Source organism: Enterovibrio qingdaonensis, from assembly GCF_028683135.1.
Taxonomy (GTDB): Bacteria; Pseudomonadota; Gammaproteobacteria; order Enterobacterales; family Vibrionaceae; genus Enterovibrio; species Enterovibrio qingdaonensis.
On record NZ_JAJUBB010000007.1, the window covers coordinates 57,672 to 115,342 of the forward strand.

The following is a 57,671-nucleotide window of genomic DNA, read 5'->3' on the forward strand; positions in this document are numbered from 1 at the left end:
CCTCTTGCTGAAGCAGATGAAAAACAGATCGCTGAACTGTCTGAGCTATACACTGACTACCTTCACGCCTGTAAAGACGAAGCGGGTTTGCATTGGGTACAGCCGGGGCGGTTTGTGCTCCCTGGCGAATACAGCGGTGCGCCAGTGCTACAATTTTTCCCTCTGGCATCGGAGAAATATGGAGACAGTCAATTAGCTGCTGCACCACCAAACAGCAACTTTGCGATGCTGAAGCAACGCTATGCGTATTACTGCAATCACATCGTAAAAGGGTTCTATAAAGAGCACTTTTCCAAAGTCGATCGGCAAATTGTGCTGGTGGATACGTTACAGCCTTTAAATGCGGGACCAGAGTCGTTTAATGATATGCGTCTGGCGTTAGAGCAACTGATGCAAAGTTTTCGCTATGGAAAGAGCGGTCTGTTGCGTCGACTCTTCTCTCCACGCATCGACAAAATATTGTTTGCCGCGACCAAGGCTGACCATGTCACCCCTGATCAGCACCCTAATTTGGTGTCACTGCTTCAACAGTTGATACATGAAGCGTGGCAAACCGCCGCGTTTGAAGGGATTGATATGGAGTGCATCAGTTTGGCGTCGATCCAAGCGACGGAACCCGGCATGGTCAATCATCGTGGCGAGACCGTAGCAGCATTGCGCGGTACCTTAGAATCAGGCGATCCGATTCTCCTGTACCCAGGCGATGTGCCTGCAAGGCTGCCAAACGATGAATTTTGGAAAAACAATCAATTTGAATTTCGTCAATTCCGCCCTATGGCCAGTGATGTGGATGAGCCATTGCCGCACATTCGTGTCGACAAATCACTGCAATACCTGCTGGGCGATAAGCTGAGATAAGGCGAAAAAGATGAGTGAATATAAAAAATCCATTGTGTTTGAAGACACAGATAAACCCGAGCCTGATGCGCCTGAATTGACTGCGCAACGACACTTTGATGCCGAGCAAGTGAAGTTTGACCTTGCACCAATCGAAGATGAAACGGAGCAAGAGCAGAGCCTAGAAAGAACGCTGGCTCCAAAGAAAGCGCGCTGGGGACTCCGAACGTTGGCATTTTCGGGGTTAGGTCTCGTGGCATGGCAAACCATCGATTCTGTTGTTACTGCGGTACAGAGCGGGGATTGGCTATCCGTCGGTTGGAGTGGTTTTGTTGCTGGGCTGGCGGCACTGGGTGTTTCTGCACTTGGCAGAGAGTTCCTCGCATTGAGAAGACTGAAAGGTCGTCAAGATGACCGCCAGCAGATCCAAGCGATTATTGATGCGGATGGTATTGGTAAAGCAAAAACCTTCTGTGAAAAGCTGTCTAAGCAAGGGAAGGGTGAACTGACGGCAGGTTATGACAGGTGGCAGTCATCACTTGCGGCGACGCATAACGACAAAGAGGTTTTTGAGCTTTACGACCAAATGGTGGTGAAAGAGCAAGATGTACTCGCCAGAAAAATGGTGACCAAATATGCATCAGAGGCTGCGGTGATGGTGGCACTTAGCCCGTTAGCAGTAGCCGATATGCTGTTGGTGGCGTGGCGAAATTTTAGATTGTTAGAGCAGATCTCGACGTTATATGGCGTCAAGCTTGGTTACTGGTCTCGCATCCGTTTATTACGATTGGTGCTCGCCAACATGGCGTTTGCGGGAGCGAGTGAGGCAATCACGGATATCGGTGCCGATTTGTTATCTGTCGATCTGGCTGGACGGCTTTCGGCACGCGCAGCACAAGGGCTGGGAATCGGTTTACTGACTGCGCGCTTGGGCTACAAAGCCATGGCTTTAATGCGACCGCTACCCTACGTAGGAACATCTGCACCGAAATTGTCAGATATGCGTAAGCAACTACTAGGAAGACTGACGTCAGGCAGTAACAAATAAACCAAGAGAAATGACAAATTTGAAAACAGCAGCTTAGGCTGCTGTTTTTCTTCATTGCTGCATTCTCACGTTTTACTCGCTAGCACTTGACTACGTTGATGTTCAGGCGCACACTCGGTTTACTGTCAACAATTCCTGACACTTTTATTGGCTGTTTTTTACGCAATGGAAGGCGGGTGTCAGCTGGATTGAACAACCCTATCTCATCCACCACATCGGATGGCGTTGTACGTAAGCGTTATCCGTTTTGTTAGCAGGACATCACCGTGAGATTACAGGTCTTTTGTGAAGATCGACTTGGACTAACCCGTGAGCTTCTCGATATTCTTGCACGCCGCAACATTGATTTGCGCGGCATCGAGATTGATCAAGTAGGTATCATTTACCTCAACTGTCCAGAAGTCGAATTTGAAGAATTTCGTCAACTAATGTCAGAGATTCGTCTAATTAGCGGTGTTACCGACGTTAGAAAAATTCAATTCCTACCCGCAGAGCGCGAGCATCGTGAGCTTCGTGCATTGCTTGAAACCCTCTCTGATCCCGTATTATCGGTCAGTCTGAATGGCAAAGTTGATTTGGCAAATAAAGCCGCACTTCGCTTGATTGGCAATGACGAAGAGGGGCTCATCGGGGAATCTACCAATGTTATTTTCCCTGAGTTCAACTTCAGTCACTGGTTAGAGCGTGACAACGCAAGTCAGGTTTGCCGCCAAATCGTGATTGCGGGCATCGATTACCTGATGGAAGTGATGCCTGTGTACATCACTGACAGCGAAAACAAAAATGTATTGGCAAGCGCGGTAATTCAGCTCAAGCAAGTGGCAATGAATCAACTGCCGACCAAGCTTTATCGTACGCCTGGTGAGCATGGCTTTGACCACTTAGTGGGTCAATCGAGCAAATTCAGATCGCTGGTTAACCAAGCGAAAAAGTTTGCCCTTCTTGATGCACCATTGCTGATTCAAGGCGAAACAGGTACGGGTAAAGAAATGTTGGCCAAAGCGTGCCATCAACGCTCGCACCGTGCTGAGAAGCCATTCCTTCTGGTTAACTGCGTCTCCATGCCGGATGATGCAGCGGAAACGGAGCTGTTTGGCTGTGCGCCAACAGAAGGCCGCGAAGGCAAAAAAGGTCAACTAGAGCAAGCGGATGGCGGTACCGTCTTCTTGTATGAAGTTGGTGAAATGAGTCAGCATCTTCAGATTAAACTGCTTCGATTCATGCGCGACGGGGCTTTCCGCCGTGTTGGAGAAGAGCACGAAATTAAAGTGGATGTGCGTGTTATTTGTTCAACGCAAAAGAACCTCTCTGAGCGCGTTGCAGCAGGTCAGTTCCGTGAAGATTTGTACTACCGACTGAATGTATTGTCGCTGACTGTGCCGCCACTTCGTGAGCGTCCGTCAGATGTGCAACCGCTGACAGAATTGTTCTTAAATCAATTCTCAGCAGAATTGGGCCAAGAAAGGCCGCTGATGCAGCAGGGTGTTTCTGATTTTCTGACGCAATACTCGTGGCCGGGCAATGTGCGCCAGCTACGAAATGTTCTATTCCGTGCAATGACACAGATAGAAGATGGTTGCCTGACAAAAGAAGACATTCAGTTACCTGAAACAGAGCAAACGGCATTTTTAACCGAAGAGTCAATGGACGGTTCGTTGGATGAGATTATGAAGCGTTATGAGTCTGGCATTCTGTCAAACCTTTATCGCAGCTATCCTTCAACACGAAAATTGGCAAAGCGTCTCGACGTCTCTCATACCGCAATCGCAAACAAATTGCGGGAATATAGCATCGGCAAAAAATAAAAAAATAGCGGCAATTTAGCCGCTATTTTTTTCAATTTCGAGTAGCTTCTCTTTGATTGTTAGCCCATAACGGTACCCCGTTAGCTGTCCATCACTTCCAATGACGCGGTGGCAGGGGATAATCAAAGGAATGGGGTTAACGTTATTTGCCATGCCCACTGCTCGGCAAGCTTGAGGGTTGCCTATTTCAGCAGCGATATGCGCATAAGTACGCGTTTCACCATAAGGTATTGAACGTAAAGCATGCCAGACTTGGTGCTGGAACTCAGTGCCTTCAGGGGCAAGCGGGACAGTAAACTCTGTACGCTCGCCGTCAAGGAATTCGAGTAGCTGCTTTTTGTAAGGGGCGAGTTGTTGTGGGGAGTGTTTCCATTCTCGGCTATGTTCGAAAGGGTGGTGTAGGCATAAAGTGAGATGCCTGAGCCCTACTTCATCGGACAGTAAATGGATTTTCCCCAGCGGTGATTCAAAGCTATCGTAGTACATAGTGATGACACTTATTGATAGACAGGAGGCAAGTTGTCAGTCGAAATTATAAACCCTTTCCCGAGTTTGAGTGTTGATAATCTTGTAATTAGAGCGATTCAAAAAGGAGACGTTGCGAAGGTTGTGCACTATTTCCAATCCAATCGCTCGTATCTCACCCCTTGGGAACCATTAAGACCTGAAGGTTTTTTTACCTTTGAAGGATGGGAGAGAAGGGTTATCCAGCTGACAGAATTGCAACGTCATGGGTTGTCCTACTACTTCTTGATTTTCGAGTCAGGCAGTGAAGAGGTTCAAGGGGTAATCACTTACAGCAATGTTATGCAGTATCCTTTCCATGCTTGCACTGTTGGCTACTCACTCGATAAAAATGCGCAGAGTAAAGGCATCATGCGTCGTGCGCTCAAAATGACCAACCAGTGGTTGTTTGATAATTTGAATATGCACCGTATCGTCGCGTCTTATATGCCTCGAAACAAGCGCAGTGAGGCCGTTCTCCAATCTGTGGGGTTCTTGAAAGAGGGCGAAGCAAAAGACTACTTACTGATCAATGGTAAGTGGGAAGACCACATTCTAACCTCGTTGATCAATAAAAACTGGGTAGCATCTATCAATGAATAACCTCGATCCGTCACGTCTTGAAAAACAATTGGCTTTGCTGGTGGAAGTCGACAAATTAAAAGCCGTCTTACGACGAACTCGTGTGAAAAGTGCTGATGCAAGGCGGGAGAACTCGGCGGAGCACAGTTGGCAGGTTGCGTTGATGGCATTGTTGCTGGAAGAGTACGCCAATGAGCCAGTCGATGTAGCGAAGGTGGTAAAAATGCTGCTACTGCACGATGTGGTAGAAATCGATGCGGGTGATACGTTCGTTTACGACCTTGAAGCGGCAAAGTTGCAAGAAGAGAAAGAACTAAAAGCGGCGAAGCGCATATTTGGCATGCTCCCGAGTGACCAAGGAGACGCGTTGCTTGCCTTGTGGCTGGAGTTTGAAGCCGGCGAGTCGCCAGAAGCGCGATTTGGTAAAGCGTTAGACCGAATGCTCCCCATGCTACTGAACTACCATAGTGACGGCCAAAGTTGGAAAGAACATGGAGTGAGCCTTGATCAAGCTTTAACGGTTAACCGAAAAATAGAAAAGGGTTCAACGATCCTTTGGGACAAAGTGACAGATATGCTGGCGGAAGCCGCGGAGAAAGGCTGGCTTAAATCCTAAACGGCAAGTTTAGCTAACTGTTATTCAGACATAAAAATGCCCCGCGTTGCGGGGCATTTTTCATGAGATCTCGGTGATTAGGTCACGGTGATCATGCGCATGGTATTGGTTGTGCCCACATAGCCTGACACATCACCTTGGGTAAAGATAACCACATCCCAAGGTTGCAACAGGCCCATCTCTTTAAGCAGTGCAATGGCTTTGTGTGCCACTTCGGGGCCCGCGCCTGTGTCGCTTTCAAAGAATACAGGCGTAACACCACGATATAACGCTGCCCGCGACAAGGTGGTTTCATGACGGGACATGGCGAAAATCGGTTTTCCCGAACTGATACGTGACATCATCAGTGCCGTTTTACCCGACTCAGTCAATGACACCATGGCTTTGACTTTTGACATATGGTTTGCGGCATACATGGTTGCCATCGCGACGGTTTCTTCGATCAGGTCGAATTCTTTATTCAGGCGATGGTTAGAAACATTAATCGACGGCATTTTTTCCGCACCGATACACACTTCGGCCATTGCTCTTACCGTTTCAAGTGGGTAGGCACCTGCTGCTGTTTCTGCTGAAAGCATGACGGCATCTGTGCCATCAAGGACGGCGTTTGCGACATCCATGACTTCTGCGCGTGTTGGCATCGGTGCTTGAATCATGGACTCCATCATTTGGGTTGCGGTAATCACGCAACGATTGAGCGAGCGAGCTCGGCGAATCAATTTTTTCTGAACCCCAACAAGCTCAGGATCACCAATCTCAACCCCTAAATCGCCGCGAGCAACCATGACACCGTCAGAGGCTTCAATGATGTCATCAATGCTTTCATCCGTAGCGACAGTCTCGGCACGTTCCACTTTTGCAATCATGCGGGTATCAAGTCCTGCATCTTTTGCCAAGGAGCGCGCATAACGCATGTCATCGCCATTGCGTGGGAAAGATATCGCAAGGTAATCCACTTTTATCGCGGCAGCTGTCAGGATGTCCTGCTTGTCTTTTTCTGTCAGGGCTGCTGCGGATAGGCCGCCACCTTTCTTGTTAATCCCTTTATTGTTGGAAAGGGGACCACCAACGGTCACATCCGTATGCACACAGGCACCTTTAACGGAGACAACCTTTAATTGCACACGGCCATCATCGAGAAGAAGAACATCGCCAGGGACAACGTCATTGGGTAGGTCTTTGTAATCGAGGCCCACACGTTCTTGATCGCCTTTTCCGGCAGGAAGCTCACCATCCAAAATGAATTTGTCGCCCACTGCTAATTGGATTTTTCCATCGGCGAAGGTAGACACACGAATTTTTGGACCTTGCAAATCACCCAAAATACCAACGTGCTGGCCGAGTTTAGCGGCGATTGCTCGCACCTTATTGGCTCGGTCAATATGATCTTGCGCAGTGCCGTGTGAGAAGTTCATTCTGACAACGTTGGCTCCGGCAATAATTATTTGTTCGAGTATGTCATCTTTATCAGTGGCTGGACCAAGGGTTGTGACGATTTTGGTACGACGCATGGGTACAGTCATGAAATTCTCCAGAGTCAGAAGTTGTCTTTAAGAAAATTAAAAAAAGCGGGTGACAAACTGCTTACTAAGGAAAGTGTAGTTGAGTAAAGCGAGATAAATAAAAAGGGCAGTTTTAAACTGCCCTTGTTTCGGTCTCTTAAGTCAAAGATTCTTTATTAAATCGCGAATCTTTGATGGCCTCTTTTACGCGCTTGAGGTTTTCTCTGAAGCCGGGGCCACGTCGGAGCGTGAAGCCTGTTGCCAGCACATCTATGACGGTCATTTGAACGACTCGGCTCGCCATTGGCATGTAGATATCTGTATCTTCTGGCACATCCAATGTGATGGTCAAAGAACACACTTTATCCAGCGGAGAGCCTTTCTCGGTAATCCCAATTACCGTCGCGCCATTTTCTTTCGCCAACATGGCAACATCAACCAGTGATTTGGTGCGACCCGTGTGTGAAATCACAACGACCACATCGCCATCTGTACAGTTGATACAACTCATTCGCTGCATAACGATATCGTTAAAGCAAACAATAGGAATGTTGAAGCGGAAGAATTTATTTTGAGCGTCGTAGGCGACCGACGCTGAAGCTCCCAAACCGAAGAAAGAAATTTTCTTCGCTTGGGTCAGCAAGTCTACAGCACGATTAATCTGGTGCGGGTCAATGCTGTTTTTCGCCACATCGAGACAGGCCATGGTGGATTCAAAAATCTTGGACGTATACGCATCAGCACTGTCGTGCTCTTCAACATTACGGTTAACGTAAGGTGTGCCATTCGCCAAGCTTTGTGCAAGGTGCAGTTTAAAATCAGGGAAGCCTTTAGTATCGAGGCGTCGACAGAATCGGTTCACTGTCGGCTCACTGACATCTGCCATTTTCGCAAGAGTCGCGATGCTCGAATGGATAGCAGTTTGCGGTGAGGCAATAATAACTTCTGCTACCTTACGTTCAGACTTACTAAAGTTTTCAATATTTTTTTGTATTTTTTCTAGGGTGTTCATTTAGATTACCGCTTTGCTTCCGCTATCTACTGGTCAGAACTGCCTCTTACGCTAGCGTGATATGCGTCACTGAGGTGCTCGGGCGAAATAAATTGAGGTTCGACAATGTTATGCTTGAGTCTAACGGCTGAAATCGATTAATGACATTTTAACCAACAAATACCTTTGAAAAGTTTGTATTCATTCACGCTTTTAGTTGCTTTATTACACAGTATCGGATTTTTTTTTCAGCAGAGTTTAGTCAGAATGCGGTTTTGTGGCACGTTAATGATGGATTTTCAGTGGAACTGAAATTGGATTACAAGGAACTTTCGATGTCGAAACCTAATAAATCAATCTCCGTTTGTGGTTGCGGATGGCTTGGAATGCCATTGGCGAAACAATTGGTGTCGTCGGGCTTTAAAGTTATCGGTACTAAGCGTTCAGCATCAGATGCAGAAGCGTTGAACCAGTATGGCATTCATGGCATTCAATTTGACCTTATGACGTTTGATAGGAGCCCGCCAAATACTGCGATCTTTGATGCCGATACCTTAGTACTGAATATTCCTCCCGGCCGAAGGACAATAGACAAAGCATCTTTTGTGACAGGAATGAAAGCCGTGATTGATGAAGCAAAGTCACAGGGCGTTGGCCAAGTTATCTTCATTAGCACGACATCGGTTTATGGTTCTGCCAAAGGTGTAATTGATGAAAGCACCTTATGCACACCAGATACTGAGTCTGGAATGGCGCATGTCGAACTAGAGCAGCATGTAATCAAACAGTTTGCAGACCAAGGTGTTGTATTGAGGCTTTCAGGATTGGTCGGCGGCGAGCGTCACCCTGCTCGTTACTTGGCAGGACGAAAAGACATCGCGAACGGGAATGACCCTGTGAATCTCATCCATCGGGATGATTGCATCAACGCGATTCAAGCCATCATTGAGCAAAACCTTACAGGAGGTGTGTACCATTTAAGCGCACAAGAACACCCGACACGTGCAGCGTTTTATCAATGGGCGGCTGCGGAGATGGGAATGGAACCACCGACGTTTTTAGACAGTGATGGAACGGGGAAGTGCATTGATGCTGAAGCAACGCAATCTGCACTTTCTTTGATGCTAAAATACCCATCGCCTTATGACATGCCTTTGCCATCAGTATGAGAGGCATAAAAAAAGCCCGCTTCAATATGAGCGGGCAACATAAATTTGTAAGCAGGAGTAAGAAAAAGCAGTGTTCTAGCGATAAGTTGGAATTCATGTGAGGCGGCCAGCTATACATTAAAAGGCACTTATCCGCTATCTACATATACTCAGATACTGTGTTCAGAAATTAGTTCAAAAAAAATCGAAAAAAATTTTCACAACATACACTTCCCGCGTTCTGTTCCGAAATCTCTACCGGCAAGACGAAAAAAAGCCCACAAACAAATCGATGATGTGGGCTTAAGAAGAATTTCTTCTAAGAAAAAGCAGTGGCATTAATTGAGACCCGCCTTTCAGTGCTTTGTTCCCCAATGAATCGACATTTTTCTCATTACTGAGTCATTTTATTTATCGTACTTACTACAAACCTGTTGAGTAACAAGGTGTTAGTGTGGAATGCGAACGAAAAAACAAAACATGTTAAAAGTGTGATTGTTTTCGGGTTGTTATTAATGCTAACGAGATGTAAAGTTAAACAGGTGTTTAATACGGGTGAATGAAAATGGCAGGCAAAGGCGAAACGAAAGCAAAAATCCTTGATGCCGCAGAGCAACTCTTTGCAGAGCATGGGTTTAAAGACACCTCTTTACGAACGATCACCAGCAAGGCAAATGTCAATCTGGCCTCCGTTAACTACCACTTTGGTGACAAAAAATCCTTGGTGAGGGCGGTGTTGGCAAGGTATCTCGAAAAATTCATGCCTCAATTGGAGCAAGAATTAAAACAGTTGCTGATTAAAGACGACATTTCAATGGTGGAAGTTTTTGGTTGTACCAAGCGCCCATTGCTGGATTTGGATGCGTACCGTCGACATGGCGCATCGACCTTTATGCAACTGATTGGGCGAGGGTATACCGATGTACAAGGGCACCTGAGATGGTTTATTACCACCCGATACGACTCGGTACTTACGCTCTTTACGCAAGCCGTTGTTAAAGCGAATCCTTCATTAAAACCTGAAAACGTATTTTGGCGCCTTCACTTCACGCTTGGTGCGGTCATTTTCACCATGGCTTCCAATGTGGCGTTAAGTGAAATCGCGGAAAATGACTTTGGGCATACCGTATCAATCGAAGACATCGTAGATCGTCTAATCCCTTATTTAGCCGCAGGTGTGGACGCTCCTGTAGCTGGAGAGCTAACGCTCGTTAGTAGCGGCTCTTCTCTTAGCGCGAGCTAAGAAAAACAGAACAACAATAACCAATTAACGAAACAAAAAGGATCTGAATCATGAGCTCTCAACCATCATTAAGAAGACGTTATCTCAGCGATCCAGCGTTTAAGTTTTTTAAAAAAGTGCTGCCGCCTCTTTCGGTTACCGAAAGAGAAGCCATGGAAGCGGGTAGTGTGTGGTGGGACGGGGAGTTATTTAGTGGAAACCCCGAATGGCGCACACTACTTCAATATCCGAAACCAAGAATGTCCGATGAAGAGCAAGCGTTTATCGACAATCAATTGGAAACCTTGCTGGCGATGCTTGATGATTTTGACATCGTCCAACAACGTAAAGACTTACCACCTGAGGTCTGGGAATATCTGAAGAAAGAGAAATTCTTTTCATTGATCATCCCCAAAGAGTTTGGTGGTCTGGCATTTTCGGCGTATGCAAACTCGACAATTGTTTCCAAAATTGCCACACGCAGTCTAAGTGCTGCAGTGACGGTCATGGTGCCAAACTCATTGGGCCCGGGTGAGCTATTAACACACTATGGTACTGACGATCAGAAAAACTACTGGCTGCCGCGTCTAGCGAATGGTGAAGATGTTCCATGCTTTGCTTTGACTGGCCCAGAAGCAGGTTCTGATGCGGGGTCAATTCCCGACAAAGGCATTGTGTGCAAGGGTGAGTTCGAGGGCAAAGAAGTGTTGGGTATTCGCCTGACGTGGAACAAGCGTTACATCACCCTTGCTCCTGTTGCTAGTGTTCTTGGCCTCGCATTCAAACTGGACGACCCTGATGGCTTGATTGGTGACAACGAACAACTCGGTATTACCTGTGCGCTTATCCCAGCAGACCATAAAGGCGTTGAGATTGGCGAACGTCATAACCCGCTGGGCTTATCATTTATGAATGGTCCAACACGAGGTCAAGACGTCTTTATTCCCATGGAATGGGTCATTGGTGGCCAAGACTATGTCGGTAAAGGCTGGCGAATGCTGGTGGAGTGTCTTTCGGCGGGGCGGGGTATCTCATTGCCTGCACTGGGCACAGCTGTCGGTCATCTGGCTTGCAGAACCACAGGTGCTTATTCCTACGTTCGCAAACAGTTCGGCATGAACATCGGCAAGTTTGAAGGTGTTGCTGAAGCCATGGGACGAATTGGTGGTTACACCTACATGTTGGAAGCGGCGCGCACCTTAACGACCACCTCCCTCGACATGAATGAAAAGCCGGGAATTGTGACCGCGATTGCAAAATACCACATGACAGAATTGGCGCGCACCGTGCTCAATGACGCCATGGATATCCACGCTGGCCGCGCGATTCAGCTTGGGCCCCTTAACTACATTGGTCACCACTATTTCGGTATGCCGGTCGCCATTACGGTAGAAGGTGCAAATATACTAACTCGTAACTTGATGATATTTGGTCAAGGTGCGACCCGTTGTCACCCGTATGTACTAAAAGAGATGGAAGCGGCCGCAGAGCCTGATACCACGAAAGGTGCTGAGAACTTCGATGCACTTCTGGTCAAGCATATTGGTTTTGCCACCAAAAACGTGATGATGTCACTGACCAACGCATTTACACGTTCTGCCTTTAACCGTTCGCCAGTATCCGGCGAAACGGCGAAGTACTACAAACAGCTTGCGCGAATGAGCCGCGCGTTGGCGGTTACTGCAGATGTGTCCATGCTGATGTTGGGTGGTGAACTCAAACGCAGAGAAATGCTGTCTGCCCGACTTGGTGACGTATTGAGCCACCTGTATCTGGCGTCCGCGGTATTGAAACGCTACGAAGATGAAGGGCGTCAACAAGCAGATTTACCGTTTGTGCATTACTCACTTCAGCACTGTTTGAACAAGTGTGCCGAAGCGTTTGATGGGGCATTTACCAACTTCCCGCGTAAGGGAGTGGGCACGGCATTGCGTGCAATTACATTCCCACTGGGTATGCACTTCAACGCGCCTTCCGATGAGATAGCAAATCAAATCGCGGGACTGATGATGACACCGGGTGCACACCGTACAAGACTGACGCACCTTTGCTATGTAGGCGATAAAGAAACCGATCCGGTTGCCATCATGGAAAGGGCGTTTGACGCGATGCAAGGCATCAGACCGTTAGAGAAGAAACTGGCGGCTGCAGCGAATAATGGCCAAATCCCTGCGAAAGCACCACTCATTGAGAAGCTAGAAAAAGCCCTCCAAGAGAACGTTATCTCTCAAGCGGAATTTGAGCAGATCACAGAAGCAGATGCACTTCGCTCAAAAGCCATTCAGGTCGACAATTTTGACCCTTCTTGGTTTGCGCCAGTTAAGGCATCAACCCGTGGTTCTAGCAAGAAAGGCAAAGCTGCGTAATCGCCAGCAAATAAACCTAGGTCTCAAAAACGCCGCAATTGCGGCGTTTTTTTTCGTCAACACCTCCAACCACTGCTTGAATCATGGCTTTTACAACAAAAAAAAGTGCGAAAACAAGATGAAGTATTTATCCTAGGCGCAACTTTGTAAGGAAGGTTGAATATGATCATCAAACCGAAAATTCGCGGATTTATCTGTACGACGACACATCCAAAAGGATGCGAAGCTAACGTAAAAGAGCAAATCGAGTACACCAAAGCACAAGGTCCAATCGCAAATGCACCTAAGCGTGTACTGGTAGTTGGCTCGTCAAGTGGCTACGGTCTATCTTCGCGCATTGCAGCAGCGTTTGGCGGCGGTGCAGCGACCATCGGTGTGTTTTTCGAAAAACCTGGCACAGAGAAAAAGCCGGGTACAGCGGGTTGGTACAACTCAGCAGCATTCGACAAGTTTGCGAAAGAAGAAGGCCTGTATTCTAAAAGCCTAAACGGCGATGCCTTCTCTGATGAAGCAAAGAAAAAAGCGATTGAGCTGATCAAAGAAGATTTGGGTCAAATCGACATGGTTGTTTACTCACTGGCGTCGCCAGTACGTAAACTGCCAAAAACAGGTGAAGTGGTTCGTTCATCATTGAAGCCAATCGGTGAGACTTACCGTTCAACGGCGGTTGATACCAACAAAGATGAAATCATCGAAACCAGCGTAGAGCCAGCAACAGCAGAAGAAATCAAAGACACCGTTACCGTTATGGGCGGCGAAGACTGGGAACTGTGGATTCAGGCTCTGTCTGACGCGGGTGTTCTGGCTGACGGCTGTAAGACAGTGGCATACAGCTACATCGGTACTGAACTGACGTGGCCTATCTACTGGGACGGCGCGCTAGGCCGTGCGAAGATGGATTTGGATCGCGCAGCGTCAGAACTGAACGCGAAACTGTCTGCAACTGGCGGTAGTGCCAATGTGGCGGTACTGAAGAGTGTGGTAACACAAGCGTCATCTGCAATTCCTGTTATGCCTCTTTATATTGCAATGGTATTTAAGAAGATGCGCGAAGAAGGCCTGCACGAAGGCTGTATGGAACAAATCTTCCGTATGTTCAGCCAACGTCTCTATAAAGCGGACGGTTCAGCTGCAGAAGTTGACGATAAAAATCGCCTGCGCCTGGATGACTGGGAACTGCGTGAAGATATTCAACAGCATTGCCGTGATCTATGGCCTCAAATCACGTCTGAGAACCTGAAAGAACTGACTGACTACGTAGAGTACAAAGAAGAGTTCTTGAAGCTATTTGGTTTCGGTATTGAAGGTGTGGATTACGATGCCGATGTGAACACAGAAGTAGACTTCGACGTTCAAGCTATCTAAGTCAGTGCTTAGCCTAAATGTAGGCTGACACGTTTTATCAAGCCAGCAGGTGCGCCCTGCTGGCTTTTTTATTTGGTGCAGAGCCAAATAAGGTGGGCGAGAGCAGATTTTTTCAGTGGAGTCTCAAATCTAATGTTCTCGCAAACTAAAGCGGGAAAATTGAAAAATTCCACACTTGGGTGCTAAAAATATGATCAATGTGGCTGATATTTATCATATTTGGTTGATAAAGAAGCAAACGAACCGAAACCCTTAAATTTCTACGTGACACCCCGAAAAAGTTATGTAGAATGCAGCGCATACCAACGAGGAAGGCAACTTCCAAAGGTGGTTGTGGAAAGGCGCGTTGGCAGAGTGGCTATGCAGCGGATTGCAAATCCGTGGACCTCGGTTCGACTCCGGGACGCGCCTCCATTTGCGACACTAGCTCAGCTGGTAGAGCGCAACCTTGCCAAGGTTGAGGTCACGAGTTCGAACCTCGTGTGTCGCTCCAAATTTCTGTTCTTGTCTCTGGCAGGAACTAAGAAGCAGTCATCGTGCTTTGAACGATGAAATACGGACGCGGGGTGGAGCAGCTTGGTAGCTCGTCGGGCTCATAACCCGAAGGTCGTCGGTTCAAATCCGGCCCCCGCAACCAAATTTAATTATTCGGAATATTCCGGGTAATATGCGACACTAGCTCAGCTGGTAGAGCGCAACCTTGCCAAGGTTGAGGTCACGAGTTCGAACCTCGTGTGTCGCTCCAAACATAAAAACGATGGTGTCAATCATCGCAATACAGAATTGCGTGCCCTGGTGGTGAAATTGGTAGACACAAGGGATTTAAAATCCCTCGACGTTCGCGTTGTGCCGGTTCAAGTCCGGCCCGGGGCACCATCTATTAAGAAGGCCTGAAAGCTTATGCTTTCAGGCCTTTTTTCTTTGCTTCCAATAAACCTACTCTCCAAATACCCAATGTCACAAAAGCCTCTGATCTATCAAACAAATGTTGCCCTGTTGTAGGAATAATGTTTATCTGATTGTCGAGGTTCAATAAAGACTAAATGATGTACTTTGGGCATTTCTCATAAAAGCCCCTTCATTTCAATTCAAATGAGGGCGGCGTATAGGAGACGAGAATGGATAACTTGTCTGAAAGGAAAAGCGCGGCAAGGATAGAGAGCTTTTACCTGAGAACAGCACCGGTGATATGGGAAGGCACTGATGATAGTGCGTCTGAATTTCATATTTTTAAAATCGATATTTACGAGTTGGAAACGGAAGAAAGCTATTCGCTGTGGGTGTGTCCAAGCACTGTCTGTAAGGTGAGTGGTGAAAGAGAAGTATTCAGAGACTTCGAAAACCTGACGCTCTCGGATGTGACGATCTCTAACCCTTATCCTGATCGAAACGGTGAAGAAGATATTGCCGGTTTCTGGCTAACCGAAAGATTCGCTACAGGGCGCTTGTCATTCGGTCCTGCTGATTGGTTTGGCAACCTGATGCCGCACGAGCGCGGAAAAGGTCTAGGGCGTTTCTGCACCAGCTATTTGGTTAATCACTTCCTTAAACGAGGCTGTGCAAACTATGCAGTCGAAACGCTGCAAGTGTATGACGACGAGAATTTCAGGCTGAGGTGCGGGTATTATCTGGCTTCTGGTTGGGAAATTGTGCCCAGTGAAGATGTTTACTATCGCGCGATGTGCAGCTCATTGTCCCAGCTTAAAACCTCTTACAACCGCCATAAGATAGATTACTTACAAGCTAGAGAATGGCAATCTGCCATTCATCAATTCGAAAAGCCGTGCTGATTATCAGCACGGTTTTTTACCATCAAATCTCTATTCAGGCATCGACACAAAGTCTTCGGTAAAGTCGGTTTCCCAGAACTTGTACCCTTGAACGGTGGCTTGCGCTGCCGCCCCCCAAATTGCGGATTGGTAAATCTTCACGCCATCTACGTCAAATGACGCATTAGCTGCGGCTTGGTCGCCTTGATTATCTGCTCTTGCTGTAGCATCGGCTTTTGCGCCTGCATCCCAGCCTGATGTTTCAAATCGCTTCATGGCTGCTTTATCGTGAAATGCGTAAAGGAAGGCCACTTTTTTAAACCCAATCCCCAATCCCGCGCCCAGTGATGCAAAGCGGTAATACTTTGTAGAGCCACCTTTGTGATACGTACAAATGCCACCGCCAGACGAGGCAGCAAAAATGTAACTGTCACTGCCTGTACAGACGAGATAGGAATACGCCTTGTTCACGGCTGACTTTGCACCTTTGTGATCGGTATAAATTGCTTGAAGTGCAGCCTGCGTGTCTTTTCTGGCGTTTGCTTTTTTAGCATCAGGTGTGTCACCGGTTGCACATCCTGCCAACAGAGAAATTGCGAGTAGTGAAAGTACTGCTTTTTTCATTATTTTTACAACCTTGTAAAATAACCAATTAATATCAAAGGGATAGAGATTTGGCTTTCAGGCCGTTTTATATCCGAAGTCTTCAATGTTGAGTAGTGGGTACGGTGAGAATTGTGGATTCTGTAGAACTTATAGGTGTGTGAAATTTGTGCGACGGTATGAAGATCAATAAATGCAGACCATGCGGATTAGCAAACCGACTTTCCGCGCTGCGTGGTCTGTTCAGCAGCTATGCTTTTTAGAAAAGTAACAAAGATTTAATCGAATTTTGTGATATTGATAAAATTCCACTTGTAACTAAAAAACAGCCTATGTTAGGGTTTGCAACAATCTCGGGCATCGCGCTTCCTGAGACACACGCGACACAATGTTGAAGAAGTTGTTGTCGCAGGTAGGTATTGGAGAATGGTTCTCCAATAGAAGGGCATTGATAGAGCTGTCTGACCCAAGGGGTCGGGGCATATTGAGGAACCCAACAGTGATCAAATCGAATACACACTTCAGCTTCGTCTTACCGAATTGCAGTATTATTACTGAGCCTTGATCTATCCGATTCTCGGAAACGCAATTACCTTATTATTAGGCTGTTCCCCCACGACCTGATCGTGATGTCTAGTTCTGTAGTATCTGCGTTTTAAAACACACTTTGGTTTCCGTTAAACAGCACAAGAGGTGTTGTTGCGGGTATTTCCCGATGTTATTCATTGGGGGTGTGCACCATCCGTTCTCGTTTCGCTTTTTCTTTGTGCGTCTGTGCTTAAGTGCATTCACGTATGGGGAGGTTGTGCTTTAACGGGCTATTGACGGTCGGTGGGACATGGAAGATCTAACAAAATGATAAGCTTTAACACTGATTTTCAAGGAACAGTGGCACCTAGCCCTATTCCTGTTTTAGAAGGACTGCATGATTTAACGCCAGATGAGTTGCTGCTCAGCCAAGAGCACTATGAGTCTGAAGTTCGCTCGTATCCTCGTCGCTTACCGGTTGCCATTGCTAAAGCATATGGGGCGCTGGTAGAAGACAGTCGCGGCCAAGTTTATTTAGATTGTCTTGCTGGCGCAGGCACCTTAGTGCTGGGCTATAACCATCCTGAAATCAATCAAGCTCTGATTGAACAGCTTAATGCTGGCATTCCTTATCAAACGCTGGATATTACCACGCCCGCGAAAGATCACTTTATTCGTGAGTTGATGGCGTTTCTTCCTCAAGACTTTGCCGAAAATGCCAAGGTGCAATTCTGTGGTCCTTCGGGCGCGGATGCGGTTGAAGCAGCAATCAAGCTGGCAAAGCAAACGACCGGGCGCAACACCATTGCCGCTTTCCACGGTGCCTACCATGGTATGACCAATGGCACCATGGCAATGATGGGGAACCTCAATACCAAAGCCCGTCGACAAGGCTTGATGTCAGACGTGCACTTTTTGCCATTTCCTTATGATCTGCGTTGCCCCTTTGGTTTGCATGGCGAGCAAGGTGCGCGTCAGGGACTGCGTTATATAGAACGTATGCTGGCAGACGATGAAAGCGGCGTTCAAAAACCCGCAGCGATCATTGTCGAGCCAGTCCAAGGTGAAGGCGGCGTGATTCCGGCACCGGCATTTTGGTTGCAGGAACTACGTCGGATCACTGAAGAACACGGCATTTTGCTGATTTTTGACGAAATTCAGTGTGGTATTGGTAAAACAGGTTCCCATTTTGCCTTTGAAGAGGCGGGCATTCAGCCCGATATTCTTTGTCTGTCAAAAGCCGTAGGCGGCGGTTTACCCATGTCTGTCTTGGTATTCAATAAAGAGATTGATACTTGGCTGCCAGGGGAGCATACAGGCACATTCCGTGGAAATCAGTTAGCGATGGTCTCAGGGGCGAAGGCTCTGGAGATTATCCGTCGTGATAATTTGGCACAGCAGGCGCAAGTGACGGGTGATTACCTTCGCCGTGGGTTGGAAAAAATTGCCGAGAAAACAAGCTGTATCGCGGATGTGCGCGGTAAAGGCTTAATGCTGGGTGTCGAGATCTGCGACCCTGAAGGCGCGAAAAATAAATTTGGTGAGCCGCTTTCTGCACCAGAACTCACGATTGCGATTCAGCGTGCTGCGCTGGAACGTGGCCTGATCATTGAAAAAGGGGGGCGTGAAGGGTCTGTTTTACGTTTCTTGCCACCAATTATCATCACCTTTGAACAAATTGATTTTGCCTTGAACGCGTTGCAAGGTGCGATTGATTCTTTGGTTGAACCAAAGCCAGTCATTCAGCCGATCAACACGATTCAAAATACATGGCGTGAGCACTTTATTCACGTTGGCTCACAAGGGGCGGATGGGTTTGAAGCAGCAATGAACCAGAGTACACAAGCTCTGAAAAAATTGTTCGAAAACACTGACTCTCCCTACAGCGGTATTGACCCTATGGTGCTGCGATCGCAGATCCGCCGTGCGCAGCTCGGAGAAAACCCGCAGTCTTTGTCTGATGTTATCGAAGAAACCAGCGAGCTGATTGGGAAGAACTCCATCATAGTTCAGCATCCGCATTGTATCGCGCATCTGCATACGCCGCCGATGCTTCCTGCTATTGCGGCAGAAGCGTTTATTACTGCGCTTAATCAGTCTATGGACTCGTGGGATCAAGCCAGCGCAGCAACCTTCGTTGAGCAGGAAGTGACAGACTGGCTGTGTCGACGCTTCGGTTTTGATGATAACGCAGACGGTGTATTCACCAGCGGCGGCACGCAAAGCAACTTAATGGGTTTGTTGATGGCGCGTGACCACATCATCAACACATTGAGTGGTGACAATGTGCAGAAGAACGGCTTACCCGATTATGCGGATAAGCTTCGTGTGATTTGTTCCAAAAACTCGCATTTCACCATGCAAAAATCAGCATCGTTACTGGGCTTGGGTGAGCACGCAGTGGTGTGTGTTGATACCTACAGCGATGGCACGATTAGTGTGGAAGCGGCGGAAGAGGCTATTTCTTCACTGAAAGCAGAAGGGCTGATTCCTTTTGTGATCACCGGGACGGCAGGAACCACTGACCATGGTGCGGTTGATGATCTGGATGATGTTGCCGATCTGGCGAGCAAACACGGTATGTGGATGCACGTTGATGCGGCATATGGCGGTGCGTTGAAACTTAGCCGCCACCATGCCCGTTTGGAAGGGATTGAGCGCGCAGATTCAGTGACCATCGATTTCCATAAGATGTTCTTCCAGCCCATTAGTTGTGGCGCGGTTATCCTCAAAGACAAATCGCACTTCCGTTATATCCGTCACCATGCGGACTACCTCAACCGTGAAGAGGATGTGCTTCCCAACCTTGTAGACAAATCCCTCGCCACGACGCGCCGATTCGATGCGCTGAAAGTTTGGATGACGTTGCAAAACGTAGGGCCACAAGCCATTGGTTCTATGGTGGATCATCTCCTGAACCAAACCCAACTTGTCGCTGACATGGTCAATCATCGATCGAATTTCGAGCTGTTGGCCGCACCGTGTTTATCGACGGTATTGTTCCGCTTTAAAGGGAATGAAAAAGGGTCGGATTTGGATGCGCTCAACAAGCAGATCCGATTGGACGCGCTGGTACAAGGCCGCGCGGTTGTTGGCGAAACCGTCGTTGATGGCAAGGTGGCACTGAAGTTTACTCTGCTCAATCCGTGTTTGTTACTGACGGACTTTGAGCAATTACTTAACGAACTCGATACGTTGGCGAATGAAATCGCCAAACAGACTTCACTCTAATTGTTGTCGGTATGTCCGGCAGTTTTTGAAAGGAATTTGAACATGGCAGTATTACAAATTGGTGCAGGTGGTGTGGGTTGGGTAATTGCGCATAAAGCCGCACAAAACAATGATGTGTTGGGTGACATCACATTGGCATCTCGCACTGTGAGCAAGTGTGAGGCTATCATCGCCTCGATTCACAAACGTGAAAACTTAAAAGATACGAGTAAAAAATTGGAATCGCGCGCCGTAGATGCGGATGACGTGGATGCACTGGTTGCATTGATCAATGAAGTGAAGCCTGACTTGGTGATCAACGCGGGTCCTCCGTGGGTGAACATGACCATCATGGAAGCGTGTTACCAAGCAAAAGTGTCATACCTTGATACGTCTGTAGCGGTGGATCTCTGCTCTGAAGGTCAACAAGTACCACAAGCGTACGATTGGCAATGGGGCTACCGCGAGAAATTCGAACAAGCAGGTATCACCGGAATTCTGGGCGCAGGTTTCGACCCGGGTGTAGTGAGTGTTTTCGCTGCCTATGCCGTTAAACACCTCTTTGATGAAATCGACACTATCGATGTGATGGATGTGAACGCCGGCGATCACGGTAAGAAGTTTGCGACCAACTTTGATCCAGAAACCAATATGCTGGAAATTCAGGGTGACTCATTTTACTGGGAAGACGGTGAATGGAAACAAGTCGGCTGTCATACCCGCATGATGGAGTTCGATTTCCCGCTGGTGGGTAAGCACAAAGTCTACTCAATGGCGCATGATGAAGTGCGCTCAATGCAAGAGTTCATTCCCGCAAAGCGCATCGAATTCTGGATGGGCTTTGGCGACAGCTACCTGAACTACTTTAACTGCATGCGAGACATTGGCTTGCTGAGCCCAGATCCTATCACGCTGCAAGACGGCACTGTCGTTGAACCCCTAAAAGTGCTTAAAGCCCTATTGCCTGATCCAACCTCGTTGGCTCCAGGCTATACCGGCAAAACCTGTATTGGTACCTGGGTGCAAGGGAATAAAGACGGCAAGCAGCGCAGTGTGTTTGTATACAACAATGCCGATCACGAAGTGGCTTATGACGACGTTGAGCATCAAGCGATTGCTTATACGACAGGTGTTCCCGCCATTACCGCCGCACTTCTCTATTTCAACGGTGATTGGAATGGCAAAGGGGTATTCAACATGGAACAACTTGATCCAGACCCATTCCTTGAGCTGATTCCGTCAATAGGTCTGAGTTGGGGTGTTGAAGAGTTGGAACCAAGTGAACCTGTTATCAATATTCTGAAGTAATTGTTCGACAACGCCTGCGCGGAGCTTAGCCTCTGCGCAGGCATGTATGTATTCGAGACCTGAAATGAATTCAACTGATCTAAAAACCCCTTACTTTCTGATTGACGAAAACAAACTGATAGAGAACCTTGAGAAAGCGAAGCGACTCAAAGATCTCTCTGGCGTGAAGCTGGTGCTGGCATTGAAATGTTTTTCGACGTGGGGCGTGTTTGACATCATCAAACCTTATTTGGACGGAACGACCAGTAGCGGCCCGTTTGAAGTAAAGCTGGGCCATGAAACCTTTGGCGGTGAAACGCATGCTTATAGTGTTGGGTACAGCGAAGATGACGTTCGTGAAGTGGCAGATATCTGTGACAAAATGATATTCAACAGCCAATCTCAACTGACGGCATATCGCCACTTGGTAGAAGGCAAAGCATCGCTGGGGTTAAGGCTCAATCCCGGCGTGAGCTACGCAGGCCAAGACTTGGCAAACCCCGCGCGCAAGTTTTCCCGCCTTGGTGTTCACGCTGACCAAATTGACCCAGAGGTGTTTGTTTCTCTCAATGGCGTGATGTTTCACATGAATTGTGAGAACAAAGATGTTGATGCCTTTATCGGGTTGCTTGATGCGATCTCCGACAAATTTGGCAGCTATCTGGATGCATTAGAATGGGTCAGCCTTGGCGGCGGCGTGTTCTTTACTTGGCCAGGCTACGACATTGAAAAACTGGCCTTAGCACTGAAAAACTTCAGCGAAAAACATGGTGTTCAGCTCTATTTAGAACCCGGCGAGGCCATTATTACGCAAACGACCGATCTTGTGGTGACGGTGGTTGATGTTGTTGAGAATGAAATGAAAACGGCCATTGTGGACAGCGCGACTGAAGCGCACCGTCTAGATACGCTGGTTTACAATGAACCTGCCTCAATCGCTGAAGCGAATGACTCCGGTGAGCATACTTATGTGATAGGCAGTTGCTCTTGCTTGGCGGGTGACCAATTCTGTGTGGCGAACTTTGAGCAGCCTTTAGAAATAGGGCAGCGTCTCCACATCATGGACAGTGCGGGTTACACCATGGTGAAACTCAATTGGTTCAATGGATTGCGTATGCCTTCAGTGTATTGCAGACGCAGCAATGGTGATATTCAATGTCTCAATGAATTCGATTATCAGGATTTTAAACGTTCGCTGTCACAATGGTCTGTACAATAGCGTTGTAGTGATTGAAGCATTGAACAAGGGGAGCATTACAGCTCTCCTTTTTTATTCGGTAAAGACAATTATTTTGAAGCAACTCAGCGACTTGGTGCGTTTGTTTTGTTCCTTTGAACATTATCCTTTATAAAGATTAAGACTCAGTCGTTGAGATTACATGAGGTGAAAGTACATGGACGTATTTCTATTTATCATTGTTGTGATAGCTGTTGGTGCGGGAACGAAAACCATCAAAAGTTATTTAGACTATAGAACCGCTCTGAACGCGTTCGAAGTCAACCATAAGAAGCATGAACGTGAAAGTATGATGCAAGAAATCAGTGCGTTAAAAGCGCGTGTGGAAGTGCTGGAAAAACTTGTTACCGATGAAGGCTACGCGCTCGATAAGAAAATTAAAGCACTATGATTTTCAGTGCTTTCTCAGCGCGTTAAATAGTCTTGTCTTTCTTCTTTTGACAACTTCTCGATGGCGTAACGTAACATCGTGCGCGGCATGGCTTTCACATGCTCATCTAAAAATGCCTTCAGTTGTTGAACGTCTCGTTTCCCCATCTCTCTTAACATCCAACCACACATTTTGTGGATCAAGTCTTCTTTATCTTTGAGTAGCAACTCAGCGAGCTCGAGCGTGTCGTTAAATTGATGTGCTCGAATAAAGGTAAATGTCGCCATCATTGCGATTCTTCGTTCCCAAAGCGATGATGATGCAGCGAGTGTGTAAAGAGCATCGCGGTCTTTATCCGCTAGATATCCACCAACAATAATGTGCGCTGAGCAGTCGACGAGATCCCAATTGTTGATTCGCGAAGTGTGCGCCAGATAGAAATCGTAAATACCTTTCCGAGAATGAGGTATGGCTTTTTTAAACTGCTCTGAAAGGATGACGAGAGCCAAAAGGCGAACTTCGTGCCATTCGCTGTCGAGCAGGGCGGACAATGTATTCAACTCTGCATTTTTAAACTGCTTAGCGAACTGACGAACAACAGGGACGCGGATCCCTAAAAATTTATCCCCTTCACCGTACTCTCCTGGCCCGGATTTAAAAAAACGGCCTGAGTGTTCGGCGATTTCCGTGTTTCCCGCTTGTTGAAGCGTTTCAACTATCTCGCTGACTGTGTTCATGCGGTATTTATCAACCTTAGAGTTCAAAGCGTTTATTCGTTTCGTGAATGATTGTTATTTGCTGATAACAAAGTGCTTAGCGTTTACATACATAAGAATACTTATAATTAGATATGTAACTATCTGGTATTAAAAGAAAACATGGTTTTACTTTTCTGCGTCACGTCATACTTTAACATGGTAATAACAGGATGTTTCTCGTATTTTCGGAGGATGATAGACACTCTTACATTTCGCTGCGAAATAAGTCTCAACCTGTTCAAGGAAAGCCATCTATATTGGTTAACGCTGCAAACGACCTTTCGGTATAAGTACGATATTCAGCAAGTTAGGCACTGTCTTTTGCTGGTCTCGTACGCATTAAAACATAACAAGTATTGCAGCAAAGATCGTCGGTATTACGCCAACGGTCTGCCATTTCTTGATAAGGATATATACGATGAAACATTCAGTACTGGCCAGTGCTATTTTTAGTGCTAGCTTCCTCGCTCAGGCGGGCGTGACGATGAATCCACAACCGGACCCTGAAAATCCGGGTGGCTACATCTTGTTGCGCTCAGAAGTTCAAGCCGCAGAATCTGCAAAAGTCACAGACCCAATGTATGACGTTTGGGCTCAAGCACTCAGAACACAGCCGAATACCGTTGTTGATGCAATTTACCCAGGTTCGGCGACAAACCCAGTAAACGTAAAACGTGCGGAAAGGGTGTTTTCAAGTTCAGATTGGGAATTCTTAACCCAAATGGCAGCACCTGAATATACGTATACACGTTTCCTCAAAGCAATCGGCAAGTTCCCAGCATTTTGTGGTGACTACACCGACGGGCGTGATGCCGATGCGATTTGTAAGAAGTCCATCATTACTGCCTTTGCACACTTTGCGCAGGAAACGGGCGGGCACATTGCTGTCGATAACGTTTGGGACAACCCATTGGGCTTAGAAGAATGGCAGCAGGCTCTTGTACATGTTCGCGAAATGGGTTGGTCTGAAGGCCAAGAAGGTTACACAACGGGTTGCGGTCAAAATGATTGGCAAAACAACCGTTGGCCTTGTGCACCGGGTCAGGGCTATTTTGGCCGAGGCGCGAAGCAGCTTTCTTATCACTTCAATTACGGGCCGTTTTCTGAGGTCATGTTTGATGGCGACGCAACGGTGCTACTCAACGACCCAGCACTTGTTGCAGATTCATGGTTGAACCTCGCATCTGCAATCTGGTTCTTCTTGACGCCTCAAGCACCAAAACCGGCCATGCTCCATGTTATCGACCGTACTTGGGCACCATCTCAGCGCGAGAAAGATGCTGGTATCGGGTATGGTTTTGGTACCACGATTAACATCATTAATGGCGGCATTGAATGTGGTGAGCAAAACAAAGATAAAGGTCAGCCAGTAAACCGAATTCGTTACTGGGAAGGCCTTGCTGCACATTACCAAATTCCTATCGAAGCCGATGAAGTCAACACCTGTTGGCAGCAAACGCCTTACGGTAGTCTGAACCTGAATGGCGCGACAGACGTGCTGTATACCAACTGGGAACAGGATTACACCTACACACCAAATTTCCCTGTTTCTTTCCAATGTAAATTGGTTGGCTATCAAACCGCGTATTCCGCGCTTATTCCGGGTGACTATGAAGCCTGTGTGACCAATAAATATGGTTCGCATCAGGGATACCCTAGCGTGAGAGTCGTTGATGATGGTGGGCCTGTTACCGGAGAGCCTGTCTTTAAGGGTGTTGATAACACGCGTGTTCGTCAGAATGCGGCGTTTGATCCTCTGGCTGGCGTGAGTGCTAGCGATAAAGAAGATGGCGATCTCACGGCGAAGATTGTCGTTGAAGGTGCCGTGGATACCACTCGTTTGGGCACGACAGGCTTGGTTTACACTGTGTCTGATCTAGATAACAACGTGACGACGGCTAACCGCACGGTAGAAGTGTTCAGTGATAAGCCAGTGTTCGTTGGGGTTGAAAATGTCAGCATCAAGGTTGGTACGGCATTTAATGCATTGGCTGGTGTTTCGGCCAGCGATACTGAAGACGGTGATCTCACCGCTTCAATCAGCGTTGAAGGGCAAGTGAATACGGCGACGGTCGGCAGTTACACCCTGACTTACTCGGTTGCAGACAGCGCGAGCCAGACAGTGACGGTGCAACGTGTGGTTGACGTAACCAGTGATCAGGTGTGTGCGAATGCATGGGATGCGTCGGCTACTTACAATACAGGTGATGTGGTAAGTCACGCAGGCAAGACGTGGAAAGCGGGCTGGTGGACACAAGGCCAAGAGCCGGGAACCACTGGGCAATGGGGCGTTTGGACGGAAACCACCGATAGTAGTTGTGGTGGTACAGAGCCAAACCCAGACCCGACACCCGATCCGGACCCAACACCTGACCCAGATCCAACGCCAGATCCGAATCCCAACCCAGGTGATTCAACATGGGATGCGACAACCGTATACCATGGTGGCGATCAGGTCGTGATAAACGGCGTCACTTACCAAGCAAAGTATTGGACGCAAGGTGATGAGCCGACAGCCAGTGGTCAATGGGGGCCGTGGCAGACGTTGTAAATGTAAGAAAATATTAATTAAAGGCTGCGTATTTACGTGGCCTTTTCTTTTTTGGAATAAGGAATGATTGAAAAGGTGAGTGGGTAATTAATCTTAATTAAAGAGCTATTTATTAAAAGATCAATTAAAACAGAGGGTTAATATTTTTCTGAGAGGTAAAAAAGAAAGGAGAAAGTGGTTTTTCGAGGATGTAATCTTATAAAAGGTATCACAAAAAAAATTCAAATATCAGGCTTGTTAATAAAATTTCTGTTCCTATAATGCTGAAAACCGGAGCGTCTGCCAACGCTCCGGTTTTTTTGTGCCTGCTCATTGGTGAACTTTTGAACTGCCTGCCAGCAGTAAAGTGTCATGAGCAATGTCCGAATAGGGCAACGTCTTAATTAGTAAGGAAAAGACACATGCGTATCGAACAAGACTTGAAGTTGGGTTTCAAAGATGTACTGTTTCGCCCGAAACGTTCTAACCTAAAAAGCCGCTCTCAAGTTGAATTAACCCGCGAGTTTACATTCAAACATAGCGGTCGTCAATGGTCTGGTGTTCCTGTTATCGCAGCAAATATGGACTCAGTAGGCTCTTTTGCAATGGCAAAAGCACTGGCTGAAAATGGTTGTATGACTGCTGTACACAAACATTACACTGTTGAAGACTGGGCAGCGTTTGTTGCTGAGTCAGATGCGCAAGTTCTGAACAACGTGATGGTTTCTACGGGTACCTCAGAAGCAGACTTCGAGAAGACCCAAAAAATCATGGCAATGTCAGATGAGTTGATCTTTATCTGTATCGACATTGCTAACGGTTACTCTGAGCATTTGGTTGAGTACGTAGAGCGTGTTCGTGCGGAATTCCCAGACAAAGTAATCAGCGCAGGTAACGTAGTTACTGGCGACATGGTTGAAGAATTGATCCTTGCTGGTGCAGACATCGTGAAAGTGGGTATTGGCCCAGGTTCAGTATGTACGACTCGCGTTAAAACTGGCGTTGGTTACCCACAACTATCTGCAATCATTGAATGTGCGGACGCAGCACACGGCCTAGGTGGTCGTATCATCGGTGACGGTGGTTGTTCATGTGCGGGTGACGTAGCGAAAGCGTTCGGTGGCGGTGCAGACTTCGTAATGCTTGGCGGTATGCTGGCAGGTCACGAAGAAAGTGGCGGCGAAGTTGTTGAGCAAGACGGCAAGCAGTTCATGAAGTTCTACGGCATGTCTTCGCAAAGCGCGATGGACAAGCACTCTGGCGGTGTGGCTAAGTACCGTGCAGCAGAAGGTAAAACGGTAATGCTGCCATTCCGTGGTTCTGTTCATAACACCATCGCAGATATTCTGGGTGGCGTACGTTCAACCTGTACTTACGTAGGTGCAGCGCAACTGAAAGAACTGACTAAGCGTACAACGTTTATTCGCGTTCAAGAGCAAGAGAACAACGTGTTCGGTAAAGAGTAAGTCTTTACGAAGCATTGAAAAAAACGCCACCTTCGGGTGGCGTTTTTTTATGTCGGTATCATAGAAGTGGGTGCAAGACCGGTCCAACGCCTAAACGCTCGGCTAAAAGCACTGAGGTCGGAATAACCCAGCTCAAAGGCAACAGATGTAACACTCAACTGCCCACTTTGTAGAAGCTGTAGGGCCTTTTCTTTCTTAAACCTATCTTGTAATTGTTTAAAGCTGGCACCTTCAGCGGCGAGCTTTCTCGAAAGCGAACGTTCACTCATGTTCAGCAAGTTTGCCATCGTGGGCAACGAAAGGTCTTCTAACACCAAATTTGGCATTTCAGCCATTACCTGCTGCGAGATGAGATTATTCCGCATCGCCATTAACTCATTTTCGACAAGTGGACGAGTCGCTTGAAACAGCGATGCGTTAGCGTGGCGACAAGGCGAGTCGAGCAGTGCTTTAGGAAGGAATAACCTTCGTAGTGGGTGACCGTTTGAAATGTCACATCCAGAAAGCTTCGCTAGCTCCAAAATCGCCTTATCACTAACCTGATACTGCATAAGGCCAAGCTTGAAACGGTATTTGGAATGATTGAGAGCCTCACGGATAAAACGAATAACCAATGCGAAATAATAGACTTGGCTAATTGCAGATATCTTTTCCTGCGTGGAGAAATCTTCATGATCCAAAAACCAAAGTTCGGCATCACCGTTGTCTTGAATAGCAAGATGCAGCCTTAACATGGGATTGATGAGTGAGAAGCCATTGGCCAAGGTTTCAATGGCTACGTTTAGCGTGGGGGCGGAATGAAACGCGAGAGCGACTGGTCCAATATCCAGTAACTCGAGGTTGTTTGCAGCCTCGAATAATGGCGAGAAGGTCCCCGATTTTTCGAAAGTGCTCGCGATGATGGCCTCCATCTCTCGAAAAGATACCTTGGTATTCTGAGAAAGGGTGTTTGATTCAACGAGCCCGGTATCGGGCGAGAGTGCCCGATACCAATAGGATGGCAAAACAGGGTAAGATTTTTCGATTGTTATCATGGCTTACACATAAATGGGGGCTTTTTTGTGTGCCCAAGGTTTCGCTTCTTCAAGCTGATATGCTAATTCAAACAACAACCTATCATTTCCTCTGGCGGCTGAAAAATGGCTTCCTACTGGAATGCCTGTCGGCGTCCAATAAAGAGGTACTGACATCCCTGGATTGCCCGCTACGTTTTCTACTGGTGTATAGGACATCAGCTTTTCAGAGCGTTCCCAGATTGTTTTTCCGCTGTGGGTCTTTTGGTCAAAGTACGCTAAATCAGGTGCGATGATTGAGCAAACGGGTGTCAGCCAAACATCGACATCTGCAAAGAATGTATTGTTGTGTTGAAGCGCAAATTGGTGGCACTGTGCGACTGCGTCGGGGTACAAGTTCGGGTGCTTTTTCACGCGTGATTGCATCTCTCTGGCGAGGTAGGTGACGTTTTCGCTGACCATGTCTGGCATGGACTCTAACGGTTTTCCCATGCCGTCGAACATATCGGCAAAGCTTGCCATCTTATTGCCGAACACACCCATGTAGTTCCAAAGAAAAGCGTTACTGTCACTAACTGGGTGTTTGACTTCTATTACTTCATGACCCAGTTCACCCAGTAACTTCACGGTGGAGTAGAAGGCTTTCTGGGTTTCGATATCAGGCTTTGCCCCAAAGATGTCTTCCAACGTTACGGCAATGCGAAGTTTTCTTCTCAATGGTTGGGTAACAAAACCTGTTGCTGTACGGGAAAACGGCGTGTCAAAACCGTCTTTCGTGTGGTTTTCTGTGAGGGACACGGCGAGTGCGGTGTCTCTGACTGAACGAGACATAAAGGACTGATGGGTGAAGTCCTCTTTGGTTGAACCGTTGGAAAGGCCAGTGATGAGTTGATCGCGGCTTGGCTTGAAGCCGAATATGCCACAGGCCGAAGCGGGCATACGTGATGAGCCGCCGCCGTCTGTTGAGTGGATGAGTGGGACGTATCCGGCAGCGACTGCCGCCGCTCCGCCACCCGTTGAGGAGTGGACGCTTTTAGTCAGATCCCAAGGGTTGCGAGTGGCACCATACAGCGGGTTTTGCGTGCATCCCAATGACATCATCTCGGGGATATTGCTCATGCCGATATTGTTCAGGCCTGCATTTTCAGCCGCGCGTACAAACCAAGATGTTGTCTCTGGCTTTCTACCTTTGTTGAGCAGCGAGCCATTGGTACTTTCGACACCTTTCACGTCGACGCAATCTTTGACGAGAAATGGCACTCCCGCAAAAGGCGAGTGAATGTTGATGGTTTCGGCGCGAGCAAGTGCTTCATCAAAACAGGTGGCAACAACAGCATTCACTTGATGATTGGTTTTCTGGATTTTGTAGATGGACTCTTGAACCAGTTCTTTAGGGGAAACCTTTTTTGCGCGGACAAGCTCAGCCATGGCAATGCCGTCCAGTGGTGCATCTGTCGGTATGATATTTGTCGCCACTGTAGGGGTGGAGTTGGCCTTTGCAAAGGGAGAGGTCATAACCGCTGCAGTGGTTGCGCTAGCACCGAGTGCTTTAAAAAAATCTCTACGTTTCATTGGTCTGCCCCTATCTATTTGTATGTGAATATTCTACCGAGATAAGGGGAAGAGGGCGTGATAGGAGCTGCCAATCATCATACAATTCCCGCCAAATTGCGACTGGCTTCTTACGCTACTTGCAAGGCGAATACGAGTTGGGTTCCCATCTGAGGCATCGTCGTTCGAAAGAACGAAAAAGCGACGATACTCGCCGCTTTCTTGGATGGTCCGGTGGAATAACACCAATTACAGATAACATGGGTATGATTGAGTGGCCTAAGGTTATCATTCATTTGATGTGTGGCTGGTTCAACGTAATCAGCACCACCTTTACGTAGGGGGTTACGCTTTAGCCCTTTTTCTTTTTACTGATTTTCTTTGCTTTTTTAATGGCAGATTTCTTTGACGCATGTTTTTTTGCTACCTCAAGAGATTGCGCCGCTTTCAAGGCTTTTTTGGCCTCTTTCAGTTTTTTCCCTGCACGATGCTCACTGTTTTCCGCCGATTTTAACGTTTCAACGGCATGTTTTATTGCTGCTTGTGCAGCAGACGTTGTTTCTGCGGCTTGCGCGGCTTCTTCGGAGCGACGTTGTACTTTTTGCTTTAATTTCGCAATGTTGATTTTTTTGCTCATTTGAATCCCTTCTTTCTTTATGGTGCTTTGACTATTTGGTGGTCTAGTTGGCTAACGACATCTAGATCCTTACCGGGGTAATCTAATTGGCTAAGAAAGTGCCTCATACAATTGATGCGCCCTCGCTTTTTATCGTCGGAGAGAATCACTGTCCAAGGTGCATCTTTGGTGTGGGTATGAAACATCATGGTGTCTTTGGCTTTGGAGTAGTCATCCCATTTTGAAAGCGAGGCTAAATCTACTGGACTGAGTTTCCACTGTTTTAGTGGGTCGTTTTTGCGTGATTTGAAGCGTCGGAATTGCTCCTCCTGACTGACAGAGAACCAATACTTAAACAGTTTTATGCCACTGTTTGTTAGCATCCTTTCCAATTCGGGAGCCTGCCGTAGGAATTCCAAATATTCATTATCGTCACAAAACCCCATCACTTTTTCTACGCCAGCTCTGTTATACCAAGAACGGTCAAATAAAATAATTTCACCCTTTGTGGGTAGATATTTGATGTAACGTTGGAAATACCACTGGTTGCGCTCTCTTGCGTTGGGCTTTTCCAGGGCAATAACATGCGCACCACGAGGGTTTAAATGCTCCATGAAACGCTTGATGGTACCGCCTTTTCCTGCGGCATCTCGCCCCTCGAACAAGATGACAATACGTTGGTTGGTGTCTTTGACCCAGCCTTGCATCTTGAGCAATTCAATTTGCAATTCATGCTTATTTTTTTCGTATTCCACAACGTTTAGCTTTTTACGGTAGGGGTAGCTCCCATCGGCATTCCAAGGCAGGTTTTTAATTTTTCTATTTAGGTCAAATGGATATTCATGACTGTTAGTGAGCTGAATGTTTTGCGCGTTCGGTGTTGCTGATTGAGAATGCGTCTGCCCCATGCTTTTCACTCCCTTGATGATGGACCCAATGCTGTGTGAATCGTCTCTGTCTGGATGTTGAGAATCATATCAATAGCATCAATTATGCATGAGGGATTGGTGTAAATTAAATGTTATTAATCTATGACTTTAATAACGAAAAGTTATTCTTATGAATTTAATTCAACTCAAACTTTTCAATGAGATAGCGAGAGAGTTGAGCTTTGTGAAAGTGGCAAAGCTAAATCATATCAGTCAGCCGGCTGTCAGTGTCCATATTAAAAAGCTCGAGCATGCACTGGGGCAGCAACTGCTTTCTCGAACATCTCAAACGACGCAGTTAACACCGGAAGGGTTGTTGATTTTGGATGACGTCAAAGAGATCCTCCGTCTGTGTGAAAATATCAAGGTTCGTTCAAATTATCATCATGGGGTCGTGGAGGGGCATGTACGAGTGGCCGCAATTCACAGCGTGGGCATGTATGAGATTGGCGGATTCCTTACCTCATTTATGAATGCCTACCCTAATATCCGAGTGCATCTAGAATATCGCCATAGTGAGGATATTTATCAAAACATCGAGAAAGGAAAAATAGATATAGGCATAGTTGCTTACCCTCAAGTCAGACCTAAAATTGAAGCATTGCCGTATTCTCAGGATCAACTGGTTCTTATCACTGGGACTAAGCATCGTCTGGCACACAAAAAGTCCGTAGCCCTGAACCAGATCGCTGGCGAAGCTTTCATTGCATTTGGAGAAGGTATTCCGACGCGAGTGGCAATAGATAAATTGCTCCAAGAGTATGGCGTAGACGTCGATATCCGGATGACACACAACAATGTGTATACCTTGAAAAAAGCCGTGGAAGCAGAAGTCGGTATCGCAATCGTGCCATCAGCAACGGTTGGGGAAGAAGTGGAAAGAGGCGCGTTAAAGCGTATAAAACTAAACGTAGAGGATACCAAAAGGCCAATTTCAGTGATTAGATTAGCAGGAAGGAAAGGGAGCGCACCCGTTAATTTGTTTGTTGAGCGGTTGCTGGCTTTTTCCGCTAATGAAAAAGCCCCATATCGGGGCTTAGTTTTATAGCAGAAAGGTGCACTTAAATGGTCGTAAAGTCGAAGATATCAGCAGTGACATGATTCACATCGAACTGTTTGAGAGTGATGACAGTGCTGTCTCCATCGAATGTAATAACGGTTGATGCACCCACTTGAGTTGCATTGACTTGGCTGAATTGCGTTGCGAGAGAGCTGTCGATTTCAAGGGTGTCTTGGAAGCGGTTAAAGTCTTGGATTGTGTCATGCCCATCATGGTCACGGAATACAAAAACATCTTTGCCAACCCCTCCTATCAGGTAGTCATCACCATTGTGACCCATGATACGGTCGTTACCACCTTGGCCTGCGAGCTTGTCATGACCAAGCCCTCCCATCAGGGTGTCATGGCCTAAGCCGCCCCACAGGGTATCGTCACCATTATGGCCGGATAAGTAATCGTCTCCATCATTCCCGCCTAGTACATCATTACCTGCACCACCATACACAGTATCATTGCCAATACCGCCCCAAACAACATCGTTACCTTCATTGCCATTCAGAACATCATTGTCCTGACCGCCATGTATCGTGTCATCCCCTGCGCCGCCCGTTATAACGTCTTGACCCGCATTACCGTTGAGGTCGTCATTATCAGCACCGCCATCAATGGTGTCGTTGCCTATACCACCAAAAATACGGTCATTACCTAAACTGCCTCGAAGGGTATCATCCCCTTCGCCGCCATACAGCAAGTCATCGCCACGCGCTCCGCCAAAGTTGTCATCGCCTTGACCACCACGGAAATAGTCGTCACCCCAGCCGCCGTCGCCATAGTCGTTTCCATAGCCACCCTGAATGTAATCATTTCCATCACCACCCCAGATACCGTCGTCACCGGAGCCGCCTTGGATTTGGTCTTCACCGTCACCACCTTTGATGATGTCGTTATTAGCACCACCATGAATGGTGTCGTGTCCATCGCCACCGAGCAGCATGTCGTCGCCACTGTCGCCGAAAATTACGTCATTGCCATTGTCGCCGTTGATAGTGTCATTGCCAGCATTGCCGTGAATATAGTCGTTGTGGTCACCGCCACTGATGGTGTCATTGCCGAGGCCGCCATCAATGTAGTCAGCACCGACTTCACCGTTAATGGTGTCGTTGCCCCCGTTACCGTAGATTTCATCAGCACCGAAACCGCCGTTGATGACGTCATCCCCATCACAGTCGCTGACATGGTTTAGAACGACGTTGTCGATTAGCGCACCATAACCGTCTGCTACCCCCAAGCCGCCGAAACTGACTGTCAAAGCATCAGTACCTTGTGATACGGTGAACGTCGTATCGAGTGATTGATAAATGCCGTTTTGAATTTGGTTAAGGATCGTGGCGGAGTAGACAACGACGCCGTCCTGATCCGTGATTTCTGCGGTAAAGCCGCTTGTGGTGTAGTCATCACCTTTGATGCGGTTGGCGTAATCGAAAGAGAAGGCAAACTCTGTGCTCTGATGAGGAGATGGGGTACCCAATTCGCCGGTGTCGCCATTGATGAGGTGACCGACGTTTACCGTCTGTTCAACCTTTATTCCTTGCGCTAAATCCAGTTCCATTACGGTATTAGTCTGAGTGTTGTTGGAAGCTCCAGAAAGCTGACCTTGTTGCATCTCGACGACATCGCTGCCAACGCCTTGCCAGCCGACGAGTTCGCTGTTATTTACAAGCTCAAACTCATGGCCGACATTATCACCCCACGCTTCAAAATTGCCATTCACCAGAAGGTTGGTTGAATCACCATAAATAAGGTCGTGACCCGCGCCACCGTCGATGTCATCATCATCGCAGCCGCCAGATATAACATCGTTACCATTTCCACCTATAACAAGGTCATTGTCATCACCTGCCCAGAGGTCATCGTCGCCATTTCCGCCTATTAGCGTATCGTCGCCTGTGAAACCCTCAAGCTTGTCATTGCCTTCGCCACCGTGCAGGTAATCATTGCCCGCCTGACCAAACAACATGTCATCGCCATCATTGCCATACATGGTGTCATCGCCATCACCGCCATACTGGGTATCATTGCCTAACCCACCATGTTGGGTATCGTTTCCGTTTTGACCCCAAAGCCAATCGTCACCTTCGCCGCCTCGTAGGGTATCGTTGCCGTCGCCACCCCAAAGAATGTCGTTACCGCCATCGCCCCCGAGATCATCGTCGCCAGCCTCTCCAAACAGAATGTCGTTGTCGGCACCGCCTGACAGATAATCATTACCTTCACCGCCAAACAGTCGGTCTTCTCCGGCTCCGCCATATAGCGAGTCATTGCCGTCCTGACCGTATAAAATATCACTGCCGATACCACCATAAAGTACGTCGACACCGATGCCACCTTCTAAGCGATCATCTCCCTCATCGCCATAGAGTAAGTCATCACCAAATCCGCCACGCAGGTGGTCATCATCGTCACCGCCGTGCAATTCATCGTCATGATCGCCGCCGATAATGGTGTCGTTGCCTGCACCGCCATCGACATAGTCAGTATCGCCATCGGCTTGGATATAGTCGTCACCCCCGTAGCCGTATATCTCATCGGCACCGGGTGTACCAATTAAAATGTCATCGCCATTCGTTCCATTGATTACGTTTGCCATTTTATTTTCCCTTGTCCTAACTGGCTTAGATGCGCCATAAAATTGCGTTAGCGTGTCAAAAAAGAGACCCACTATGACAGGAGGGACTTCACGGGCTTGTCTCATACATGAGGCATGTCTGTTGTTCGATTTAGTGTTGGCTAATACTTACTGCTGAAAAAGTATGATGCTCGCTTTTTCAAACATGATGGTGGTGGGCGAGCGTTGGATAATGTTTAGCCGCGAACCATCGAAGTTCTAGCAGGTTTTAGAAAGCAACAAAGAATAGCTTTTTGCTATGTGCGCTTGTTCAGAAGTAGTGTGAATCGAGAAGTATTAAAATCGACTGAATTGGGGAGTATAAAAAGTAAAGTTCTAACTTCAATAAGTTGCATTGCTGATTTGAAAGCTTCCTGCATTGATATTGAGACAAAACGGCATAGATAGTATGCAGGATTGGTATGTCAACACCTGTTTGGTAACAAAAGTGAGCGTATGTTTTAATATTCAAAAATCACTAATAAAACACTAATTTAATTTTCAGATATGAATGATTATATATTTCTCGATATTGATTTTAGGTTTTTGTGGTTTTTCAATAAGCATTAGTTCACTCTCAATATGCAATAATCTTCTTTCTCCTGTATTTTTAATGTGCTCTTGTTTATCTCTCCAGTTCGAGTGTTACATGCGTTTACAATTATATTAATAATAATTTCTGGATGCGAGTTGTTATTAAAAATACATTAGTGGCAATCTAATCGATACCTAGGAAATAAAGCATAATATGCGAGTTAACGCTAAAGCTTATACGCGATCTGCAATCGCAATTGCCCTGACATCTTTATTGTTTGGTTGTGGTGGTTCTGACGGCAACAGTGACACGGACAGTGGCGATGGAAATATCCCAGATATTTCACAAAATTGTTTAATGCTGTCAGAAGGAAAAACATGTTTTGACGCAAGCATTAATGTTGTTAAAGGCAACAGCTTTACAATTCAACCAATTTCAGGAAATGGCGACGTTAACTGGTACGCACCGAATGCTTTCGCCATCGAAAACGGTGCGCAAACCTATTTCAGTTACGATGCAGCTTTTGTTGATTCAACAGCGAAAATTTACGCAGTTGACCCGAATAATAAAGATCAGCGTGTGGAAATTTCAGTGGCATTGGCATCACCTAGCCAAGAGCTGAATATTTATCCGCCGCATTTTGCTGTTCAATCTACCAACACCGAAATGTACGTCGAATGGCTTCCAATTACGTCTAAAGCGTCAGAAATTGTCGATCTTCCTACGGTTATTGAAGTCACTGAGTTGGATAGTAACGGCAATCCAATTTCAACGACAGAATACGCTGCTGGTGCAGACGCATTCATGACAATTGATACTCAGCCAGAAACGAGCTATCAGATTCACGTTGTTGTGAAAGGCGACCAAGAATACCGTTCATTGCCACTTTCTGTGACGACATCTCACGTGGATTACCGTGAACGCTCAGTAACTCCAGTAGATAATATTACTGATGTTCCAGCACTTCCGGTTGGCTCATTGGTTGATTTTAACGATGAACTCTACATGGTGCATGAGAGTGCCTCTGGTGCTCTGTCTTATGTGCCTGCGCACCCATTCCAATTACTTGAAGCAGACATTCCAGAGTTCAGTACTGTGTTGAATGATCTCGATGCTTCGACAATTGTGGCGTTAAGTAAGCTCGCGGAAGAAAATGTCGCGTTGATGCGGGTCGACGGTGAATCAGCGCCTTCTGTTCGATTTGAAGAAAACGAGTTGGTCATTAATAGCCTGATTATTCCCCGTGATGTTTCCTTGTATGCACGTAATGGTAAGGCGACTTCATGTGAAAATGCGGGCCCCATTAAAGCATGTGCAAATGTGCGCAACAAAACCAACTTTATTCCTGTTATCTCAACCGAACACTCTGACAACAAATTTACGGTAACGGCTTCTGTAGGGATTGATGCGGGTATCGATACCACGTTGACAGCAAGCCAAAAGATAAGCGGAAAGTTTGACCCTATCGGCATGTCGCGCTCAGTGAAATTCAAATATCCTAAGTTTGAAAACCTAGAAGTGCTAAATAAATATACCAAAGGACAAACGGTTGATATCGGTGTCACTGTAGGTTTTCGAGGCAAAGCATCTATCGCATCTCCAGAAATTGGATTTGGGATGAAAAATGCGGTGTACGCAAAAATGAGTGCGAGTGCTGGTGCGACATTCAAATGGGGCATTATTCCTAAGCCATTTTTTGAAGAGCCTATTGCAAAGATTCAAGCGAATATTGCCCAGCCTTACTACGGTGATTCGTATCTGTCGGTAAAAGATTCACTTAAAATTGGTACCCAACTCGACATTGGCGTGTACGCGAAAGTTAAGTTGATGAAGGGTTTTGATATTTCACTCAATGCCTATGAGCGTGGAAATCTTGATATTGAATACACGTCACCTGTTGAGTCATTAATTGGTCTTCAGGATCCACTACCGTTCCTGTTGCACACAAATGCAGCAGACATGGGCGCTGTCAGTAAAGTTGATGGTGGTGTGAAATTCAGCCTTCTTGATTTAAATGAGTCTTTCAACTTCGATTTTGGTCAGTACGATATTTATTCGCTCCCAACGCAAACAGCGGTAGATATTCATATGACCAGTCTCTGTTTGGAGAAATCAAGATATAACCCAGATATGTCCCAATTCCCGAACCCAGAGGATGCGAATATCCATACACCTGATAGTGGATGGTTGTTCCCTGGAGACATGTATGGATCTAACAAGCATCTGACGTTTACGCCAGTATTCAGAGATGTTGCTCCAAGTGCTATGGCGTTTGTGAACAGTAATTCGCCATCCCATATCGGGTTTATTGACAAAATTAATACGACGCAACAAGAAACTCGCGGCGTTTACCGATTGGTGAAGAAAGATGGCTTTGGTGCTATCAACGCAGCGTTCCCGATGATTGCGGATGTAAGAATCATTCACTCTGAAATTCAAACGCCATACCCTTGGGTGTGTTGGGGTAAATCTTTTGAAGAATCAAAAGAGAAAATGACCACCATGCACACATTGAACAATGTAGTGATGGATTTGAATACGTTGGGAGATGACTAAAGGGCAAAAGCAATGACCACAGTTTTTTGCTGACGCCAGATAGGTTTGTCTGAAAATGAGAAAAACGCCCTGCACATTTGCGGGGCGTTTTTTTACAATTGACCCCTAGGCTATTTGCTATTGGGGGTGTCATGGCGGAATGTGAACAGCTTATTCAAACGTTAAAGCAGCAGCTTAAATTGCGAGGGTTACAGTACCAAGACATCGCTCGAGTACTCGATCTTAGCGAGGGTTCAGTGAAAAGGCTGTTTGCAAATGGCGGCAGTATTAGCCTTGAACGCTTGGCGTTGATTTGTGAGGCGATGAGCCTTGAGATGTCGGAGCTATTCAAGCTAGCTTCAGAGAACACGAAACATCTGACCCAGCTTACGCGACAGCAGGAAGAGGAGCTGGTAGCAGACAAAGCTTTGTTGCTTGTTGCCGTTTGTATTACCAATGGGTATCGGTTTGAACAGATATTGGAGCAATATAATCTTTCTGAGCATGTGTTGATCCAAAAGCTGGCACACCTTGATCGCCTGAACGTCATCGAACTGCTTCCCGAGAACCGCATTAAGCTAAAGATCTCTCCGTCATTTCACTGGATTGCGGGTGGGCCGATTCAACAGTTTTTCCAACAACAAGTGATTCGCACCTTCTTTAGTACCTACTTCTCCGGTGATGACGAAAAACTTGTCATGTCTACGGGGCTCATGTCTTTGCCTTCAAATCACAAGTTTCAGCAGAAAATCCAGCGTTTGGTAGGGGAGTTCTATGAAGCTTGCAACAGTGATAACGCATTAACGATGCAACAACGTCATGGTACGTCGATGGTGATTGCTATGCGACGGTGGACGTTTCCTCTATTTGATGAATATGAAGAAAAGGCTTCAGATACAACGCATTCGAAAAAATAGTCTCATCTGATAAGACGTGGCGTATCAACATACGTCACTTTCACTGTGCGCCTTTCTCTGCACGCTTCCTTGTTGCAAGCTCATGTCCAAAGAGCCAGATGCTCTTCTATTAGCGAAGCAACGGAGGCACCAAATGCGACCGACAATCTCAGTTCGTTTTTACGCAATTCTTGTCATGATGTTGGCCCTTCTGACCAGCATGTTTATGCCACGAGCACAGGCAAGTGGATTACTCAAACCCGTCAACAGTACTTATCAGGATCTTACGATCCAAACTCATCACGTGGACGTTGTCATCGAAGACGGCTACGCAACGACATCCATAGAGCAAGTCTTCTATAACCCAAATGATGATGTCCTTGAGGCGCATTACTCTTTCCCTGTCCCCCAAAAAGCCGTGGTCGGAGAATTCATTTATTGGATTGACGGTACGCCTGTTATTGCGGAGGCGGTGAAAAAGAAAGAGGCCCGTAAAATATACGAAGATCAAAAAGCAAAAGGCAATGCAACGGCAATAACAGAAAAGGATGATTTCAAGACATTCGAAATGCGGGTGTTTCCCGTTCAGCCGAAACAGACCGTAAAAGTGCGATTGGTTTACCTTCAAGATGCGTTACTGGACCATGGCATTGGGCGTTATGTCTATCCGATGGAAGAGGGCGGGGTAGATGAAGAGAAAAACAGTTTTTGGACGCGCAATGATGCCGTAGAACAAGCGTTTTCATTCAACGTGACGCTACGTTCGGCCTATCCAGTAGATGGGGTGAGGCTGCCGGCTCATCCGAATGCTGTGATTACTGAAACACCCGATGGCGAACACATTCAATGGCAGGCGTTGCTGTCTAACCAGCAGGGTGCTGTGGTTGAAGAAGGAGAGGCGAATGCTGGGCAAACCGTAACACCTGTTGCTCGATTGGACCAAGACGTCGTGTTTTACTGGCGTTTGCAAGATGGCCTCCCAGGACGACTCGATCTCGTGGCATATCGTGACCCGAACATCTCCAGTAAAGGCACGGTGAAACTCACCTTTACACCGGGTGATGACTTAGTGCCTGTGACACAAGGAAGAGATTGGGTATTTATTTTGGATAAATCAGGGTCGATGTCAGGCAAGTACAGCACGCTGGTGGAAGGGGTTCGCCAAGGGCTTGAAAAGCTGCCTCAACAGGATCGTTTTCGCGTCGTGATGTTCGATAACAGCACCTACGATTTGACCAATGGCTTTAAGCCCGCCAACAAAGAAAACGTTAGTCAGGTACTCGCTGCCATTGAAAATGTGCAGCCGGATAATGGTACCAACCTCTATGAAGGCATGCAGGCAGCTTTGAAAAAGCTCGACCAAGACAGACCAACAGGTGTTGTATTGGTGACAGATGGTGTCGCGAATGTGGGCGTGACCGCCAAGCGTAAGTTTCTTGAGATGATGGAAAAACACGATGTTCGTTTGTTTACCTTCATCATGGGGAACAGTGCCAATACCCCATTGTTAATTCCTATGACCAAGGTATCGAATGGGGTGGCAACTTCGGTGTCAAACTCTGATGACATCATCGGGCACCTGATGAATATTTCAAGCAAACTGACCCACCAGGCATATCGCAACGTTTCCGTAGATATCGATGGTGTGAAAATTAAAGACCTCACACCTGAGGAGATTGGGTCTCTATACAGAGGCGAGCAGTTGGTGATGTTTGGGCACTACTTTAAAGCAGGCAAAGGAAAAGTGACGTTATCGATGGATGTAGAGGGAGAAACGCGCCGCTACACCACAGAAGTGATGCTCCCGGAAACGGCGACGCGCAATCCTGAGCTAGAAAGGATGTGGGCACTTTCTGCGATTAAAGATCTGGAAGCGACCATGGACTACTTTGAGGAAAAGGACCGCGATACAGAGTCTGCGATTGAAGACATTGCATTGGAGTACGGCTTACTCACAGATTACACCTCACTGCTGGTGGTCGAAGAAGATGTGTTCGCACAATTGGGTTTAGACAGAAACAACAAAACGCGTGTTGAGACCGAGCAGCAAGCAAGGGCTCAGCGTAAAACCGCAAATGTGTCACCAAGTCGTGCAGACACGCAACAGCCGATGTTTAGTCAACCCGCACCAACGCACTCAGGCGGCGGAAGTGGCGGAGGTAGTATTGGTTACGTGATGATTATGATGCTAGGTGCGTTGGCACTGGGCCGTAAGCTGGTGATGAAAACACGCTAAGGCGTCGTCTGAATAAAACGAAAAGGCCGCATCTCGCGGCCTTTCTTTATTTAGCTCAAGCTGAGGCCGCCATCCATAACGAGTGTATGGCCCACAATGTAACTGGCTTGTTCGGAGGAGAGCCATAAAATAGCGTTAGAGATCTCTTCGGGTGAGGCAAAGCGGCCATTAGGAACTTGCTTGGCCACGGTCTCGCGAAGGTCGATGTCCAGTTCCGCTTGTTGCTGCTCCCAGCGAGGTGTCCAAGTTACCCCTGGTGCGATGGCGTTAACGCGAATTCCTTTGCGAATCGCCTCAACAGCGACAGAACGTGTTAATCCTTCAATCCCGTGTTTTGCGCCAGAGTACATAGAAGCATTGGGGGTCGGACGAATGCCGTTGACGGAACTAAGATTTACAATCGCACTGCCTTCCGGCATTAAATTCAATTCATAGCGCAGACAAAGCGCATGAATCCAAAAGTCAGTGACCATGGTGCTGTATAGCGCATCAATGGGGACGCTCGCGAACTCTCCACGCGATTCGAGTTTTGGTGATGCGTTGTTCACAGCGATGTCGAGGTGGCCATAGTTTTCTCGAATATAGCCAAAGAAACGGTCAACCTGATGGACGTCTTTCAGATCGACGGGAAGGTAATCAACCGCCGAAAGTTCCGGATGTGAGGCGAGGGCTTGGTTCCATTTATTTTCATCTCTAGAACATGAGATAACACGATAACCTGCTTGTTGAAACGCAAGTACTGTTTGAAGGCCAATACCGCTGCTGCCTCCGGTCACAAGAACAATTTTCATGTGTGCTCCGGCTGAACATGAGGAAAGGACTTGGCTAGCGGTGCATAAATATATCGTCCAGCATCAACCTTTGGGTGCTGCGAACTTTCTTATTTTCTTCGTGTTCGTCATGAAATTGCTGCTCGCCAAGCATAATCAGAATGTCAAAAAAGTACCGTACGCTACCTCTTTGATTATTCATCACTTTAAGCATAGCATCACAGAATCTGTCTGGGCTGTTAGAGTTCAAATCTGACGCAATTCTTCCAATTTGTTGGCAACAATGAACGATTCTAGGCCTATCCAGCGTGTTGGCGTAGCTGATGCAATTCATCCATTCATCACTTCGGAGTGTGTCCCATAGTTTTGTGGAGATATCAGCACGGACGTCTAATGGCGTGGTAGAAAGTGCTTTAAGGTAATACTGCTGTCTTTGGGTCTTTACTCGGTTCTGCACACGAGGAGACTCTATAAAAGAGCGCGTTAGCATAGGCATGGTCATGAGATATAACAGCAGTGTCAGCGTTAGCGTTGCAACGAAAAAAATGTCATCGACCAAGCCGAAGTAATAACAGACAAGACCCGTCGAGGCCGAGAACATAAGAAATGCGAGAGAAATGACCAATCTTGCCCGCCAGCGCGCAGTAGAGAGATAATCAGGCATGCCAGTATTTAAGGCCTGCATAGAAATTCCTCTGAACTCCAAAGAGGGAAGTTGGGGTATAAGGAATTGCGCCTGATGCACGGTGGCATTCTCCGTCCGAGTGAGATGAATATACTTTAGCGAACTTTGGCTAAAAATCGCTCGACGGTGTCAAAAATACAGAAAAAATGTCTGATAATTCTGTTAGTTAACGTAACAAGGTTTGAATTGTTGAATTATGGACAAAACGGCTAAATGTCATTGTCCTGCTGTACCCATCCCTGCTCCATGGCGTACTTTACAAGACCTGCCGTTGAAGTAACGCCCAGCTTTTTTTTCACACGTAGGCGATGAGTTTCAACGGTTCTAACGCTGATGTTGAGTTCTCGGGCAATGGTTTTGTTACATGCCCCATTTGCAATGAGTATCAATACATCTTTTTCTCTTGGGGTGGGGGTACTGTCGTCGCTTTCAGGGTTATTTAACTCCGTCATGCTTTCCATTAAGGTTTCTGAAACACCGGCACTGAAATAGGTGCCGCCGCCTGCAATTACATCCAGAGCTTGCACCAGTTCTTGTGAGGATACATCTTTCAACACATAGCCTTTTGCACCGCCACGCATCGCAGCTAACACGTACTCTTTGCTGTTGTGCATGCTGAGTATGACAACTTTGATTTTTGGTGCTTTTTCTCGTAATTCGTTAAGGACATCTAACCCCGTTTTATTCGGCATAGTGATGTCAGTGAGTACAATGTCAGGATGAAGAGACAGTGCCTTTTCAATCGCCACTTGGCCGTCGTTGGCGGCACCAACAATGTCGAATTGAGGTTGTCGCGATAACCTTTCCATCAGGCCATCTTGGAGCAGGACATGATCGTCCGCGAGTAGCAGTGTTGTCATGAAAGCTCTCCTTATCTTTCTAGCCGTTAGTATTTAATGCGCGAAGGGCAAAATAGCTCTAACTTCGGTACCTTGATTTAACAGGCTGCTGATCGAAAAAACACCGTCGAGGTTTTCAATGCGCTCACGCATATTTTTCAGTCCCATTGAGTGTGCTGCTGCTTTAAGTCTATGTTCTTCGAAACCCACGCCATCATCCGCGATAGTCAGCACAATTTCGCCTTCTTCTTCCTGAAGAATGATATCGACGGCGTCAGCCTTGGCATGCTTTTCAGCATTATGAAGGGCTTCTTGCGCAACGCGGTAGAGTGTTACTTCCGCCGATTTCGAGATGTGCTTCATATCAATATGGTGGTCAAACAAAACTTGCATCCCTGACCGCAAAGACACCTCTTTCGCCAGGTCTTCCAACGCGACGATTAACCCAAGGTCATCAAGCAACGCGGGTTTAAGGTCTTTTGAAATCCTGCGAAGCTCAGTGACAGCTTTATCCAAGGTGTCTTGGCCTAACTCGATATTATGGTTGAGCTCTTCTTGTGATTTTGCTTCTTGGATATTGTCCAAACGGTATTTCACCGAGACCAGCATTTGGTTGATACCGTCATGTAACTCACGCGCTATTCGTGTTCGCTCTTCTTCTTGTGACTCAATCAGTTGTCGATTGAGCAATTGCAGTTTTTTATTTGCAAGTTCCCTTGCGTTGATGTGAATACTGGTCGCCAAGCTGGCCATAATGCCGATGGTAATAATGAGCGCGATGCTTAAGCCTATGAACGTTTTGCTAATGGTCTCCGCAATTTTGCTGTGGACTGTTGTCACTTGTGTGTCGATATCATCAATGTAGACCCCTGTACCGACCATCCAGCCCCATTTCTCCAGCCCAATGGCATAGCTGAGTTTCTTAACTTGTTCTTTTTTAGAGGGTTTGTGCCAGTAGTAATCGACATATCCACCACCTTGCTGTGCGGTGCGAATGAGAGCCTGAAGTAGTTTAAAGCCCCGTGAGTCCTCAACATCCCAAATATTTGTGCCTACCATTTCCGGCTGATAAGGGAGAACAAGATTGGTACCGTCATAGGTGTATGCAAAGAAATAGCCGTCTTCGCCATACGTGAGATTGTTAAGAATATCGATGACAGCGCGTTTTGCAGCTTCGTCATTTTCGTGGGCGGCATCATAAATTGGGGAAATAGACGCACGCGCCAACTCTACGTATTTGAGTAACTCTTGTTTTTTGGATGCGAGTGTTTCAGAGCGAATGACGCTGGCTTGATTTTTAGACAGAGAGTCTGACTGAATCATCACCAGCCCAATAATTAGCCCAAACATCAGGAGCAAAGGCACCATGGTCAAGAGAAGAATCTTGACGCGTAATGGTGTATTTATGCCAGAAAAAGTAGTCATGGTTGAGACGCTCAAATAGACACTCTGTGAACAAATTACGTAGTACTACGTAAGCCAGATACGTAATGCTATGGACGTTAAGTCCGTTTTCTAACTGATATTTTTTTTCAAACTGTAACGATAGGCTGAATGGTAACAAATATTTAACAGCGTAAGAACGCTGTCATCCTCAACCTAAAACAGCGGTAACAATAAATCATGTAATCAGTGATACCGCGCAGCCAAGGAGTGGACAATGAAACTGTCAGCCTCGAACACCATCAAAGCCCTCACGCTCGCAACACTGTGTTTTTCGGGTTCGGCTCTCGCCGATAAAGTTCTCCTAAAAACCCCAATTGCGTTTGGTACACACTTACCTGCACTTGGAACGCCGATTAAGTGGGTTTCTGAGCGTATTGAGCCAATCTCAGGCAACACAATCCGCATGAAAGTGTATGAGCCGGGCAAACTCGTCGCGCCGCTGGAAATTTTGGATGCGGTATCAAGTGGCAAGGTTAACTCAGGTTATGCAACCGCTGGTTACTGGCAAGGCAAAATGCCTGCTGCGACTTTATTCTCGGCCGTACCATTTGGTCCAGAAGCTCCGGAATATATGGCTTGGCTCTTTTATGGAAATGGCCTCGATTTATACCAAGGCATGTATGACGAAGCGGGCTACAACGTGAAGGTACTGCCATGTGCCATCATTTCGCCTGAAACCTCGGGTTGGTTTAAAAAGCCTATCGAGAAGCCAGAAGACCTTAAAGGGCTGACAATGCGTTTCTTTGGCCTAGGTGGTCAGGTTATGGAGAAATTGGGCGTTGGTACCGTTCAGTTGCCAGGTGGCGAAATTTTCGGTGCACTTGAGAAAGGTGCGATTGATGCCAGTGAGTTTTCACAACCGGCAATCGATCAACGCCTTGGCTTCCATAAGATTGTGAAATACAACTACTTCCCCGGTTGGCACCAGCAAGCGACCTTGTTTGAGCTGCTTATCAACAAAGATACGTGGAACAAGATGGATGAAGATCAGCAGGCTGCGGTAGAAACGCTCTGCATGGCATCCATGACCAACTCGATTGCTGAAGGTGAAGCGATGCAGTTTGAAGCGATGCAAAAAGCACAAGAGCAGGGTGTAGAGCTTCGTTACTGGAATGAAGATATGTTGGATTTATTCCAAAGCACATGGCTCGAAGTGGTTGAAGAGCAAAAACAAGATCCTTACTTCGCAAAAGTATGGAAAGACATGTCTGACTTCCGTCAAAACTATGAAATTTGGGAATCTAAAGGTTTCTTACCACGTTCTAATTGATGTCCTTCAGAGTTTGGGCGGCAGGATGTCGCCCCTTTTTTTTCATCGGGTGAAGGGAGTTAGTTATGACCCAGCCTTCTCATCCACCACCTCTCTCATCACCACTGGCTGATAGCATCGAAAATGTCGTCCGATTTGTCGGTCGCACGTTTGCGTGGAGTTATCTCGTGCTTGTGTTGGTGATTATTACGCAGGTGGTGCTTCGTAAAGTCTTCAATAATGGTCAAATAGCACTCGAAGAGTTGCAGTGGCACCTTTATGCCATAGGTGTGTTGTTTGGTCTCTCGTATGCCGAAATCACAGGAACGCATGTCCGTGTAGATATTTTCTACCACCGATTCTCTGTGAAAACCAAGGCGTGGGTGGAAGTGGTGACCGTACTCTTTTTCGTTTGGCCATTTATGTATGTCATCTTCATTCACTCTCTCGATTTCGTCTATGAAGCTTGGCGAGTTGGAGAGCGTTCTAACGCGCCATCCGGTTTACCGTGGCGTTGGCTGATCAAATCTGCCATTCCTTTTAGTGCAGCCTTACTGGCGTTTGCCAGCTTGGCGAGATTGCTTCGTGCAATCGCTGTTATTCGTCATGGAGGTCAGCATGGAAGCGAATGAAATCCTGATCCTTGCGATGTTTGGTAGCTTCATTCTGCTGCTGTTCTTAGGCATCCCTGTTGCGTGGGTGCTCGGCGGCGTGGGTGTCGCGTTTGCTTTTATCGGGTATTTTTCCGACATCTATTTGGATACGTGGACAGGGTTGGATTTTACGACCCTCGGGTTGGTCGTGAACCGACTCTTTAAGATCATGGATAACTGGATATTGGTTGCGCTCCCCATGTTTATTTTCATGGGAAATATGCTCGACAAATCCGGTGTGGCTGATCGCTTGATGCATGCGATGCAGGCACTGTTTGGTCGCGTTCATGGGGGCTTGGCCATCACGGTAATGGCGATTGGGATCATTCTTGCGGCTTCAACCGGGATCATTGGCGCGTCTGTTGTTTTGCTCGCGACCATGTCTTTACCTGCAATGATGAAGCAAGGATATAACCTGCCGTTAGCACTAGGGACAATCGCCTCTGCAGGTACCCTCGGTATCTTGCTTCCGCCATCCATAATGTTGGTGATCATGGCAGACCAGCTGGGTTTGTCAGTCGGTGACTTGTTTATGGGGGCGATGTTCCCAGGCTTAATGTTGGGTGCGATATATATTGTCTATCTGCTCATTGTCGGGATGGTGAAATCAGATTCAATGCCGTTACCTGCTGATGCTAAGGGCGTCGATTGGGCAGTGATAAAGGATGTGGCAAAAGCCATTGTGCCGACATTTATGCTAATTCTCGTTGTCTTGGGGTCAATCTTTGCGGGGATTGCAACGCCGACAGAAGCGTCAGGGGTAGGGGCATTCGGTGCCATTTTGCTCGCGATGTTCTACAAACGTTTCTCAATGGCTGTGTTGAAAGAGGTTTTATTAGATAGCTATAAAACGACCGCGTATATTTTCGCGATATTTATCGGTGCGACCTGTTTCGCGTTAGTCTTGCGAGAGTTGGGCGGGGATGAGTTCATTGAAAGTGCATTTGAAGCACTGCCATTTGGTCCATACGGTGTCGTGGCCTTTATCCTACTGGTGATCTTTTTGCTGGGTTTCTTCCTCGATTGGATAGAAATTACCTTAATCGTATTGCCATTGCTGGCACCTGTAGTATTGAGTTTGGATCTGAATATAGGGGCGTATCCGGGGCTCGATAATCCCGAGATGGTGTGGTTTGTGATGTTGGTGGCAATGGCTTTACAGACCAGTTTCTTAACGCCGCCCGTAGGGTTTGCGCTGTTCTATCTCAAAGGGGTTTGTCCGCCGGAAGTGAAACTGACGGATATCTATAAAGGGGTTGCTCCGTTTATTCTGCTCCAACTGGCTGCGTTGGTTATGCTGGTGTTCTGGCCTCAGTTAGTACTTTGGTTACCTTCGATTGCTTACGGATAGTGACTGGAAATATCAGGCATTTGAAACGAAAAGAGCCGACGTTATGTCGGCTCTTTCTTTTGCTCATTACTTAGTTTTTGCTGGCGGATTTCCTAAGTGCTTCTAGGTTTTTCGCTGCTTTGTACAAGACAGTGTCAGCTTTGAATTTACCTTTACTGTCGGCTTTACCCGTCGCTATGCCTGTGAAAAGCTCAATGGCTTCACTGACATGCTCGATCGCGTAGATGTGGAACTTACCTTTTTCGACTGCATGAATAATGTCTTTACGCAGCATCAGATTGTGTACGTTTGAGGCTGGGATGATGACGCCTTGCGTCGACTTAGGGCCTTTGATGGTACATACATCAAAGAAACCTTCGATTTTCTCATTCACACCACCAATAGGCTGAGACTGGCCAAATTGGTTCATAGAACCCGTGATCGCAAGGTCTTGGCGAATAGGTACGCCTGAAATCGCAGAAATGACGGCACAGAATTCGGCCATTGAAGCACTGTCTCCATCGACACCTCCATAAGACTGCTCGAAAGTCAGACGAGTGGTTAACGGTATCTTGGCGGTTTTCCCCAGTAACGACGACAAGTAGGCGGTTAAAATCATCACGCCTTTCGAGTGAATGTTCCCACCCAGCTTCACGCTGCGCTCAATATCGAGTACGGAGCCATCTCCAAACGACGTGGTCGCAGTGATACGATTAGGCGCGCCAAAGCTAAAGTCGCTGGTGGCTAAAACGGATAGCGCGTTAACCTGACCCAGAGCTTTACCTTTGGTATCAATCAAGGTTGTTCCATTGGTAAAGCCTTCCATGACGTGGTCGCGTAAACGACTAACGCGCATGTCGCGACTCGCTAGTGCTTTTTCTACGTGGGAGGCGCGCATGACGTTCGCACCTGTGCTTCTCGCTTGGTAGTTTGACTCTCTAAGCAGATTCGCGATGTCTGCGGAATGCAATGACAGCTTGTCTTGATCGTCAGATTGGCGGGAGCTGTGCTCAATGATGCGCCCAATTGCGCCTTGGTCGCAGTGTAGCAAACCGTTGTCATGGCAAATGCTGGAAATGAACTTAGCGTATTTCAATTCACTGTCGTCATTTCGTGGCATGTCGTCTTCAAAATCTGCAGTGACTCTGAATAGCTCACTGAAATCCGGGTCGTAACGCTGAAGCAGCGTATAGGTTTGGTAGTCACCGAACAGAATGATTTTCAGATCCAGAGGGATAGGCTCTGGCTCTAGGGAAATTGTGCCGCTCAGTGTCACTTCTCTTTCCAAAGAACTGAGGTTGGCTTTTCGAGAGCTCAGGGCGCGTTTGAGGCCATCCCAGACGTAGGGGCGCTCAAGCACTTTTACGGCATCAATGAGCAGTACGCCGCCATTAGCGCGATGAATACTGCCCGGACGGATGAGTGAGAAGTCAGTAAATACTGTGCCTTTGTATGTGGCGTTCTCTACATAACCAAAAATACTGTGATAGGTTGGACTGTCTTCTACTACCACAGGCGGAACATCGTCTTCTTGGCTGATCAGTACATTCACTTGGTAGCGACGGGGAAGTTTCTTATCAAGCGCAGCGTAAGCAAGGGCGGCTTGCTCTTCACTTTCTTGCAAGAAAATATCGAGATTTTCGACGATGTCGCTTTGCATCGCTTTAAGGTATTTTTTGACTTGGGGTAAGTCACTGTATGCCTCAATAAGCGGTGTCATCAGGTGGGTAACGACTTCTGTCGCGACTTCCTCATCCAGTTTCTGTTGTTTGTCAGCGTAATGCTCTTCCCACTCGGTCAGTTTTCTCACTAAGCCACGAAGTTGAATTTCTAATTCACGAATCGCGTTATCAAACGCTTCTTGTTCTTTGGGAGAGAGTAGATCAAACGATTCTTCTGTATGAGGCTCTTCACCGTTTAAGGCGATGAACTGATAGTCACCAGTCGCTGTTATTGAAAGGCTGACGCTTTGGGCATTTGCGTCTTGGCTTAATGCCGCTAATGCGCCTTCTTGCTGCTCACTTAAGCGGTTCTTTAGAACATCAGCACGGGAGTAATACATTTCATTGTCGAAGGCCATTGGCAGAGAATTTCCCATTCTGCCCATGAGCTTTTCGATATCTTTTTTGAGCTTTAACCCTCTCCCCGCAGGAAGCTGAAGCACGGTCGGGGAGCGAGAGTCCTGAAAATTGGCGACATAACACCAGTCAAATACCGGGTGGGAATATTGCCAGTGGCGATTGAGGTAGCGCATGACCATGGTGCGCTTACCGAGACCATTTTGGCCAACCGCATAAATGTTATAACCCTTCTCTTTGATAGACATGGCAAACTCGACGGCTTGTCGAGCGCGCTCTTGGCCAACAATTTCATCAAGTGGCTCTAAGTGTTTGGTGGAAGTGACATCAAGTTTGCTCAATTTAGAAGAGCGATAGAGCTGGTCGCTAGATAAAGGCATATAAGGCATGTGCGCTCTCCTTGCACGTATAGATATCGTTCTTTCAGTGTAGCGTCGTTAACTTACTGATTTTGAGATAAAGAGTGCAGGATGTGCTTGCAATGTGGACTGGCGCACTTATTTGGGTTTTAAGTGGTCAATAAGTGCGCAATCTTTTCTGGGGTAGGTCAGCGTTCGTTAGGTTGCAGTCCATCCGCCATCAATGGCGATTGCTTGTGCAGTAATATTTTTCGCCGCCGGAGAGCAGAGAAAAATTGCCGTGTCGGCCATTTCGGAAAGCGCAATAAAGGCTTTTTTGGGCATGGGTTTAAGCATGATTGTGTTGATGACTTCTTCTTCGGAAATCTGATGACTTTCAGCTTGCGCGGCAATCTGATTTTCTACCAACGGCGTTTTGACATAAGACGGGCACAGGGTGTTTATCGTAATGTCGTGTTGGGCAGTTTCTAATGCGATGGTTTTGGAAAATCCCAAAAGCCCGTGCTTGGCGGAAACGTAAGCAGATTTGTAGGGTGACGCAACAAGGCTATGAATGGATCCAACGTTGATAACTCTGCCAAAATTTTGTGCGTACATTTGAGGAAGAAATGCGCGGGTGAGCATCGCGGGCCCGGTAAGGAGGATATCGATGATAAGTCGCCATTTGTCCTCTGGAAACGTTTCTAACGCAGAAACGAACTGTATGCCTGCATTGTTGATGAGTATGTCGACGGGGGCATCAACACGTTGCGGGGCAGAGGCGATCTGTTCAGAGTTTGTGACATCCAATATGATGCCCTTCACTGAGACATCATATTGGCTGCTTAGTGTATTGACTGCTTTCTCAAGCGCATCTTGATTAATGTCTGACAGGGTCACTTTAAAGCCTGCTAAGGCGAAACCTTCTGCCATGCCATATCCAATACCGCTGGCTCCGCCAGTGATCAAAACGTGTTTTGTCGACATAGTAGCTCCCTTACTCTTGGTCGTTTTTTACACTAAGACTCTGTGAGTAAAGCAGCAATCCGTAGAAGTACGCAATTTGATTGAAATTAGACGTTACTGTGCTTTTTTGGGCATGATCTTGCCTGCGATATCAACGATGAATACCACCAAAATCCCCGCAATAATGCCGATAATGCCGTTCAGGAGCGTAGGGAGTACTGCTGAAACAATTGACCCGACGGAAGGAATTAACGCCGTTTCTTGTGCAGCATCGGTAATCAACTCTGACAACACATGAACGCCATGGGTAAGAATGCCTCCCCCGACGAGGAACATGGCGACGGTACCGATGACAGAAAGGGACTTCATTAGCCAAGGCGCAAATGAAAGTAGTCCACGTCCGATTCCCTGAGCAATCGACGCGCGTTTTTGACTGAGGTATAAACCTACGTCATCAATTTTCACAATGATTGCGACAAGGCCGTAAACGCCGACAGTCATAATTAAGGCGATGCCAAACATGGTGATCACCTGCGTTAAGAAATCGCTGGTTGAGACGACACCAAGGGTGATAACGATGATTTCTGCTGAGAGAATGAAATCCGTTCTAATCGCCCCTTTTACTTTTTGCGCTTCATGTTCGGCAGCGTTGAGGGTTACTGCGTTATAGTCGGCTTTGTCGTCATGAACAGGTGCATCATGCGCTGCCGTTTCTTTTTTATGGAAAAAACTGTGGATGATCTTCTCTGCACCTTCAAAACAGAGAAACAAGCCACCCAGCATGAGCAAGGGCGTAATAAGCCAAGGAGCAATAGCACTTATCGCCAATGCTGCCGGAACTAAGATCAGCTTATTTAGGAGGGAGCCTTTGGCGACAGCCCACACCACAGGGAGTTCTCTGTCTGCTTTAACACCAGATACCTGTTCTGCGTTGAGTGCCAAGTCATCACCCAGTACGCCAGCCGTTTTTTTAGCCGCAATCTTACTCATGACAGAAACGTCATCGAGTATGGTTGCTATGTCATCAAGCAGGGTTAGTAAGCTTGCACCGGCCATAATGGCTCCTTATGGATTTTACAAAAAAGTCAGGGGCGGATAACCGCCCCTGATTCATCGTATGTGTTTACGCGTTAATTTATAGCTGTTGCTCAATGGCAGTCAGCAGAGCGTCAATATCTTCTTTTGACACGTCTTTGTGTGTGACAAAGCGCATCGCTTTATAAGAAGGAGATACCAGAATACCTTGCTCTTTTAACACTTTTGCTATCGCATGAATATCAATATGCGGTGCAACATCGGCGTAAACTATGTTTGTTTGCACGGGATAGATAAACGTATTAAAACCCGGGATCGCCCCAAGATTTTCTGACAGGTAACGCGCGTTGTCGTGATCATCTTTGAGACGTTCTACATTTTCTGTCAGTGCCATCATGCCCGCAGCAGCCAAAATACCCGCCTGGCGCATACCGCCACCCACCATCTTGCGAAGACGACGTGCGCGCAGGATGTAATCTGCATTACCAAGCAAGAGTGAACCGATAGGTGCACCTAAGCCTTTTGACAGGCAGATTGTCATCGAGTCGAAGTGTTTACTGATTTCTTGGATATCGACATTCAATGCCACACTCGCGTTGTAAACTCGGGCACCATCTAGGTGTAGTTTTAAGTTGTGTGTGTCAACGAACTCGCGCGCTTTCGCGAGATAATCCAAAGGAAGGACTTTACCGCCGATGGTGTTTTCAAGGCTAAGCAGCTTAGTACGTGCAAAGTGAACATCATCAGGCTTAATGGCCGCGGCAAGTTTTTCAAAACACAATGTGCCATCTTTGTTGTTTTCGATTGGCTGAGGTTGAACTGAGCCTAAAACGGCTGCTCCCCCTGCTTCATATTTGTAGTTGTGAGCTTGTTGGCCGCACAAATATTCGTCACCACGGTCACAATGTGCCAGAATACCTAGCAGGTTTGCTTGCGTGCCAGATGCAGTAAACACAGCAGCCTCAAAACCATGACGTTCAGCCGCCCACGTTTCCAGTTCATTGACGGTAGGATCATCTCCGTAAACGTCGTCGCCTACAGGCGCATTGGCCATTGCTTCGCGCATTCTCTGGTCTGGCTGGGTTACCGTGTCTGAACGAAAATCAATCATTTCTATCTATCCTGATTACTGCGTTGATCTTGGACTCAGATTACTCTGGTTCGTTGAAAAAGTAATTACAAAACATCACCAATTCTCGACCGATCCCCTTCTTGAGTCACAGAACGGAGGACGGTAAAAAAAAGGGGGCACCATGGAATGGTCTTGGCTTTTTATCTCACTAGCTTGTTTGGTTACCGGCTTTTCGAAGTTTTCAGTGGGTGGGCTAGGGCTAGTGATCCTGCCTTTGATGATGGTGGCGTTGCCTGGCCCCGAAGCTCTGGGGGTGATTGTTCCTCTGTACCTGCTAACAGACTTCATCGCTGTTATGACCTACCGAAAGAATATCAACTGGTCAGTATTGATGAGGTTAATTCCCTTCGGTGCTGTTGGCGTGGCATTAGGTACCTTCGTGCTTGGCAATATTGATGCAAGAACGTTTATGACGGTATTGGGGCTATTGATATTTACACTGCTGGGGCTATCTATTTGGTTAGATTATCGTCCATTGCCCATTTTCACCAATCGGTATGCAGCAAGTGTCGCAGGAATGCTTTGCGGATTTGTTGGTGTGCTTGCCAACGCGGCAGGACCTTTGATGGGCCTCTTTTTGCTTGAGCAAAAGATGGAAAAATCAGCCTACGTAGCAACCCGTGTTTGGGCGTTTCTGATGTTAAACATCATGAAGGTAGTAGGACTCGTTAGTTTAGGACTGATTAACACGGACACCCTACAAGGTAGTGCCGTTGGGTTACCAGCCTTATTTTTAGGGATGTTTTTCGGGTACAAGTTTTTTGCCCGTATATCACCAGAGCAGTTAAAAATGATCGTGCGTGGTGCTATTTCGTTGAGTGCGGCGCACATGCTGTTTTTTAAATCAAACTGATACCACAATGTTTGGATATAAAAAAACCGCAGCACAGGCTGCGGTTTTCATTTTAATCGTCATGAAAAGGATTAGCTTTTCAGCAACTGCCAGTAGCGGTTGTAAATTGTCACAGCGTCGCCAACATCGTTGGTGAACTCACCTTTTTCCACATCAGCATCTGAAGGGAAAATCATATTGTTTTCAGTGTATTCCGCTGACAGCTTTTCTTTCGCTCGTGAGCTTGGTGCCGGATACCCCAACTCTTCAACCATTGCCGCTTGGTTCTCTGGGCGGTAAAGGAAGTCGATAAATTTGTGTGCAAGGTCTACCTTTTCTGCGCCTTTCGGGATGATGAAGTTGTCCATCCACATGATAGAGCCTTCTTCAGGGTAGATGAGCTCGATGGTGTCCATCTCAGCTTTTGCTAAGTAGGCATTGCCATTCCATTGTTGGCCAATACCAACTTCACCCGTCACGAATGGTACGTGCGGTGCATCAGAGTTATAAACAACAACAGCTGGGCGCAAATCTTTCAGCATTTCGTACGCTTCTTTGATTTCCGCTTCGTTGGTGGTGTTGATGCTGTAGCCTTTGGCTTTCAGTGCCATACCAAACACATCGCGAACGTCGTCCAACAACATGATTTGACCGGCATACTCTGGCTTCCATAAGTCAGCCCATTTGGTGACTTTAGAGCCATCAACGATGTCACTGTTGTAACTGATCGCAGTTACACCCCAGATATATGGCAGAGAGTAATCGTTATTTTCATCAAAAGGCTGACCCATTAGGCCAGGAATGATGTCTTTGACATGTGGGATCTTCGTTTTATCGATTTTCGCCAGCATGCCTTCGTTGCTCATACGTTCAATAAAGTACGTCGATGCGAAAGCAAGATCGTACCCTTTCCCGTCAAGCAACTTCAGCTTGGTATACATGGATTCGTTGTTTTCAAACGTCGAATAGTTAACTGTTACATCATATTCTTTCTCGAACGCTTCAATCACGTTCATGGGCATATACTCAGCCCAGTTATAGATGTTCAGTACTTCGCTGTTTGCAGAAACATTGAAAGACACAGTTGCGGTAAGTGCGATGCTCGCCGCTTTCACCCCTTTAAGATATTGGTTCATTTGTTTTAGTCCTTAAGCGGTATACCCAAACTACCTTAAGGCGCAGACCCCCTATCCTAGGGAACAGCCTACGGGTCAAGAGGCATCTACTCCGGCATCAATCCTTTAACGCCGCCCACAAGCAGAAACCATCAGCTTAACCCGTCATTCTCAGCGAAAAGCACCTTGAGGTAGTTTGGGTAGATACCAAGCTGAAAAATAGAGCGCGCATAATCAGAACAAGTGACTAAATAGTCAATGAAAAACTTTGTGCAAAGAGTAACAATTTGTGCCTACATCACACCTTGAATAATCTCCTTGCCAGCGGTAAGGGTTGGTGCGAATATTCGCCCAATTTTTTTTCAATTTAACTTTGTCTTGTAGGATGAAATCGCAAAATGGCGAAAGAACACGGGTATATCGATAGCTACTACCAAGCAACAGCAAACGTATTGCCTGAGCAACCAGAGCTCACAACTGATATTCAAGCAGATGTTTGTATTATTGGTGCAGGATTGACGGGCACAAACGCCGCAATTGAATTGCGTAAGAAAGGTCTGAGTGTTGTAGTGCTAGAAGGACAGCGCATTGCGTTTGGTGGGTCAGGTCGTAACGGCGGCCAAGCACTGGTTGGCTACTGCCTAGGTTTGCGTGAAGTTGACGAAGAGTACGGTCCTGAGTGGGGCAAACAGCTTTGGGACTTGTCTGTAGAATCTATCGATATCATTCGTGAGCGTATTAGCGAGTTCAACATCGACTGTGATTTCCAAGAAGGTTACATCGAACTGGCATTGAATAAAGGCCAGGAGAAAGAGCTGAAATCTTGGCATGAACTGAAGCATGGGCGTTATAACTACCCAGTTGCGCAGTGGTGGGATACCGACAAGATTGAAGAAGTTGCGAACACTCGTCGTTACCTTGGTGGTCTGTTCGATCCAAATAGTGGTCACGTTCACACGCTGAACTACACCTTAGGTCTGGCGCAAGCAGCGATCTCTGTGGGTGCTGAAATCTACGAAAACAGCCCAGTGATCAAACTTGAAAAAGGCGCAGGCGTAAATACTGTGAAAACGGCAAAGGGCAGCGTAAAGGCCAAGCAGGTTCTGCTGGCATGTAATGCTTACTTAGATGGCCTGCACCGTAAGGCGCAATCTAAAGTATTGCCTGTTGCTTCTTATATTGGCGTAACCGAGCAACTGGGTGATCGTCAGCCAATCACCAACAATATGGCGATGTCAGATCTGAACAACTGCCTGGACTACTTCCGACCAACCGCAGATGGCCGCATTTTGTTCGGTGGCGTTAACCACCCATTCAATGGCGAGTACCCAGATAGCCAAGAGCGTCTTCGTCAGCGTATGTTGAAAGTCTTCCCTCAGCTGGCAGATGTGAAAATGGAATACCACTGGGGTGGTCTGTTCGCGGTAACACGCAGTTACATGCCAGAAATTCGCCATCTCGGGAATGACATTTACACCGCACA

44 protein-coding genes and 5 tRNA genes (2 of these 49 cut by a window edge) are annotated in these 57,671 nt (G+C 47.0%); 30 read left to right on the plus strand and 19 right to left on the minus strand.

Annotation, left to right across the window (positions count from 1 at the left end; translation table 11 throughout):
- From LRP49_RS11325 to tyrR, 3 genes are all read left to right on the plus strand, one after another.
- A protein-coding gene (locus tag LRP49_RS11325; RefSeq protein ID WP_274142301.1) for a YcjX family GTP-binding protein crosses the window boundary here: on the plus strand, positions 1-858 show its 3' portion. Its footprint begins 537 nt before the window's first position; the window shows 858 of its 1,395 coding nt (coding positions 538-1,395); its start codon lies off the left edge, out of view; it ends in the stop codon at positions 856-858.
- A 10-nt stretch (positions 859-868) separates the two neighbouring features.
- Positions 869-1,885: a YcjF family protein gene (locus tag LRP49_RS11330; protein WP_274142302.1), complete on the plus strand. Its 1,017-nt coding sequence runs from the start codon at positions 869-871 to the stop codon at positions 1,883-1,885.
- Between the two features lie 266 nt (positions 1,886-2,151).
- Positions 2,152-3,690 carry a transcriptional regulator TyrR gene (tyrR, locus tag LRP49_RS11335; RefSeq protein WP_274142303.1) on the plus strand — a complete coding sequence of 513 codons (1,539 nt, stop codon included), beginning with the start codon at positions 2,152-2,154 and terminating at the stop codon, positions 3,688-3,690.
- A 15-nt stretch (positions 3,691-3,705) separates the two neighbouring features.
- On the opposite strand, the gene LRP49_RS11340 is transcribed toward tyrR, so the two are convergent.
- Positions 3,706-4,176, minus strand: a complete 471-nt coding sequence (locus tag LRP49_RS11340; RefSeq protein ID WP_274142304.1) for a methylated-DNA--[protein]-cysteine S-methyltransferase — start codon at positions 4,174-4,176, stop codon at positions 3,706-3,708.
- A 33-nt stretch (positions 4,177-4,209) separates the two neighbouring features.
- Between LRP49_RS11340 and rimJ the strand changes: the two genes are divergently transcribed.
- A complete protein-coding gene (gene rimJ / locus LRP49_RS11345) occupies positions 4,210-4,797 on the plus strand; it encodes a ribosomal protein S5-alanine N-acetyltransferase (RefSeq protein ID WP_274142305.1) in 588 nt (195 codons plus the stop codon).
- Complete coding sequence (locus LRP49_RS11350; RefSeq protein WP_274142307.1) at positions 4,790-5,392, plus strand: HD domain-containing protein; 603 nt, start codon at positions 4,790-4,792, stop codon at positions 5,390-5,392. The genes rimJ and LRP49_RS11350 overlap by 8 nt, the downstream gene beginning before the upstream one ends.
- 77 nt (positions 5,393-5,469) lie before the next feature.
- Here LRP49_RS11350 and pyk read toward each other — a convergent pair whose 3' ends face one another.
- Together pyk and LRP49_RS11360 are read right to left on the minus strand one after the other, a co-directional pair.
- Positions 5,470-6,915, minus strand: a complete 1,446-nt coding sequence (pyk, locus tag LRP49_RS11355; protein WP_274142309.1) for a pyruvate kinase — start codon at positions 6,913-6,915, stop codon at positions 5,470-5,472.
- A 136-nt stretch (positions 6,916-7,051) separates the two neighbouring features.
- Positions 7,052-7,906: a MurR/RpiR family transcriptional regulator gene (locus LRP49_RS11360; protein ID WP_067414617.1), complete on the minus strand. Its 855-nt coding sequence runs from the start codon at positions 7,904-7,906 to the stop codon at positions 7,052-7,054.
- 314 nt (positions 7,907-8,220) lie between these two features.
- Between LRP49_RS11360 and LRP49_RS11365 the strand changes: the two genes are divergently transcribed.
- The 10 genes from LRP49_RS11365 (at position 8,221) to LRP49_RS11410 (ending at position 15,776) form a co-directional block, all read left to right on the plus strand.
- The gene (locus tag LRP49_RS11365; protein WP_274142310.1) at positions 8,221-9,054 is read left to right on the plus strand and encodes an SDR family oxidoreductase; all 834 of its coding nucleotides are present in this window, start codon (positions 8,221-8,223) and stop codon (positions 9,052-9,054) included.
- A gap of 544 nt (positions 9,055-9,598) precedes the next feature.
- Positions 9,599-10,276: a TetR family transcriptional repressor PsrA gene (gene psrA, locus LRP49_RS11370; protein ID WP_274142312.1), complete on the plus strand. Its 678-nt coding sequence runs from the start codon at positions 9,599-9,601 to the stop codon at positions 10,274-10,276.
- Positions 10,277-10,326: 50 nt separating this feature from the next.
- Positions 10,327-12,621, plus strand: coding sequence for an acyl-CoA dehydrogenase (locus LRP49_RS11375; protein WP_274142313.1), 2,295 nt, complete (start codon positions 10,327-10,329; stop codon positions 12,619-12,621).
- A 162-nt stretch (positions 12,622-12,783) separates the two neighbouring features.
- Entirely contained in the window at positions 12,784-13,986 is a 1,203-nt protein-coding gene (gene fabV / locus LRP49_RS11380) for an enoyl-ACP reductase FabV (protein ID WP_274142314.1), read from the plus strand.
- 340 nt (positions 13,987-14,326) lie between these two features.
- Positions 14,327-14,400, plus strand: a tRNA-Cys gene (locus LRP49_RS11385).
- 3 nt (positions 14,401-14,403) lie between these two features.
- A tRNA-Gly gene (locus tag LRP49_RS11390) sits at positions 14,404-14,479 on the plus strand.
- Between the two features lie 67 nt (positions 14,480-14,546).
- Positions 14,547-14,623: transfer RNA gene (locus tag LRP49_RS11395), tRNA-Met, on the plus strand.
- Positions 14,624-14,655: 32 nt separating this feature from the next.
- Positions 14,656-14,731 (plus strand) — tRNA-Gly (locus LRP49_RS11400).
- A 44-nt stretch (positions 14,732-14,775) separates the two neighbouring features.
- Positions 14,776-14,862: transfer RNA gene (locus LRP49_RS11405), tRNA-Leu, on the plus strand.
- 242 nt (positions 14,863-15,104) lie between these two features.
- Entirely contained in the window at positions 15,105-15,776 is a 672-nt protein-coding gene (locus LRP49_RS11410; protein ID WP_274142315.1) for an N-acetyltransferase, read from the plus strand.
- A 30-nt stretch (positions 15,777-15,806) separates the two neighbouring features.
- Here the strand turns inward: LRP49_RS11410 and LRP49_RS11415 are convergent, their stop codons facing one another.
- On the minus strand, positions 15,807-16,379 hold the full coding sequence (locus LRP49_RS11415; protein ID WP_274142316.1) for a lipid-binding SYLF domain-containing protein: 573 nt from the start codon (positions 16,377-16,379) through the stop codon (positions 15,807-15,809).
- A gap of 834 nt (positions 16,380-17,213) precedes the next feature.
- On the opposite strand from LRP49_RS11415, the gene LRP49_RS11420 reads away from it, so the two are divergent.
- The 4 genes from LRP49_RS11420 to LRP49_RS11435 all read left to right on the plus strand — a co-directional run bounded on the left by LRP49_RS11420 (position 17,214) and on the right by LRP49_RS11435 (position 23,011).
- The gene (locus tag LRP49_RS11420; RefSeq protein WP_274142317.1) at positions 17,214-20,117 is read left to right on the plus strand and encodes a pyridoxal phosphate-dependent class III aminotransferase; all 2,904 of its coding nucleotides are present in this window, start codon (positions 17,214-17,216) and stop codon (positions 20,115-20,117) included.
- Positions 20,118-20,159: 42 nt separating this feature from the next.
- Positions 20,160-21,404: a carboxynorspermidine synthase gene (locus LRP49_RS11425; RefSeq protein ID WP_274142319.1), complete on the plus strand. Its 1,245-nt coding sequence runs from the start codon at positions 20,160-20,162 to the stop codon at positions 21,402-21,404.
- 64 nt (positions 21,405-21,468) lie between these two features.
- Positions 21,469-22,602, plus strand: coding sequence for a carboxynorspermidine decarboxylase (nspC, locus tag LRP49_RS11430; protein ID WP_274142321.1), 1,134 nt, complete (start codon positions 21,469-21,471; stop codon positions 22,600-22,602).
- A gap of 175 nt (positions 22,603-22,777) precedes the next feature.
- Positions 22,778-23,011, plus strand: a complete 234-nt coding sequence (locus LRP49_RS11435; protein WP_274142322.1) for a hypothetical protein — start codon at positions 22,778-22,780, stop codon at positions 23,009-23,011.
- A 14-nt stretch (positions 23,012-23,025) separates the two neighbouring features.
- On the opposite strand, the gene LRP49_RS11440 is transcribed toward LRP49_RS11435, so the two are convergent.
- Positions 23,026-23,754, minus strand: coding sequence for a DNA alkylation repair protein (locus LRP49_RS11440; RefSeq protein WP_274142323.1), 729 nt, complete (start codon positions 23,752-23,754; stop codon positions 23,026-23,028).
- A gap of 412 nt (positions 23,755-24,166) precedes the next feature.
- Between LRP49_RS11440 and LRP49_RS11445 the strand changes: the two genes are divergently transcribed.
- Together LRP49_RS11445 and LRP49_RS11450 are read left to right on the plus strand one after the other, a co-directional pair.
- Positions 24,167-26,299, plus strand: coding sequence for a glycoside hydrolase family 19 protein (locus tag LRP49_RS11445; RefSeq protein WP_274142324.1), 2,133 nt, complete (start codon positions 24,167-24,169; stop codon positions 26,297-26,299).
- Positions 26,300-26,700: 401 nt separating this feature from the next.
- On the plus strand, positions 26,701-27,744 hold the full coding sequence (locus tag LRP49_RS11450) for a GMP reductase (RefSeq protein ID WP_274142326.1): 1,044 nt from the start codon (positions 26,701-26,703) through the stop codon (positions 27,742-27,744).
- Between the two features lie 47 nt (positions 27,745-27,791).
- Here the strand turns inward: LRP49_RS11450 and LRP49_RS11455 are convergent, their stop codons facing one another.
- From LRP49_RS11455 to ppk2, 4 genes are all read right to left on the minus strand, one after another.
- Positions 27,792-28,778 carry an AraC family transcriptional regulator gene (locus LRP49_RS11455; RefSeq protein ID WP_274142328.1) on the minus strand — a complete coding sequence of 329 codons (987 nt, stop codon included), beginning with the start codon at positions 28,776-28,778 and terminating at the stop codon, positions 27,792-27,794.
- Positions 28,779-28,781: 3 nt separating this feature from the next.
- Complete coding sequence (locus tag LRP49_RS11460) at positions 28,782-30,329, minus strand: amidase (RefSeq protein ID WP_274142330.1); 1,548 nt, start codon at positions 30,327-30,329, stop codon at positions 28,782-28,784.
- 331 nt (positions 30,330-30,660) lie between these two features.
- A complete protein-coding gene (locus tag LRP49_RS11465; protein WP_274142332.1) occupies positions 30,661-30,945 on the minus strand; it encodes a hypothetical protein in 285 nt (94 codons plus the stop codon).
- Positions 30,946-30,962: 17 nt separating this feature from the next.
- Complete coding sequence (gene ppk2 / locus LRP49_RS11470) at positions 30,963-31,832, minus strand: polyphosphate kinase 2 (protein WP_274142333.1); 870 nt, start codon at positions 31,830-31,832, stop codon at positions 30,963-30,965.
- 151 nt (positions 31,833-31,983) lie between these two features.
- On the opposite strand from ppk2, the gene LRP49_RS11475 reads away from it, so the two are divergent.
- Positions 31,984-32,901 (plus strand): LysR family transcriptional regulator, encoded by a 918-nt coding sequence (locus LRP49_RS11475; protein ID WP_274142335.1) that lies wholly within the window; start codon positions 31,984-31,986, stop codon positions 32,899-32,901.
- Positions 32,902-32,914: 13 nt separating this feature from the next.
- Here the strand turns inward: LRP49_RS11475 and LRP49_RS11480 are convergent, their stop codons facing one another.
- Positions 32,915-35,500 (minus strand): calcium-binding protein, encoded by a 2,586-nt coding sequence (locus LRP49_RS11480; protein WP_274142337.1) that lies wholly within the window; start codon positions 35,498-35,500, stop codon positions 32,915-32,917.
- Positions 35,501-36,266: 766 nt separating this feature from the next.
- Between LRP49_RS11480 and LRP49_RS11485 the strand changes: the two genes are divergently transcribed.
- The 3 genes from LRP49_RS11485 to LRP49_RS11495 all read left to right on the plus strand — a co-directional run bounded on the left by LRP49_RS11485 (position 36,267) and on the right by LRP49_RS11495 (position 41,720).
- The gene (locus LRP49_RS11485; protein ID WP_274142338.1) at positions 36,267-38,609 is read left to right on the plus strand and encodes a hypothetical protein; all 2,343 of its coding nucleotides are present in this window, start codon (positions 36,267-36,269) and stop codon (positions 38,607-38,609) included.
- A gap of 131 nt (positions 38,610-38,740) precedes the next feature.
- Complete coding sequence (locus LRP49_RS11490; RefSeq protein WP_274142340.1) at positions 38,741-39,505, plus strand: helix-turn-helix domain-containing protein; 765 nt, start codon at positions 38,741-38,743, stop codon at positions 39,503-39,505.
- A 175-nt stretch (positions 39,506-39,680) separates the two neighbouring features.
- On the plus strand, positions 39,681-41,720 hold the full coding sequence (locus LRP49_RS11495; RefSeq protein WP_274142491.1) for a VIT and vWA domain-containing protein: 2,040 nt from the start codon (positions 39,681-39,683) through the stop codon (positions 41,718-41,720).
- A 50-nt stretch (positions 41,721-41,770) separates the two neighbouring features.
- Here the strand turns inward: LRP49_RS11495 and LRP49_RS11500 are convergent, their stop codons facing one another.
- The 4 genes from LRP49_RS11500 to LRP49_RS11515 form a co-directional block, all read right to left on the minus strand.
- Positions 41,771-42,511 (minus strand): SDR family NAD(P)-dependent oxidoreductase, encoded by a 741-nt coding sequence (locus LRP49_RS11500; RefSeq protein ID WP_274142341.1) that lies wholly within the window; start codon positions 42,509-42,511, stop codon positions 41,771-41,773.
- Positions 42,512-42,545: 34 nt separating this feature from the next.
- Positions 42,546-43,175: a hypothetical protein gene (locus LRP49_RS11505; RefSeq protein ID WP_274142342.1), complete on the minus strand. Its 630-nt coding sequence runs from the start codon at positions 43,173-43,175 to the stop codon at positions 42,546-42,548.
- A 209-nt stretch (positions 43,176-43,384) separates the two neighbouring features.
- Entirely contained in the window at positions 43,385-44,035 is a 651-nt protein-coding gene (locus LRP49_RS11510; protein ID WP_274142343.1) for a response regulator, read from the minus strand.
- Between the two features lie 33 nt (positions 44,036-44,068).
- Entirely contained in the window at positions 44,069-45,364 is a 1,296-nt protein-coding gene (locus LRP49_RS11515; protein WP_274142344.1) for a cache domain-containing protein, read from the minus strand.
- A gap of 310 nt (positions 45,365-45,674) precedes the next feature.
- Between LRP49_RS11515 and LRP49_RS11520 the strand changes: the two genes are divergently transcribed.
- From LRP49_RS11520 to LRP49_RS11530, 3 genes are all read left to right on the plus strand, one after another.
- A complete protein-coding gene (locus LRP49_RS11520; protein WP_274142345.1) occupies positions 45,675-46,730 on the plus strand; it encodes a TRAP transporter substrate-binding protein in 1,056 nt (351 codons plus the stop codon).
- Between the two features lie 65 nt (positions 46,731-46,795).
- The gene (locus LRP49_RS11525; protein WP_274142346.1) at positions 46,796-47,341 is read left to right on the plus strand and encodes a TRAP transporter small permease subunit; all 546 of its coding nucleotides are present in this window, start codon (positions 46,796-46,798) and stop codon (positions 47,339-47,341) included.
- Positions 47,328-48,713 (plus strand): TRAP transporter large permease, encoded by a 1,386-nt coding sequence (locus tag LRP49_RS11530; protein WP_274142348.1) that lies wholly within the window; start codon positions 47,328-47,330, stop codon positions 48,711-48,713. Before LRP49_RS11525 ends, LRP49_RS11530 begins: the two co-directional genes overlap by 14 nt.
- Before the next feature lie 70 nt (positions 48,714-48,783).
- Here the strand turns inward: LRP49_RS11530 and LRP49_RS11535 are convergent, their stop codons facing one another.
- From LRP49_RS11535 to ltaE, 4 genes are all read right to left on the minus strand, one after another.
- Complete coding sequence (locus LRP49_RS11535) at positions 48,784-51,159, minus strand: Lon protease family protein (RefSeq protein WP_274142349.1); 2,376 nt, start codon at positions 51,157-51,159, stop codon at positions 48,784-48,786.
- A 168-nt stretch (positions 51,160-51,327) separates the two neighbouring features.
- Complete coding sequence (locus tag LRP49_RS11540; protein ID WP_274142350.1) at positions 51,328-52,095, minus strand: 3-hydroxybutyrate dehydrogenase; 768 nt, start codon at positions 52,093-52,095, stop codon at positions 51,328-51,330.
- 93 nt (positions 52,096-52,188) lie between these two features.
- Complete coding sequence (locus LRP49_RS11545; protein WP_274142351.1) at positions 52,189-53,130, minus strand: DUF808 domain-containing protein; 942 nt, start codon at positions 53,128-53,130, stop codon at positions 52,189-52,191.
- A 79-nt stretch (positions 53,131-53,209) separates the two neighbouring features.
- Positions 53,210-54,220: a low-specificity L-threonine aldolase gene (ltaE, locus tag LRP49_RS11550; protein WP_274142352.1), complete on the minus strand. Its 1,011-nt coding sequence runs from the start codon at positions 54,218-54,220 to the stop codon at positions 53,210-53,212.
- Positions 54,221-54,362: 142 nt separating this feature from the next.
- Between ltaE and LRP49_RS11555 the strand changes: the two genes are divergently transcribed.
- Positions 54,363-55,094 (plus strand): sulfite exporter TauE/SafE family protein, encoded by a 732-nt coding sequence (locus LRP49_RS11555; protein WP_274142353.1) that lies wholly within the window; start codon positions 54,363-54,365, stop codon positions 55,092-55,094.
- A 71-nt stretch (positions 55,095-55,165) separates the two neighbouring features.
- Here LRP49_RS11555 and LRP49_RS11560 read toward each other — a convergent pair whose 3' ends face one another.
- On the minus strand, positions 55,166-56,209 hold the full coding sequence (locus LRP49_RS11560; protein ID WP_274142354.1) for an ABC transporter substrate-binding protein: 1,044 nt from the start codon (positions 56,207-56,209) through the stop codon (positions 55,166-55,168).
- 377 nt (positions 56,210-56,586) lie between these two features.
- On the opposite strand from LRP49_RS11560, the gene LRP49_RS11565 reads away from it, so the two are divergent.
- Positions 56,587-57,671: the 5' portion of an NAD(P)/FAD-dependent oxidoreductase gene (locus LRP49_RS11565; protein WP_274142355.1), read on the plus strand. The gene runs 199 nt beyond the window's last position; 1,085 of the gene's 1,284 nt are visible here — the first part of the coding sequence; the start codon lies at positions 56,587-56,589; its stop codon lies beyond the right edge, outside the window.

Coding starts and splice junctions, on each gene's coding strand:
- LRP49_RS11330 (WP_274142302.1), top strand. CDS start 869: ATGAGTGAATATAAAAAATCCATTGTGTTTGAAGACACAGATAAACCC.
- LRP49_RS11340 (WP_274142304.1), bottom strand. CDS start 4,176: ATGTACTACGATAGCTTTGAATCACCGCTGGGGAAAATCCATTTACTG.
- LRP49_RS11350 (WP_274142307.1), top strand. CDS start 4,790: ATGAATAACCTCGATCCGTCACGTCTTGAAAAACAATTGGCTTTGCTG.
- pyk (WP_274142309.1), bottom strand. CDS start 6,915: ATGACTGTACCCATGCGTCGTACCAAAATCGTCACAACCCTTGGTCCA.
- LRP49_RS11360 (WP_067414617.1), bottom strand. CDS start 7,906: ATGAACACCCTAGAAAAAATACAAAAAAATATTGAAAACTTTAGTAAG.
- LRP49_RS11365 (WP_274142310.1), top strand. CDS start 8,221: ATGTCGAAACCTAATAAATCAATCTCCGTTTGTGGTTGCGGATGGCTT.
- psrA (WP_274142312.1), top strand. CDS start 9,599: ATGGCAGGCAAAGGCGAAACGAAAGCAAAAATCCTTGATGCCGCAGAG.
- LRP49_RS11375 (WP_274142313.1), top strand. CDS start 10,327: ATGAGCTCTCAACCATCATTAAGAAGACGTTATCTCAGCGATCCAGCG.
- fabV (WP_274142314.1), top strand. CDS start 12,784: ATGATCATCAAACCGAAAATTCGCGGATTTATCTGTACGACGACACAT.
- LRP49_RS11410 (WP_274142315.1), top strand. CDS start 15,105: ATGGATAACTTGTCTGAAAGGAAAAGCGCGGCAAGGATAGAGAGCTTT.
- LRP49_RS11415 (WP_274142316.1), bottom strand. CDS start 16,379: ATGAAAAAAGCAGTACTTTCACTACTCGCAATTTCTCTGTTGGCAGGA.
- LRP49_RS11420 (WP_274142317.1), top strand. CDS start 17,214: ATGATAAGCTTTAACACTGATTTTCAAGGAACAGTGGCACCTAGCCCT.
- LRP49_RS11425 (WP_274142319.1), top strand. CDS start 20,160: ATGGCAGTATTACAAATTGGTGCAGGTGGTGTGGGTTGGGTAATTGCG.
- nspC (WP_274142321.1), top strand. CDS start 21,469: ATGAATTCAACTGATCTAAAAACCCCTTACTTTCTGATTGACGAAAAC.
- LRP49_RS11435 (WP_274142322.1), top strand. CDS start 22,778: ATGGACGTATTTCTATTTATCATTGTTGTGATAGCTGTTGGTGCGGGA.
- LRP49_RS11445 (WP_274142324.1), top strand. CDS start 24,167: ATGAAACATTCAGTACTGGCCAGTGCTATTTTTAGTGCTAGCTTCCTC.
- LRP49_RS11450 (WP_274142326.1), top strand. CDS start 26,701: ATGCGTATCGAACAAGACTTGAAGTTGGGTTTCAAAGATGTACTGTTT.
- LRP49_RS11455 (WP_274142328.1), bottom strand. CDS start 28,778: ATGATAACAATCGAAAAATCTTACCCTGTTTTGCCATCCTATTGGTAT.
- LRP49_RS11460 (WP_274142330.1), bottom strand. CDS start 30,329: ATGAAACGTAGAGATTTTTTTAAAGCACTCGGTGCTAGCGCAACCACT.
- LRP49_RS11465 (WP_274142332.1), bottom strand. CDS start 30,945: ATGAGCAAAAAAATCAACATTGCGAAATTAAAGCAAAAAGTACAACGT.
- ppk2 (WP_274142333.1), bottom strand. CDS start 31,832: ATGGGGCAGACGCATTCTCAATCAGCAACACCGAACGCGCAAAACATT.
- LRP49_RS11475 (WP_274142335.1), top strand. CDS start 31,984: ATGAATTTAATTCAACTCAAACTTTTCAATGAGATAGCGAGAGAGTTG.
- LRP49_RS11480 (WP_274142337.1), bottom strand. CDS start 35,500: ATGGCAAACGTAATCAATGGAACGAATGGCGATGACATTTTAATTGGT.
- LRP49_RS11485 (WP_274142338.1), top strand. CDS start 36,267: ATGCGAGTTAACGCTAAAGCTTATACGCGATCTGCAATCGCAATTGCC.
- LRP49_RS11490 (WP_274142340.1), top strand. CDS start 38,741: ATGGCGGAATGTGAACAGCTTATTCAAACGTTAAAGCAGCAGCTTAAA.
- LRP49_RS11495 (WP_274142491.1), top strand. CDS start 39,681: ATGATGTTGGCCCTTCTGACCAGCATGTTTATGCCACGAGCACAGGCA.
- LRP49_RS11500 (WP_274142341.1), bottom strand. CDS start 42,511: ATGAAAATTGTTCTTGTGACCGGAGGCAGCAGCGGTATTGGCCTTCAA.
- LRP49_RS11505 (WP_274142342.1), bottom strand. CDS start 43,175: ATGCAGGCCTTAAATACTGGCATGCCTGATTATCTCTCTACTGCGCGC.
- LRP49_RS11510 (WP_274142343.1), bottom strand. CDS start 44,035: ATGACAACACTGCTACTCGCGGACGATCATGTCCTGCTCCAAGATGGC.
- LRP49_RS11515 (WP_274142344.1), bottom strand. CDS start 45,364: ATGTTTGGGCTAATTATTGGGCTGGTGATGATTCAGTCAGACTCTCTG.
- LRP49_RS11520 (WP_274142345.1), top strand. CDS start 45,675: ATGAAACTGTCAGCCTCGAACACCATCAAAGCCCTCACGCTCGCAACA.
- LRP49_RS11525 (WP_274142346.1), top strand. CDS start 46,796: ATGACCCAGCCTTCTCATCCACCACCTCTCTCATCACCACTGGCTGAT.
- LRP49_RS11530 (WP_274142348.1), top strand. CDS start 47,328: ATGGAAGCGAATGAAATCCTGATCCTTGCGATGTTTGGTAGCTTCATT.
- LRP49_RS11535 (WP_274142349.1), bottom strand. CDS start 51,159: ATGCCTTATATGCCTTTATCTAGCGACCAGCTCTATCGCTCTTCTAAA.
- LRP49_RS11540 (WP_274142350.1), bottom strand. CDS start 52,095: ATGTCGACAAAACACGTTTTGATCACTGGCGGAGCCAGCGGTATTGGA.
- LRP49_RS11545 (WP_274142351.1), bottom strand. CDS start 53,130: ATGGCCGGTGCAAGCTTACTAACCCTGCTTGATGACATAGCAACCATA.
- ltaE (WP_274142352.1), bottom strand. CDS start 54,220: ATGATTGATTTTCGTTCAGACACGGTAACCCAGCCAGACCAGAGAATG.
- LRP49_RS11555 (WP_274142353.1), top strand. CDS start 54,363: ATGGAATGGTCTTGGCTTTTTATCTCACTAGCTTGTTTGGTTACCGGC.
- LRP49_RS11560 (WP_274142354.1), bottom strand. CDS start 56,209: ATGAACCAATATCTTAAAGGGGTGAAAGCGGCGAGCATCGCACTTACC.